Annotated in this window: 43 protein-coding genes (1 of these 43 running past the window's edge); 30 read left to right on the top strand and 13 right to left on the bottom strand. The window is 63.9% G+C overall.

What is annotated here, in order from left to right; genetic code table 11:
- Positions 1 to 516: formylglycine-generating enzyme family protein (locus tag ACQKPS_RS24050; protein WP_427605742.1), on the top strand; the 516-nt coding region annotated here is incomplete at its 5' end.
- Positions 517 to 1,162: 646 nt separating this feature from the next.
- Here the strand turns inward: ACQKPS_RS24050 and ACQKPS_RS24055 are convergent.
- Both ACQKPS_RS24055 and ACQKPS_RS24060 read right to left on the bottom strand, forming a co-directional pair.
- Positions 1,163 to 1,447 carry a pyrimidine/purine nucleoside phosphorylase gene (locus ACQKPS_RS24055; protein ID WP_003259920.1) on the bottom strand — a complete coding sequence of 95 codons (285 nt, stop codon included), beginning with the start codon at positions 1,445 to 1,447 and terminating at the stop codon, positions 1,163 to 1,165.
- Positions 1,448 to 1,522: 75 nt separating this feature from the next.
- Positions 1,523 to 2,074 carry an exonuclease domain-containing protein gene (locus ACQKPS_RS24060; RefSeq protein ID WP_054884095.1) on the bottom strand — a complete coding sequence of 184 codons (552 nt, stop codon included), beginning with the start codon at positions 2,072 to 2,074 and terminating at the stop codon, positions 1,523 to 1,525.
- A gap of 164 nt (positions 2,075 to 2,238) precedes the next feature.
- Here ACQKPS_RS24060 and ACQKPS_RS24065 point away from each other — a divergent pair, with 164 nt between their 5' ends.
- Complete coding sequence (locus ACQKPS_RS24065) at positions 2,239 to 3,039, top strand: transporter substrate-binding domain-containing protein (RefSeq protein ID WP_283725156.1); 801 nt, start codon at positions 2,239 to 2,241, stop codon at positions 3,037 to 3,039.
- Positions 3,040 to 3,104: 65 nt separating this feature from the next.
- Positions 3,105 to 4,118 (top strand): GNAT family N-acetyltransferase, encoded by a 1,014-nt coding sequence (locus ACQKPS_RS24070; protein ID WP_427605743.1) that lies wholly within the window; start codon positions 3,105 to 3,107, stop codon positions 4,116 to 4,118.
- A 65-nt stretch (positions 4,119 to 4,183) separates the two neighbouring features.
- On the opposite strand, the gene ACQKPS_RS24075 is transcribed toward ACQKPS_RS24070, so the two are convergent.
- Positions 4,184 to 4,714 carry an RNA polymerase factor sigma-70 gene (locus ACQKPS_RS24075; protein WP_079229034.1) on the bottom strand — a complete coding sequence of 177 codons (531 nt, stop codon included), beginning with the start codon at positions 4,712 to 4,714 and terminating at the stop codon, positions 4,184 to 4,186.
- A gap of 289 nt (positions 4,715 to 5,003) precedes the next feature.
- Here ACQKPS_RS24075 and ACQKPS_RS24080 point away from each other — a divergent pair, with 289 nt between their 5' ends.
- Complete coding sequence (locus tag ACQKPS_RS24080) at positions 5,004 to 17,945, top strand: non-ribosomal peptide synthetase (RefSeq protein WP_427605744.1); 12,942 nt, start codon at positions 5,004 to 5,006, stop codon at positions 17,943 to 17,945.
- A gap of 131 nt (positions 17,946 to 18,076) precedes the next feature.
- Here ACQKPS_RS24080 and dsbG read toward each other — a convergent pair whose 3' ends face one another.
- Genes dsbG through dsbD form a run of 3 tightly spaced genes read right to left on the bottom strand, consistent with a single transcriptional unit; the run spans position 18,077 to position 21,385 of the window.
- On the bottom strand, positions 18,077 to 18,835 hold the full coding sequence (gene dsbG / locus ACQKPS_RS24085) for a thiol:disulfide interchange protein DsbG (protein WP_254484514.1): 759 nt from the start codon (positions 18,833 to 18,835) through the stop codon (positions 18,077 to 18,079).
- A gap of 1 nt (position 18,836) precedes the next feature.
- Positions 18,837 to 19,673: a prolipoprotein diacylglyceryl transferase family protein gene (locus ACQKPS_RS24090; protein ID WP_427605745.1), complete on the bottom strand. Its 837-nt coding sequence runs from the start codon at positions 19,671 to 19,673 to the stop codon at positions 18,837 to 18,839.
- Positions 19,673 to 21,385 carry a protein-disulfide reductase DsbD gene (gene dsbD / locus ACQKPS_RS24095; RefSeq protein ID WP_427605746.1) on the bottom strand — a complete coding sequence of 571 codons (1,713 nt, stop codon included), beginning with the start codon at positions 21,383 to 21,385 and terminating at the stop codon, positions 19,673 to 19,675. The genes ACQKPS_RS24090 and dsbD overlap by 1 nt, the downstream gene beginning before the upstream one ends.
- A 280-nt stretch (positions 21,386 to 21,665) precedes the next feature.
- Between dsbD and ACQKPS_RS24100 the strand changes: the two genes are divergently transcribed.
- Genes ACQKPS_RS24100 through ACQKPS_RS24120 form a run of 5 tightly spaced genes read left to right on the top strand, consistent with a single transcriptional unit; the run spans position 21,666 to position 27,778 of the window.
- On the top strand, positions 21,666 to 24,497 hold the full coding sequence (locus tag ACQKPS_RS24100; RefSeq protein WP_427605747.1) for a xanthine dehydrogenase family protein molybdopterin-binding subunit: 2,832 nt from the start codon (positions 21,666 to 21,668) through the stop codon (positions 24,495 to 24,497).
- Entirely contained in the window at positions 24,490 to 25,026 is a 537-nt protein-coding gene (locus tag ACQKPS_RS24105; RefSeq protein WP_025339998.1) for a (2Fe-2S)-binding protein, read from the top strand. Before ACQKPS_RS24100 ends, ACQKPS_RS24105 begins: the two co-directional genes overlap by 8 nt.
- A 2-nt stretch (positions 25,027 to 25,028) precedes the next feature.
- Positions 25,029 to 26,240 carry a cytochrome c gene (locus ACQKPS_RS24110; RefSeq protein WP_427605748.1) on the top strand — a complete coding sequence of 404 codons (1,212 nt, stop codon included), beginning with the start codon at positions 25,029 to 25,031 and terminating at the stop codon, positions 26,238 to 26,240.
- Between the two features lie 3 nt (positions 26,241 to 26,243).
- Entirely contained in the window at positions 26,244 to 27,215 is a 972-nt protein-coding gene (locus ACQKPS_RS24115; RefSeq protein ID WP_427605749.1) for an XdhC family protein, read from the top strand.
- Positions 27,212 to 27,778, top strand: a complete 567-nt coding sequence (locus tag ACQKPS_RS24120) for a nucleotidyltransferase family protein (RefSeq protein WP_427605750.1) — start codon at positions 27,212 to 27,214, stop codon at positions 27,776 to 27,778. Before ACQKPS_RS24115 ends, ACQKPS_RS24120 begins: the two co-directional genes overlap by 4 nt.
- Positions 27,779 to 27,824: 46 nt before the next feature.
- Here the strand turns inward: ACQKPS_RS24120 and ACQKPS_RS24125 are convergent, their stop codons facing one another.
- Complete coding sequence (locus tag ACQKPS_RS24125; RefSeq protein ID WP_254484538.1) at positions 27,825 to 28,010, bottom strand: GAD-like domain-containing protein; 186 nt, start codon at positions 28,008 to 28,010, stop codon at positions 27,825 to 27,827.
- A gap of 17 nt (positions 28,011 to 28,027) precedes the next feature.
- Positions 28,028 to 28,324 (bottom strand): hypothetical protein, encoded by a 297-nt coding sequence (locus ACQKPS_RS24130; protein WP_254484540.1) that lies wholly within the window; start codon positions 28,322 to 28,324, stop codon positions 28,028 to 28,030.
- Between the two features lie 479 nt (positions 28,325 to 28,803).
- On the opposite strand from ACQKPS_RS24130, the gene ACQKPS_RS24135 reads away from it, so the two are divergent.
- From ACQKPS_RS24135 to ACQKPS_RS24145, 3 genes are all read left to right on the top strand, one after another.
- Positions 28,804 to 29,487 carry a response regulator gene (locus ACQKPS_RS24135; RefSeq protein ID WP_427605751.1) on the top strand — a complete coding sequence of 228 codons (684 nt, stop codon included), beginning with the start codon at positions 28,804 to 28,806 and terminating at the stop codon, positions 29,485 to 29,487.
- Complete coding sequence (locus ACQKPS_RS24140) at positions 29,484 to 30,806, top strand: ATP-binding protein (protein ID WP_427605752.1); 1,323 nt, start codon at positions 29,484 to 29,486, stop codon at positions 30,804 to 30,806. The genes ACQKPS_RS24135 and ACQKPS_RS24140 overlap by 4 nt, the downstream gene beginning before the upstream one ends.
- A gap of 132 nt (positions 30,807 to 30,938) precedes the next feature.
- Positions 30,939 to 32,330 carry an aspartate aminotransferase family protein gene (locus ACQKPS_RS24145; protein WP_427605753.1) on the top strand — a complete coding sequence of 464 codons (1,392 nt, stop codon included), beginning with the start codon at positions 30,939 to 30,941 and terminating at the stop codon, positions 32,328 to 32,330.
- A 56-nt stretch (positions 32,331 to 32,386) separates the two neighbouring features.
- On the opposite strand, the gene ACQKPS_RS24150 is transcribed toward ACQKPS_RS24145, so the two are convergent.
- Genes ACQKPS_RS24150 through ACQKPS_RS24160 form a run of 3 tightly spaced genes read right to left on the bottom strand, consistent with a single transcriptional unit; the run spans position 32,387 to position 36,928 of the window.
- Positions 32,387 to 33,802 carry an efflux transporter outer membrane subunit gene (locus tag ACQKPS_RS24150; protein ID WP_427605754.1) on the bottom strand — a complete coding sequence of 472 codons (1,416 nt, stop codon included), beginning with the start codon at positions 33,800 to 33,802 and terminating at the stop codon, positions 32,387 to 32,389.
- Between the two features lie 3 nt (positions 33,803 to 33,805).
- Positions 33,806 to 35,770: a MacB family efflux pump subunit gene (locus ACQKPS_RS24155; RefSeq protein WP_427605755.1), complete on the bottom strand. Its 1,965-nt coding sequence runs from the start codon at positions 35,768 to 35,770 to the stop codon at positions 33,806 to 33,808.
- A complete protein-coding gene (locus ACQKPS_RS24160; RefSeq protein WP_254484550.1) occupies positions 35,771 to 36,928 on the bottom strand; it encodes an efflux RND transporter periplasmic adaptor subunit in 1,158 nt (385 codons plus the stop codon).
- Positions 36,929 to 37,132: 204 nt separating this feature from the next.
- Here ACQKPS_RS24160 and ACQKPS_RS24165 point away from each other — a divergent pair, with 204 nt between their 5' ends.
- From ACQKPS_RS24165 to ACQKPS_RS24175, 3 genes are all read left to right on the top strand, one after another.
- Positions 37,133 to 37,609 (top strand): sigma-70 family RNA polymerase sigma factor, encoded by a 477-nt coding sequence (locus tag ACQKPS_RS24165; RefSeq protein ID WP_254484552.1) that lies wholly within the window; start codon positions 37,133 to 37,135, stop codon positions 37,607 to 37,609.
- A 171-nt stretch (positions 37,610 to 37,780) separates the two neighbouring features.
- Entirely contained in the window at positions 37,781 to 38,260 is a 480-nt protein-coding gene (locus ACQKPS_RS24170) for a histidine kinase (protein ID WP_254484554.1), read from the top strand.
- 70 nt (positions 38,261 to 38,330) lie between these two features.
- Positions 38,331 to 39,656: an MFS transporter gene (locus ACQKPS_RS24175; RefSeq protein WP_427605756.1), complete on the top strand. Its 1,326-nt coding sequence runs from the start codon at positions 38,331 to 38,333 to the stop codon at positions 39,654 to 39,656.
- 71 nt (positions 39,657 to 39,727) lie between these two features.
- On the opposite strand, the gene ACQKPS_RS24180 is transcribed toward ACQKPS_RS24175, so the two are convergent.
- Complete coding sequence (locus ACQKPS_RS24180) at positions 39,728 to 41,410, bottom strand: electron transfer flavoprotein-ubiquinone oxidoreductase (protein ID WP_283725171.1); 1,683 nt, start codon at positions 41,408 to 41,410, stop codon at positions 39,728 to 39,730.
- Positions 41,411 to 41,941: 531 nt separating this feature from the next.
- On the opposite strand from ACQKPS_RS24180, the gene ACQKPS_RS24185 reads away from it, so the two are divergent.
- The 9 genes from ACQKPS_RS24185 (at position 41,942) to ACQKPS_RS24225 (ending at position 48,867) form a co-directional block, all read left to right on the top strand.
- The gene (locus tag ACQKPS_RS24185; protein WP_254484560.1) at positions 41,942 to 42,691 is read left to right on the top strand and encodes an electron transfer flavoprotein subunit beta/FixA family protein; all 750 of its coding nucleotides are present in this window, start codon (positions 41,942 to 41,944) and stop codon (positions 42,689 to 42,691) included.
- Positions 42,692 to 43,621, top strand: a complete 930-nt coding sequence (locus ACQKPS_RS24190) for an electron transfer flavoprotein subunit alpha/FixB family protein (RefSeq protein WP_254484562.1) — start codon at positions 42,692 to 42,694, stop codon at positions 43,619 to 43,621.
- A 79-nt stretch (positions 43,622 to 43,700) separates the two neighbouring features.
- Complete coding sequence (locus ACQKPS_RS24195; protein WP_427605757.1) at positions 43,701 to 44,522, top strand: substrate-binding periplasmic protein; 822 nt, start codon at positions 43,701 to 43,703, stop codon at positions 44,520 to 44,522.
- Positions 44,523 to 44,531: 9 nt separating this feature from the next.
- Complete coding sequence (locus ACQKPS_RS24200) at positions 44,532 to 44,885, top strand: DUF4398 domain-containing protein (protein WP_254484566.1); 354 nt, start codon at positions 44,532 to 44,534, stop codon at positions 44,883 to 44,885.
- A complete protein-coding gene (locus ACQKPS_RS24205; protein WP_254484568.1) occupies positions 44,882 to 45,694 on the top strand; it encodes an OmpA family protein in 813 nt (270 codons plus the stop codon). The genes ACQKPS_RS24200 and ACQKPS_RS24205 overlap by 4 nt, the downstream gene beginning before the upstream one ends.
- Before the next feature lie 180 nt (positions 45,695 to 45,874).
- Entirely contained in the window at positions 45,875 to 47,317 is a 1,443-nt protein-coding gene (locus ACQKPS_RS24210) for a PLP-dependent aminotransferase family protein (RefSeq protein ID WP_054884063.1), read from the top strand.
- Positions 47,318 to 47,384: 67 nt separating this feature from the next.
- Positions 47,385 to 47,849 carry a hypothetical protein gene (locus tag ACQKPS_RS24215; RefSeq protein WP_254484570.1) on the top strand — a complete coding sequence of 155 codons (465 nt, stop codon included), beginning with the start codon at positions 47,385 to 47,387 and terminating at the stop codon, positions 47,847 to 47,849.
- Between the two features lie 124 nt (positions 47,850 to 47,973).
- Complete coding sequence (locus ACQKPS_RS24220) at positions 47,974 to 48,228, top strand: YkgJ family cysteine cluster protein (protein ID WP_254484572.1); 255 nt, start codon at positions 47,974 to 47,976, stop codon at positions 48,226 to 48,228.
- Between the two features lie 33 nt (positions 48,229 to 48,261).
- Positions 48,262 to 48,867 (top strand): START domain-containing protein, encoded by a 606-nt coding sequence (locus ACQKPS_RS24225; protein ID WP_254485545.1) that lies wholly within the window; start codon positions 48,262 to 48,264, stop codon positions 48,865 to 48,867.
- 69 nt (positions 48,868 to 48,936) lie between these two features.
- Here ACQKPS_RS24225 and gltA read toward each other — a convergent pair whose 3' ends face one another.
- The gene (gene gltA, locus ACQKPS_RS24230; RefSeq protein WP_054884059.1) at positions 48,937 to 50,226 is read right to left on the bottom strand and encodes a citrate synthase; all 1,290 of its coding nucleotides are present in this window, start codon (positions 50,224 to 50,226) and stop codon (positions 48,937 to 48,939) included.
- A gap of 351 nt (positions 50,227 to 50,577) precedes the next feature.
- Here gltA and sdhC point away from each other — a divergent pair, with 351 nt between their 5' ends.
- From sdhC to odhB, 6 genes are all read left to right on the top strand, one after another.
- A complete protein-coding gene (gene sdhC, locus ACQKPS_RS24235; protein WP_012315350.1) occupies positions 50,578 to 50,964 on the top strand; it encodes a succinate dehydrogenase, cytochrome b556 subunit in 387 nt (128 codons plus the stop codon).
- Positions 50,958 to 51,326 (top strand): succinate dehydrogenase, hydrophobic membrane anchor protein, encoded by a 369-nt coding sequence (sdhD, locus tag ACQKPS_RS24240; RefSeq protein ID WP_027921320.1) that lies wholly within the window; start codon positions 50,958 to 50,960, stop codon positions 51,324 to 51,326. The genes sdhC and sdhD overlap by 7 nt, the downstream gene beginning before the upstream one ends.
- A gap of 3 nt (positions 51,327 to 51,329) precedes the next feature.
- A complete protein-coding gene (gene sdhA, locus ACQKPS_RS24245) occupies positions 51,330 to 53,102 on the top strand; it encodes a succinate dehydrogenase flavoprotein subunit (protein ID WP_099814143.1) in 1,773 nt (590 codons plus the stop codon).
- A gap of 11 nt (positions 53,103 to 53,113) precedes the next feature.
- Positions 53,114 to 53,818 carry a succinate dehydrogenase iron-sulfur subunit gene (locus ACQKPS_RS24250; protein WP_012315348.1) on the top strand — a complete coding sequence of 235 codons (705 nt, stop codon included), beginning with the start codon at positions 53,114 to 53,116 and terminating at the stop codon, positions 53,816 to 53,818.
- Between the two features lie 246 nt (positions 53,819 to 54,064).
- On the top strand, positions 54,065 to 56,896 hold the full coding sequence (locus ACQKPS_RS24255) for a 2-oxoglutarate dehydrogenase E1 component (RefSeq protein WP_254484579.1): 2,832 nt from the start codon (positions 54,065 to 54,067) through the stop codon (positions 56,894 to 56,896).
- Between the two features lie 42 nt (positions 56,897 to 56,938).
- Positions 56,939 to 57,671, top strand: partial view of a 2-oxoglutarate dehydrogenase complex dihydrolipoyllysine-residue succinyltransferase gene (odhB, locus tag ACQKPS_RS24260; protein WP_427605758.1) — the 5' portion only. The gene runs 491 nt beyond the window's last position; the window shows 733 of its 1,224 coding nt (coding positions 1-733); its start codon is at positions 56,939 to 56,941; its stop codon lies off the right edge, out of view.

The following is a 57,671-nucleotide window of genomic DNA, read 5'->3' on the forward strand; positions in this document are numbered from 1 at the left end:
GACTGGTACGAGGCTGAAAAATACTGCAATTGGCTTGGCGTGGTCAGTGGTCTTCCATTCTCACTGCCCACTGAAGCCCAGTGGGAATACGCCGCCCGGAGCAGAGGGCAATTTATTGCCGTCGCCACGGATGATGGTATTTATAAGGTAACTGATGAGTTCTACAATCGCGATGGGAGTGGCGGTCCACGAGGTATTAATATTTCTACGATCCGAGATCGAAAGGAGTTTTCCAAGGCTATGGGATGGAAAGTTCAAAGTTTTACATCCCTCCCGGTTGATCGTTTTCCACCCAACCCATTAGGGCTGTATGCAATGTCTGATAATGGATTTGAATGGGTGAGTGACTGGTATGATCCTGATTATTACCACACCTCTCCTGTCCTGAATCCACAGGGTCCACCTGCGCCCGTTTATAAAGGAGAAGATACGGATAATAAGTATGCCAAGGTCCTGCGGGGTGTTGATTACGCCAACGCGCAATGGGGCGGAGGCTATAATGTTCGTCGCCGGTAGAGTCCACCTGATGCAATCACGAAAAATATGTTTATAGATAAAGATCGCCGTGTAATTACCGACAAAACTGCTCGCTGCGTTGTAAACAGCCCTGTTCCTGTCAGTCGAGATTAGGTCGTCATATTTGCAGATGTTTCAGGGCGAAAGCGCGTTATGCAAGTGATAAATGCGCCAAGGTGATGAGCGGTGTTGATTATGTCAATATACATTGGGGGAGGGTTTGATGCTCGACGTCGGTGTTGTACTCCACATGCACCGAGGCAAAGTTTTTAGCAGGAGAGAGATATTCGCGTAATTACCGATATAACTGCTCTTTGCGTCGTGAATACCCTGTACGTGTCAGTCCAAGATAAAACCCGAGTGGATGTGCAAACGTGCAGCTTGTCCAAGCGAACACGGTCGGTTTGTTGAATTGCGGTATTTTATCAACAGTTGGAATCGCAGGCCGAGGCGCTGAGTCTTGCTGGTGAGGCTTTTGCTAACGCTTGAATGCAAGGCATTCTGAAGGGTAATGCCAGTCAGTAAAGGCACATTGGGGCCGCTAGGCAGCCCCAAGTTGCTTAACTGATTTACCTGAAGATAGTTAACAGGGGTTGAAGCCGGCAGGGCCGATCGACCCTGAACACTCTCACCCTGCTTGGGCAGATTAGTCGCGGTACTCGCACAGGTAAGCGGTATCCACCTTCACCTGCAGTTGGAACTTGCTGTCGGCCGGTACATTGAACTTGTCGCCAGCTTTGAACGTTTCCCAGTTGTCGCTACCTGGCAGTTTCACGGTCAGGGCGCCGGACACCACGTGCATGATCTCGCGCTTGGCGGTGCCGAACTCGTATTCGCCCGGGGCCATCACGCCCACAGTGGCAGGGCCTTCTTCGCCTGCGAAGGCGATCGACTTGACGGTGCCGTTGAAGTACTCGTTGACCTGGAACATGGGCGACTCCTGAAACAATGGGGGTGAAAAAGGGCTGGCCAGTATGCCCAAGCCCATTCGCTCCGTCATCTGCTTTCAGGTGCCGTTCGCAGGCAGGCTCAAGGGCAGCAGGCGTGCGGTGTTGCGGGCATCCTCCAGGGCCCGGTGCTGCTGCCCGCAAAAGTGCATGCCCGCCAGTTGCAGCGCGCCATTGAGCCCGGCCGGGCGCTGCAGGTGGCGAGCCTTGGCGAAGCGCTGTTTGAGGTTGATGTGCGGCAGCTCGCGCAGCAGGCTGTCGACCTCATGCTGGCGCCATTCCTGCAACAGCTGTTGGCGGTCGTAGTCGCCCCAGCTGACCCAGGCCTGCAGCTGCTCGCGGTGGTGCCCCAGCCAGCGCTCGAAACGCTCCCACACCTCCGGGAATGCCGCGGCGCTGTCGACACTGGCCTGGCTGATGTGCGTAAGCTCGCGGCAGAATGGTGTCAGCTGCGGCCGGCGCCGGGGCCGCACGAAACGCTGGAAGTGATCCACTTCGCGGCCTTCTCGGGTCACCAGGCTGGCGCCGATTTCAATGATTTCCATCTCTGTGACCGGCCAGCCACCGTCATCGGTGGTGGCTTCCAGGTCGATCACCAACCAGTGGCCCATACCAGGCTCCCTCGCCATACATGCCAAAGCAGCGTAGCCAATGTCTGGCCACACGGCATCCCCTGGCAAAATGCCCTCACTTTGGCATAACCGGCAGTTGTGCCTCGTCGGGAAAACGCCTAGCTTAAGCGCAACCTAGGTATGAACCGTAATGAGCGTCCGTTTTGACTCCAGCGTCCGGCCTGAAGTTGCTCTCCACCTTGATGATGCTGGCTGCGGCCTGGCTGGCGGCGCCGGCGTGGGCCGACGGTGCCATTGATGTGAAGATCGGCGCTGCGCATTTCCCGCCTTATACCGTGCGCCCCGAGCAAGGCGCCGATACCGGCTTGCTGCCCCAACTGGTCGAGGCGTTGAACCGCTTGCAACCGGAGTATCACTTCGTCCTGGTGCCCACCTCCATCCAGCGGCGCTTTGGTGACTTCCAGCAAGGTCGCACAGACATGGCGATCTTCGAGAACCCCGAATGGGGCTGGCAGCAGATCCCTCACCAGACGGTGGACATGGGTCTTGAGGATGCCGAAGTGTTCGTCGCCAGGAAGACCAACGGCCGCGATCAGCATTATTTCGACAACTTGAGCGGTAAGCGTCTGGCGCTGTTCAACGGCTATCACTATGCATTTGCCAACTTCAATTCCGACCCCAACTACCTGCGCAAGACCTACAACGCAACGCTGACCTATTCCCACGACAGCAACCTGCTGATGGTCCAGGCCGGCCGCTCCGACATTGCCCTGGTGACGCGCTCCTACCTGAGCGACTTCCTGGCCCGCAACCCCGACAGCCTCGACCAACTGGTCGCCTCGCAGCGCATCGACCAGGTCTACCACCACTATGCGTTGCTGCGTCCTGGTGCCCCGATCACAGGTCAGAAGTTCGCCGAATTGCTGCGTCGTTTGCGCGAAAGCGGCGAACTGACGCGCATCTTCCAGCCCTACCGGATCACCGTCGCCTCGCCGAACGACTAAATTCCCCGGTCATGGCCACGTCCTCACCAATACCCCTTTCTTTCGTTATTTCGTGAGCCGAGACCATGCCGTTCGATGCCGCTTCGCAGCCCCTGTCCCGCCCACGCTGGCGCAGCCTCGATGCCGAGGAGGATGACTGCCGGTTGAGCCTGTCCCTTGAAGGGCGCCCATTGATCCAGCTGCGTCTGGAGCCGGGTGATCCGCTGCAAGTGCATGTGCAGAGCCTGTGTCCGGAGCGCCCGCTGCAGGCGTTATGGGCTGCCTGCTATTGGCTGCTGTCGCGCGATCCGGCTCGCCAGCGCCTGGCCGTGCATCTCGCTACCGGCGTGCCGGAGGCGCAAGCCAGCGGTTTGTTGCTGGGCAGCGAAGTGGCCGGCGTCTACCTGTGCGAGCGTACGCTGTTCTGGCAGTTGCCGCAGCCGTGGCTGGGTGCATCGAACCAGGGTGCCTACCCGCAGCAGATGCAGTTCAGCAACGGCAAACGCCACCCGCGCCGGGCACCCAAGCCGCACGGCGAGGTGTACCGCCGTTTCGATGCGCGGCTGGGGGCCTGGGTGTCGCTGCGTACCCTGGACGTCGACCAGGACCTTGAACGTTTCAATCGTTGGCAGAACAACCCCCGGGTCGAGCAATTCTGGCAGGAGGCGGGCTCACTGGAGCAGCACCGCGAATACCTGGCCAAGCTCGAAGCCGACCCGCATACCCTGACTCTGATCGGCTGCTTCGATGATCAGCCGTTCGCTTACTTCGAAGCGTACTGGGCCAAGGAAGACCGTATTGCGCCGTTCTATGCCGCGGACGACTACGACCGTGGCATCCACATGCTGGTGGGCGAAGAGACGCACCGGGGCCCGCACAAGGTCGCCAGCTGGCTGTCGGCGCTGGTGCACTACCTGTTCCTGGACGACCCGCGCACCCAGCGCGTGGTGGCTGAGCCCCGTGCCGACAACGCCAGGATGATCGGCTACATGCACGACCAGTGCTTCCATTGCGACAAGGAATTCGACTTCCCGCACAAGCGCGCGGCGCTGATGATTCTGGGGCGCGAGCGGTTCTTCGAGCGCTGCAAGCTGGTCTGAAATTGCCGGGGCGCCGGACCGGTCCGAAAGGGGTGCGAAGCGCCCCCAGCAATCTCAACTAAAACTCAGGCCTGCCGGTTGGCCGTCTTGCGGCAGTGCACCAGGGCATCGCGAATCATGAAGTTGACCAGCGTCGGTGAAACCCCCAGTTCCTTGGCAATGTCCTTCTGCGGCACGCCGTGCAGGCGGTACATCTCGAAGGCATAGCGGGTGCGCTGGGGCAGTTCGTTGAGTGCCTCGGCAATGTGCTCGAGCGCCGCCAGGTTGATGTGCGTGGCTTCGGGCGACGCATTCGGGATGACCACGTTCAGGCCTTCCTCTTCGCTGCCGGAATACTTCAGCTCCATTGCCTGCTTGCGGTAGTGGTCGATGGCCAGGTTGCGCACGATCTGAAACAGGTAGCTGAGCTGCGCCTTGAACGACGAGGTGATCTGCGGGGCGGCGCTGAGCCGGAAGAAGGCGTCCTGCACCACGTCCTCGGCGCGCGAGCGGCAGCCGGTGATGCGGGCCGCGATCTTGACCAGGATGCTGCGGTTGTCGACGAATGCCTGGAGTAATGGTGAATCGCACTTACTTGTGGATAGTTGTTCCGCCATGGAAATCACCTTGTCTCGAAGGGGAAAGGGAGCACCCCTGGAGGGGAAGCTTCCTACGACGTGCGACAAACTATTCAGAATGATAATGATTGTCAAATACGAAAGTTAATGAGTTTCTATTAGTTTCAGTTCTAAGGTGAGCGACGTGATGCAGTTCACTTTGCACCCCCGCTGACGCCGCTAATTTCCTGCCGCGCCCATCCGTTCCCCTGTGTACATCCGGCCGCTGCCCGCCAATTTTGTGCGCTGCAGGCAGCCCGACTTAACCAGACACTGGCAGGAACCCCCCATGACGGACGCCTTCGAACTCCCGCTCTCGCTGGTCCAGGCCCTGGCGCAACGCGCTGCGCAGACCCCGGACCGCATCGCCCTGCGCTTTCTGGCCGATGCCCCTGGCGAGCAGGCCGTGCTCAGCTATCGCGACCTGGATGCGCGTGCGCGCACCATCGCTGCGGCGCTGCAGGCCCGCGCCGGGTTTGGCGAGCGGGCCGTGCTGCTATTCCCCAGTGGCCCGGACTACGTGGCGGCGTTCTTCGGTTGCCTGTACGCCGGGGTCATTGCCGTGCCGGCCTATCCTCCGGAGTCGTCACGCCGCCATCACCAGGAGCGCCTGCTGTCGATCATCGACGACGCCGAACCGCGCCTGCTGCTGACCGTTGGTGCGCTGCACGGCAGCCTGCAGGATCTCGAAGCGCTGACCGGCGACCACGCCCCTGGACTGCTGGCAGTGGATGCGCTCGATCCGGCCTTGGCCGGGAACTGGCGCGAGCCGCAACTGAAGGCGGACGACATCGCCTTCCTGCAATACACCTCCGGTTCCACCGCCCTGCCCAAGGGTGTGCAGGTCAGCCACGGCAACCTGGTGGCTAACGAGCAATTGATCCGCGCAGGCTTCGGCATCGACCTCAATCCGGACGATGTGATCGTCAGTTGGCTGCCGCTGTACCACGACATGGGCCTGATCGGCGGGCTGCTGCAGCCGATCTTCAGTGGCGTGCCGTGCGTGCTGATGTCGCCGGGCTACTTCCTCGCCCGGCCGCTGCGCTGGCTGCAGGCGATCAGCGAGTATGGCGGTACCATCAGCGGCGGGCCGGATTTCGCCTACCGGCTGTGCAGCGAACGGGTCAGCGAGGCGGCCATGGCAGGCCTCGACCTGAGCCGCTGGCGCGTCGCCTATTCCGGCTCCGAGCCGATTCGCCAGGACAGCCTCGCCACCTTTGCCGACACGTTTGCCGCCTGCGGCTTCCAGCCGAGCAGTTTCTTTGCCAGCTATGGCCTGGCCGAAGCCACCTTGTTCGTCAGCGGCAGCCGCCGTGGCCATGGCATCGGTGCGCTGGAGCTGGACGCCGAAGCCCTCGCCGCCAACCGTGCCGAAGCCGGTCAGGGCACTGTGCTGATGAGCTGCGGCTACCCGCAGCCTGGCCATGCGGTGCGTATCGTCGAGCCTCAGCGCCTAGAGGTATTGGGCGACAATCAGGTTGGCGAAATCTGGGCCAGCGGCCCGAGCATCGCCCTGGGTTACTGGCGCAACCCTGAAGCCACTGCGCGCACCTTCGTCGAAATGGATGGCCAGACCTGGTTGCGCACCGGCGACCTGGGCTTCATGCACGATGGCGAAGTGTTCGTCACCGGGCGTCTGAAGGACATGCTGATCGTCCGCGGCCAGAACCTTTACCCGCAAGACCTGGAAAAAACCCTGGAACGTGAAGTCGAAGGGCTGCGCAAGGGGCGGGTCGCCGTGTTCGCGGTCAACGACCAAGGCGAGGAGGGCATCGGCGTGGCGGTGGAAATCAGCCGCAACGTGCAGAAGGCGGTAAAACCCGAGGCACTGATCAAGACCCTGCGCCAGGTGATCGCCGATGCCTGTCGCCAGGCTCCGGCCGTGGTCCTACTGCTCAATCCGGGTGCATTGCCGAAGACCTCCAGCGGCAAGCTGCAGCGTTCGGCCTGCCGCCTGCGCATGGATGATGGCAGCCTGGATTGCTATGCGCGTTTCCCGGTGGCTGCCACCCCGGTGGCAGGCGCAGCAAGCGACAACGACCTGCTGGCACGTATCGCCGGTATCTGGCGCGAAATCCTCAAGGTCGAGGCGATTGCCGCTGATGATCACTTCCTGCTGCTGGGCGGCAACTCCATCGCCGCCACCCAAGTCACTGCCCGGCTGGCCGATGAACTAGGCATCCCACTGAGCCTGCGCACCCTGTTCGAGGCGCCGACGCTGGCCGAGTACAGCGCTGGCGTGGCAGCCGTCCTTGCTGAAGGTGCCGGTGTCAGCACCGCGATTGCCACCTTGAACCGTGGCCAGGCCCTGCCGCAGTCGCTGGCACAGAACCGCCTGTGGCTGACCTGGCAGCTTGAGCCGCAATCGGCGGCCTATAACATTCCTGCCGGGCTGCACCTGCGCGGCGAGCTGGACGAAGCCGCACTTGAAGCCGCGTTCCAGGCGCTGGTCGCACGCCACGAATCGCTGCGCACAGTGTTCAGCGAAGCCGACGGGCAGGCGTTGCAGCGCGTCCTGCCGGAGCAGCCGTTCGCCCTTCAGCGCCTGGGCCTGGAAGGGCTGACGCCCGAGCAAGTGGTGTCGCGCCGCGAGCAAGAGGCGCAACAGCCATTCGACCTCACCCAAGGCCCACTGCTGCGCGTGACCCTGGTGCGCCTTGCTGACGAAGACCATCAGCTGTGGGTGACCTTGCACCACATCGTCGCCGATGGCTGGTCGCTGAATATCCTGCTCGACGAGTTCGCCAGGCTGTACGCCGCCCGTTGCCAGGGCCTGGACGCCCAGCTGCCGGCGCTGACATTGGGTTACGCCGACTACGGCAGCTGGCAGCGGCAGTGGCTGGCCGAGGGCGAAAGCGCACGCCAGCTGGCGTACTGGAAAACCGCACTGGGCGACGCCTTGCCGGTGCTCGACCTGTACCCGGACCAGCCGCGCGCCAGCCAGCAGCAAAACCGCGCCGCCCGCTTGAGCGTGAAAGTGCCGGCCAGGCTGGCCGACGCCCTCAAGGCCCTGGCCCGCGAACAGCAGGCCAGCCTGTTCATGGTCCTGCTGGCCGCCTGGCAAGGGCTGCTGCACCGCTATACCGGCCAGGGCGACATCCGTGTCGGGGTGCCCAATGCCAACCGCCCGCGCCAGGAAACCCAAGGCATGGTCGGCTTCTTCATCAACACCCAGGTGCTGCGTGTGCAGCTCGATGGCCGCCTGCCGTTCGCCCAGTTGCTGGCTCAGGTGCGCGGCACGACCCTCGATGCCCAGGCCAACCAGGACCTGCCGTTCGAGCAATTGCTCGAAGCCCTGCCCGACGCACGTGAGCAGGGCCTGTTCCAGGTCATGTTCAACCACCAGCAGCGTGACCTTTCAGCGTTGCGCCGCTTGCCGGGTTTGCTCGCCGAAGAACTGCCGTGGCACAGCCGCGAAGCCAAGTTCGACCTGCAACTGCACAGCGAAGAAGACCACCAGGGCCGCCTGAGCCTGGCCTTCGACTACGCCGCCGAGCTGTTCGACGCCAGCACCGTCAAGCGTATTGCCCAGCACCTGCTGGCACTGCTCGAGCAAGTCTGCGCGCAACCGCTGCTGCCGCTGGGCGATGTGCAACTGCTGGATGAGCAGGGGCGTCAGCAACTGCTGGCCTGGGGCGAGGCGCCTGTGCACGCCGCGCAGCGCCTGCTGGTCGAGCAGCTCAATGAGCAGGCGCGCCTGACCCCGCAGCGCATCGCCCTGGTGTGGGAGGGAGGCAGCCTCGGCTACGCCGAACTGCATCAGCAGGCCAACCGGCTAGCGCACTATCTGCGCGACAAGGGCGTTGGCTCCGACACTTGCGTGGCCATCGCACTGGAGCGTTCGCCGCAGCTGCTGGTCGGCCTGCTGGCGATCCTCAAGGCAGGCGGCGCCTATGTGCCGCTGGACGTCGACTACCCGGCCGAGCGCCTGGCCTACATGCTAGGCGATTGCCAGGCCAGCCTGCTGCTCAGCCACAGCAATCTGCTGGGCACGCTGCCGCAGGTCGATGGCGTCAGCGCCATCGCCCTTGATCAACTGCACCTCGACAGCTGGCCCAGCCAGGCACCGGGCCTGCACCTGCACGGCGACAACCTGGCCTATGTGATCTACACCTCCGGCTCTACCGGCCGGCCGAAGGGCGTGGGCAATACCCATGCGGCCCTGGCCGAACGCCTGCAGTGGATGCAGGCCCGCTATGCACTGGATGAAAGCGATGTGCTGATGCAAAAGGCACCGATCAGCTTCGACGTCTCGGTGTGGGAGTGCTTCTGGCCGCTGATCACCGGCTGCAAACTGGTACTGGCCGGCCCTGGCGAGCACCGCGACCCGCAGCGCATCGCCACGCTGGTGCAGCAGCATGGCGTGACCACGCTGCACTTCGTACCGCCGCTGCTGCAGGTGTTCATGCAAGAGCCTCTGGCCGCTGGCTGTAGCAGCCTGCGCCGGTTGTTCTCCGGTGGCGAGGCGCTGCCTGCGCAGCTGCGTGACCGCGTGCTGCAACTGCTGCCACAGGTGCAGTTGCACAACCGCTACGGCCCGACCGAAACCGCCATCAACGTCACGCACTGGCATTGCCAGGCAGCCGATGGCGAGCGCTCGCCGATCGGCCGCCCGCTGGGCAACGTACTGTGCCGGGTACTCGACGATGAACTGGAATTGACTGCGCCCGGCGTGCCGGGCGAGCTGTACCTGGGCGGTGCCGGCCTGGCCCGCGGTTACCTGGGCCGCCCGGGCCTGACGGCTGAACGTTTCGTGCCCCAGGCTGACGGCAACGGCGCGCGCCTGTACCGCAGTGGCGACCGCGCCCGTTGGCAGGTGCAAAGTGAAGCCTTGGAATACCTGGGTCGCCTCGATCAGCAGGTCAAGGTGCGTGGCTTCCGCGTCGAGCCTGAAGAAGTGCAGGCGTGCCTGTTGGCTCAGCCGGGTGTCGAACAGGCACTGGTGCTGATTCATCAGGACACGGTGGGTGCACAGCTGGTCGGCTACTACAGCGGCAGTGCACCGTCCGAAGCGTTGTTGGCCGCATTGGCCGAGCAACTGCCGGCGTACATGGTGCCGTCCCAGCTGATCGGCCTGGAGCATTTGCCGCTGGGCCCGAGTGGCAAGGTCGACCGCAAGGCACTGCCTGCGCCGGTCTGGCAGCAGCGCGCCCATGTCGAGCCGCAGACCGCATTGCAGCAGCAAGTAGCGGCCATCTGGCGCGAGGTGCTGAAGCTGCCGCAAGTCGGCCTGCACGACGATTTCTTCGCCCTCGGCGGCCACTCGCTGCTGGCCACCCAGATCGTCTCGCGCACCCGCCTGGCCTGTGATGTCGAGCTGCCGCTCAAGGCGCTGTTCGAAGCCAGCGAACTGGCCGCGTTCTGTGCGGAAATCGCCCGTATCCGCGCTGCCGGTGAGCGCAACCAGCAAGGTGAGATCGCCCTGGTCGACCGCCGCCAGGCCGTGCCGCTGTCGTACTCGCAGCAACGCATGTGGTTCATCTGGCAGATGGAGCCGGACAGCCCGGCCTACAACGTCGGCGGCATGGCGCGTTTACGTGGGGCGCTGCATGTGGATGCCTTCGAACGTGCCCTGCAGGCGCTGGTCGTGCGTCACGAGACCCTGCGTACCACGTTCCCGAGCATCGATGGCGTGCCGTACCAGTGCGTGGCCGATGACAGCCCGCTGCAACTGGACTGGCAGGACTTCTCTGCCCTGTCAGCCGATACCCGTCAGCAGCGCCTGCAACAACTGGCTGACGACCAGGCCCACCAGCCATTCGACCTGGAGCGCGGCCCGCTGCTGCGCGCCTGCCTGGCCAAGACCGAGGACCGTGAACACTACTTCGTGCTTACCCTGCACCACATCGTCACCGAAGGCTGGGCCATGGACATCTTCGCCCGCGAACTGGGCGAGCTCTATGAAGCTTTCGTCGATGAGCGCGAGTCGCCACTGGCGCCGCTGCCGGTGCAGTACCTGGACTACAGCGTGTGGCAGCGGCAATGGCTGGAGGGCGGCGAAGGCGCGCGCCAGCTTGCCTACTGGAAAGACCGCCTCGGCGATGAGCACCCGGTGCTGGCGCTGCCCGCCGACCGCCCGCGGCCTGCCGTGCAGAGCCACCGTGGCGAACTGTACCGCTTCGACCTCGACCCGGCACTGGTCGCCCGCGTGCACGCCTTCAACCACCAGCATGGCCTGACCCTGTTCATGACCATGACCGCCACCTTGGCCGCGTTGCTGCACCGCTACAGCGGCCAGCGTGACCTGCGCATTGGCGCGCCGGTGGCCAACCGTATCCGCCCGGAAAGCGAAGGCCTGATCGGCGCCTTCCTCAACACCCAGGTGCTACGTTGCGAGCTGGACGGGCAAATGACTGCCGCTGCCTTGCTCGAGCAGGTCCGCCAGGCCGCCATCGAAGGCCAGTCGCACCAGGACCTGCCGTTCGACCAGTTGGTCGAGGCCCTGCAGCCGCCGCGCAGCAGCGCCTACAACCCGCTGTTCCAGGTGATGTGCAACGTGCAGCGCTGGGCCTTCCAGCAGAGCCGCACATTGGCCGGCATGCAGGTGGATTACCTGGTCAACGACGCCAGCGCCACCAAATTCGACCTGTACCTTGAGGTCACCGACCTCGACGGCCGCCTGGGCTGTTGCCTGACCTACAGCCGCGACCTGTTCGACGAGCCGCGCATCGCGCGCATGGCCGAGCACTGGCAGCAGCTGCTGGTCGGCCTGCTCGACAACCCGCAGCAGCGCCTGTGCGAGCTGCCGATGCTGGCCGCTGCTGAGCAGCAAGTGCTGATCGGCCAGTTGCAGGGCGAGCAGGACTACGCCCCCGACCAGACCCTTCATGGCTTGTTCGCCGCCCAGGCTGCGCGTACGCCAGATGCGGGTGCATTGACCTTCGCCGGCCAGCACATGACCTATGCTGAGCTCGACCAACAGGCCAATCGCCTGGCCCGGGCCCTGCGCGATCGCGGGGTCGGTCCGCAAGTGCGGGTGGGCCTGGCGCTGGAGCGCTCGCTGGAGATGGTGGTCGGCCTGCTGGCCATTCTCAAGGCCGGTGGCGCCTACGTGCCGCTCGACCCGGAATACCCGCTCGACCGCCTGCGCTACATGATCGAAGACAGCCGCATCGGCCTGCTGCTGAGCCCGCGTGCGCTGCTCGAAAGCCTCGGTGAGTTGCCCGAGGGCGTGGCGCGCTGGAGCCTGGAAGACGATGCCGCGAGCCTGTCGGCCTACAGCGACGCGCCGTTGGACAACCTCAACCTGCCGCAGCATCAGGCCTATCTGATCTACACCTCCGGCTCCACCGGCAAGCCCAAGGGCGTGGTGGTCAGCCACGGCGAAATCGCCATGCACTGCCAGGCGGTGATCGACGCCTTCGGCATGCGCAGCGATGACTGCGAACTGCACTTCTACTCGATCAACTTCGACGCGGCCAGCGAGCGCTTGCTGGTGCCGCTGCTGTGCGGCGCCCGTGTGGTGCTGCGCGCCCAGGGCCAATGGGGCGCCGAGGACATCTGCCAGCTGGTGCGCGAGCAGCAGGTGAGCGTGCTCGGCTTCACCCCGAGCTATGGCAGCCAGCTGGCCCAGTACCTGGCCGGGCAGGGCGAGCAGTTGCCGGTGCGGCTGGTGATCACCGGCGGCGAAGCGCTGACCGGCGAGCATCTGCAGCGCATCCGCCAGGCCTTTGCCCCGCAGCAGTTCTTCAACGCCTACGGCCCGACCGAAACCGTGGTCATGCCGCTGGCCTGCCTGGCGCCGCAGGTGATGCCTGCCGATGCTGGCAGCGTGCCGATCGGCCGGGTGATCGGTGCCCGCGCCGCCTACATCCTCGACGAAGACCTGGCCCTGCTGCCTCAAGGCGGGATCGGTGAGCTCTACGTCGGCGGTGCCGGCCTGGCCCAGGGTTATCACGACCGCCCGGGCCTGAGCGCCGAGCGCTTTGTCGCTGATCCGTTCAGCCGTGACGGCGGGCGCCTGTACCGCACCGGCGACCTGGTGCGCCTGCGTGCCGATGGCCTGGTGGAATACGTCGGCCGTGCCGACCAGCAGGTGAAGATCCGTGGTTTCCGCATCGAACTGGGCGAAATCGAAAGCCGCCTGCAGGAACATGCCGATGTCGACGAGGCGGTGGTACTGGCCCTCGACCTGCCGGGTGGCAAGCAGTTGGTCGGTTACCTTGTTTGCCAGCAGGCCACCGCCGACAGCGAGGCTCAGGCCAGGCTGCGTGAAGCGGTCAAGGCCGATGCCCGTCTGCACCTGCCGGACTACATGGTACCTGCGCACCTGGTGTTGCTCGAGCGCCTGCCGCTGATGGGCAACGGCAAGCTGGACCGCCGCGCACTGCCAGCACCGGACCTGGAACAGGCGCGTCAGCATTATCAGGCGCCGGCCAATGAGCTGGAGGAGCAATTGGCGCAGGTCTGGGGCCAAGTGCTCAACAGGTCCCGTGTGGGTGTACAGGACAACTTCTTCGAACTTGGCGGCGACTCGATCCTGTCGATTCAGGTGGTCAGCCGTGCACGCCAGCTGGGCCTGCAGTTCACCCCGCGTGACCTGTTCCAGCACCAGACCATCCAGACCCTGGCGGCCGTGGTCAGCCGCAGCGCCGCGCCGAGCAGCATCGAGCAGGGCCCACGCGAAGGGCGTAGCGGCCTCACGCCGATTCAGCACTGGTTCTTCGACAGTGACCTCGCCCAGCCGCAGCACTGGAACCAGGCCGTGCTGCTGGAGGCGCGCCAGCCCTTGGACCGTGCAACTCTTGAGCAGGCTCTGGCCGGGTTGGTGGCGCACCACGACAGCCTGCGCCTGCGCTTCACTCAGGGGCAGGCGGCCTTCGCTGCGGTGTCTGCCGAACAGCTGTTGTGGACCGCCACGGTCGCCGACTTCGACGACTGCCAGGCGCTTTACACCGATGTGCAACGCAGCCTCGACCTGGAGCGCGGCCCGCTGCTGCGCGCCGTGCTGGTCAGTGACGGGCAGGGCGCCCAGCGCCTGCTGCTGGTGATCCACCACCTGGTGGTCGATGGCGTGTCCTGGCGCGTGCTGCTGGAAGACCTGCAGACGCTGTATCGCGGCCAGCCGCTGGCGGCCAAGACCCATGCCATGGCCGACTGGGCGGCGCGCCTGGCCAGCTATGCCGGTAGCGATTCGCTGCGTGACGAACTGGGCTGGTGGCAAGGCCAGCTCGGCAGCGCTCGCCATGAGCTGCCGTGCGACCACCCGCAAGGTGGCAACCTGCAGCGGCATGCCGAAACGCTGGCCATCGCCCTGGATACCGAGCAGACCCGGCAGTTGCTGCAACAGGCGCCGGCGGCCTACCACACCCAGGTCAACGACCTGCTGTTGACCGCGCTGGCCCGCACCCTGTGCCGCTGGCGCGGTGACCAGGAAGTGCTGGTGCAACTCGAAGGCCACGGCCGCGACGGCCTGTTCGAGGACATGGACCTGACGCGCAGCGTCGGCTGGTTCACCAATGCCTACCCGCTGCGCCTCGATCCGCAGGCTGGCGACGACGATGCTGCGCGTGGTACGTCGATCAAGCGCATCAAGGAACAACTGCGGCAGGTGCCGCACAAGGGGCTGGGCTACGGCGTGCTGCGCTACCTGGGCGATGCTGCCAGCCGCGAAAGCATGGCGGCGCTGCCCCAGGCGCGCATCACCTTCAACTACCTGGGCCAGTTCGATCAGCAGTTCGACGAGGCTGCCTTGTTCCAGCCGCTGGATGCACCGGCAGGCCTGGCTCACGACCTGGATGCCCCACTGCCGAACTGGCTCAGCATCGACGGCCAGGTCTACGGCGGTGCCCTGCAACTGCGCTGGACGTACAGCCGTGAACGCTACGACGCACGGACCATCGCGCAGCTGGCCGAGGCCTATCGCCAGGAGCTGCTGGCACTGGTCAGCCACTGCCTGGCCGATGGCAACGGCAGCTTTACGCCCTCGGACTTCCCGATGGCGCACCTGAGCCAGCAGCAGATCGACGCGCTGCCGGTGCCTGCCGCGCAGATCGAAGACGTCTACCCGCTGACGCCGATGCAGGAGGGCATGCTCCTGCATACCCTGCTGGAGCCGGGCACCGGCCTGTACTACATGCAGGACCGCTACCGCATCAACAGCGCCCTCGACCCGCAACGTTTCGCCCAGGCCTGGCAGGCTGTGGTGGCACGTCACGAGGCCCTGCGCGCGTCGTTCAGCTGGAATGCCGGCGAGACCATGCTGCAGATCATCCACAAGCCGGGCAATACGCCGGTGGACTACCAGGACTGGCGCGGCCTTGATGAAGCCGCCCAGGAGGCGCGCCTGCAGGCCCTGCACAAAGAAGAGCGGGAAGCCGGCTTTGCCCTGCTGCATGAGGCGCCGTTCCACCTGCGCCTGGTGCGGGTCGATGACGAGCGCTACTGGTTCATGATGAGCAACCACCACATCCTCATCGATGCCTGGTGCCGTTCGTTGCTGATGAACGATTTCTTCGAAATCTATCAGGCCCTCGGCGAAGGCCGACAGGCGCAGTTGCCGGTGCCGCCGCGCTACCGTGACTACATCGGTTGGCTGCAGCGCCAGGACATGGACGAAGCGCGCCGCTGGTGGCAAGCCAACCTGGCCGGCTTCGAACGTGCCACGGCACTCCCCAGTGACCGTCCGCTGCGCAACGACCACGCTGGCGACGGCATGGTCGTAGGCGATTGCTACACCCGGTTGGAGGTGAACGACGGCGTGCGCCTGCGCGAGCTGGCCCAGGCCCATCAGCTGACCATCAACACCTTCGCCCAGGCGGCCTGGGCACTGGTGTTGGCGCGCTACAGCGGTGACCGCGACGTGGCCTTTGGCGTGACCGTGGCCGGGCGCCCGGTGAGCCTGCCGCAGATGCAGCGCACGGTCGGCCTGTTCATCAACAGCATCGCCCTGCGCGTGCAACTGCCCGAACCGGGCCAGCGCCGCAGCGTGCGCCAATGGCTGCAAAGCGTGCTGGAACGCAACATGGAGTTGCGCGAGTACGAGTACCTGCCGCTGGTGGCGATCCAGGAGTGCAGCGAACTGCCCAAGGGCCAGCCGCTGTTCAACAGCCTGTTCGTGTTCGAGAATGCACCGGTGGAAACGGCGGTGCTCGACCACGCCCAGCACCTCAATGCCACTTCCGACTCGGGCCGTACCCACACCAACTTCCCGCTGACAGCGGTGTGCTACCCGGGTGACGACCTGGGCCTGCACCTGTCGTTCGACCAACGCTACTTCGACTACCCGACCGTCGAGCGCCTGCTGGCCGAGTTCAAGCGCCTGCTGCTGGCGCTGGTGCACGGCTTTGAAGGGGAGGTGAGCGATTTGCCGTTGCTCGGCGAGGATGAACAGCGCTTCCTGCTCGACGACTGCAACCGCACCGAGCACGCCTACCCGCTGGAGCAGAGCTACGTGGCACTGTTCGAAGCGCAGGTGGCTGCCCACCCGGAGCGAACCGTCGCCCGCTGCCTGGACGCAGCGTATGACTATGCCGGGCTGAACCTTGCAGCCAACCGCCTGGGCCATGCCCTGGTCGCCGCAGGCGTGGCCATCGACCAACCGGTTGCCTTGCTGGCCGAACGAGGCTTGCCGCTGTTGGGCATGATCGTCGGCAGCTTCAAGGCGGGCGCCGGCTACCTGCCGCTGGACCCGGGCCTGCCATCGGCGCGGCTGCAGCGCATCGTCGAGCTGAGCCGCACGCCGGTGCTGGTGTGCAGCGCAGCCTGTGCCGAACAGGCGCGCCAGTTGCTGGATGAACTGGCGGGCGTGGCGCGGCCGCAGTTGCTGGTGTGGGAAGAGGTGCAGGGCAGCAGCATCGCCAGCCACAACCCAGGGATTCACAGTGGGCCGGACAACCTGGCCTACGTGATCTACACCTCCGGCTCCACCGGGCTGCCCAAGGGTGTGATGGTCGAGCAACGCGGGATGCTCAACAACCAGCTGAGCAAGGTGCCTTACCTGGCCTTGAGCGAGCACGACGTGATCGCCCAGACCGCCTCGCAGAGCTTCGACATCTCGGTCTGGCAGTTCCTTGCCGCGCCGTTGTTCGGCGCCCGGGTGGAGATCGTGCCGAACGCCATCGCCCACGACCCGCAAGGTTTGCTGGCGCATGTGCAGGCCACCGGCATCACGGTGCTGGAAAGCGTGCCATCGCTGATCCAGGGCATGCTGGCCAACGATCATCAGGCGCTGGATGGCCTGCGCTGGATGCTGCCGACCGGCGAGGCGATGCCGCCGGAACTGGCTGCGCAATGGCTGCTGCGTTATCCGCAGATCGGCCTGGTCAATGCCTACGGGCCGGCGGAGTGCTCGGATGACGTGGCCTTCTTCCGCGTCGACATGGCCTCGACCCGCGGCAGCTACCTGCCGATTGGCACGCCGACCGACAACAACCGGCTGTACCTGTATGGCGAAGACCAGGCCCTGGTCCCGCTGGGGGCGGTGGGTGAGTTGTGCGTGGCAGGTACTGGCGTCGGCCGTGGCTATGTCGGCGACCCGGTGCGCACGGCACTGGCGTTCATCCCGCACCCGCACGGAGCGCCAGGCGAACGCCTGTACCGTACCGGTGACCTGGCGCGGCAGCGCCCGGACGGGGTGTTCGAGTATGTCGGGCGTATCGACCAACAGGTGAAGATCCGTGGCTACCGTATCGAACTGGGCGAGATCGAGGCGCGTCTCCACGAGCAGGCCGAGCTACGCGATGCGGCGGTGGGGGTGCAGGAGGGTGCCAATGGCAAGCATCTGGTTGGCTACCTGGTGGCACACCAGGGTGTACCCGCCGATGCCGCGTTGCTGGAGCAGGTCAAGCAGCGCTTGCGTGCGCAGCTTCCCGAGTACATGGTGCCGCTGCACTGGGGCTGGTTCGCCAGCCTGCCGCACAACGCCAACGGCAAGCTTGACCGCAAGGCATTGCCGGCCATCGAGATCGGCGGGCAGCACAGCCAGGCCTACCTGGCGCCGCGGGATGAACTGGAAACGGTGCTGGCTGGCATCTGGGCCGATGTGCTCAAGGCCGAGCGGGTCGGTGTGCATGACAACTTCTTCGAGCTGGGCGGGCATTCGCTGCTGGCCACGCAGATCGCCTCGCGGGTGCAGAAGCAGCTGCAGCTGAACGTGCCGCTGCGGGCGATGTTCGAGTGCAGCACGGTGGAGGCGTTGGCCGAGTACGTGCGTGGGTTGCAGGGGAGCGTGGTGGATGAGGCGAAGGCTGATCGGCTTAGCGACCTGATGGCTGAGCTCGAAGGGCTTTAAGTTGATTGGCTAGCCTGTTCTGGCCTCTTCGCGGGTAAACCCGCTCCCACAGGGTGAGGTGCACCTCAAGGGTAACGCAGTACCTGTGTGCGGGTTTACCCGCGAAGAGGCCGGCACAGAAAACCTGGAAGTCAGCGCTTACCGAGAATCTTGCCAAGCAGCTCCGGCCGCGGCGCGCCTTGCTGGCTCTGGAGGTTGCCCTGCTCATCCTGATAGAAAATCGCCGGGGTCGCCTGCAGCCCCATCTCTTCCATCAGCGCCATGTTCGCTGCCAGCTTCTGTTGCACGGCATCTGGCACCTTGTCCAGCGGCTTCAGGCTGCTTGCCTTGCCCGCTTTCTCATGCTCATGCAGGGCCTTGGCGGGGTCCTTGGCTGCCAGCAGGGCTGCCGATTTGCCCGGGCTGTCCTCGCGGATGATGCCGACCATGATATGGCGCAACTGCACCTTGCCCGAGTCGACCCACGGCCGTGCCTGCTCCCAGAACATGTTGCAGTACGGGCAGTTGGGGTCGCTGAACAGGTAAACCTTGCGCGGCGCACTATCCTTGCCGTCGGCGATCCAGGCGGTTTTCTCCATCTTTGCCCAAATCTCTTTGCTCATCGGCGCGTACACCAGCTTCTGCAGCGGCTCGGCGCTGAGGTCCTTGCCCTGTTCGTCGAACAGGCTGCCGACCAGTACGTGCTTGCCGTCGGGGGTCAGGTACAGCGCCAGGGCACTGTTCTGGTACTCGGCGGCGTAGCCGCGCAGGCCGTTGGGCGCATCGAAGCTGCCCTTGATCTCGGCGCCTTTGGCTTGCAGTTGCTGGATCGCCTTGGGCAGGTCTTCGGCCTGCACCAGCGGGGCGGCCAGCAGGGCCAGGGACAGGGGCAGCAGGGCAGTCAATCGCATGTCAGTTTCCTTGTGCGGCAGGGGCGGGCGCCTTGGCCCGCTCGAAAGGTTCCAGGGCATGTCGCAGGCTGGCCCGCGACAGCTCGCCGAGGTGGCTGCCGATCAGGCGGCCGTCGGCGTCGTAGAACAGGGTGGTGGGCAGGGCCATCGAACCGACCCGCTGGGCCAGCACGCCAGTGCCGTCGAACAGCACATGGGTCAGGCTCAGCCCGGTGGTGGCGAGGAAGGTCGTGACGATTTCCGGTGTCTCGCCCTGATTGACGAAGATGAAGGTCACGTGCGGATATTCGCCCTGGGCCTGTTGCAGCACCGGCATCTCCCGGCGGCAGGGCGGGCACCAGGTGGCCCAGATATTGATCACCAGCGGCTTGCCACGGTAGCTGTGCAGGGCCACCGACTGGCCAGTGGCATTGCGCAGGCTCAGCTCGGGCAGTGCGGTGCCCTTGCTGTACAGGTGGCTGCCCAGACTGGTCAGGCCCCAGAACAGCGCACCGCTGAACAGTGCCCAGCCCAGCGGGCGCCGCAGGCCGGGCTGGCGCCAGCCCTGCCAGAGGGTGGCGAGGACGATGCCGGCCAGGCCCGACCAGAGCAGGAAGCCGCCGTCACGGATGTCGATGACCTGCACCAGGTCGTCGCGGTACATCGGCCAGTAGGCCAGCACGAAACCCAGGCGGGCGCACAGCAAGCCGACCAGGAACAGGTTGAACAGCGCCGATTCCGGGCTTTCGCCGCCTCGCCGGGCGACCCACCAGCCGACCAGGCAGGCCACGCCGAGGGCAGCGAGCATCAGCAGGTGGTTGAGGGCCATGGTCAGCGGCCCGAGGGTTACCGTCAGCATCAGCCTTGGCTCCGGGTCTGGGTCCAGTGTTGCAGGAACGCGGCGGCATCCACCTCACCGGTAATGCGCCGGGCGCGGCGCTCTTCGCCTTCCGGGCCGAGCCAGATGATGCTGGGCGGGCCGGGCACCTGGTAGCGTTGCAGCAGGGCGCGGCTGGCTTCGGAGTCGGCGGTCACGTCCAGGCGCAGCAGGTGCACGCCCGCCAGGCTGGACTGCACGTCGGGGCGGGTGAATACCTGTTTCTCCATGACCTTGCACGACACGCACCAGTCGGCGTAGTAATCGACCATGACCCACTGGCCGCGAGCCCTGGCGGCATCCAGTTCACGCTGCAGAGCTTCAGGGCTGCTGACCGTGACAAAGTGCTGATCGGCTTTTTGCCCGGTGGCGGGGGCAGTACCGCCAGCGAATGGCCGCAACGGTTGCCACAGATCGTCGCCCCCTGCAGCCGCGCCGACCAGCAGCAAGCCACCCCACAAGGCGCCCAGCAGCGGTACCGCACGCAGCGCTGGCAAACGCTGTAGGGCCGGCCAGGCGGCCCAGCCCAAGGCAATCAGCCAGGCACCGCTCAGGGCCAGCACCACCGGTGCGGCGAGCAGGCCGCGCACGGTGTACAGGGCCATGGCCAGGAACACGAAGCCGAACACACCCTTGATCCGGTTCATCCATGCGCCCGGACGCGGCAGGTAGCGGTTGCCCAGGGTCACCAGCAACAGCAGCGGCACGCCCATGCCCAGGCCGAGGCTGAACAGTACCAGCGCACCTTGCAGCACATTGCCGCTTTGCGCGATGAACAGCAGCGCGCCGGCCAGTGGTGCGGTCATGCAGGGGCCGAGCAGCAGCCCCGAAAGGGCACCCAGCAGCGCCGCGCCGTACAGGTTGCCGCCGCGGGTGCCTTGGCCGGCGCGGTCGAGGCGGTCGCGCAGGGCGGCCGGCAGTTGCAGCTCGAAAGCGCCGAACATGGGCAGGGCGAGGAGGATGAACAGGCCGGCCAGGCTGCCCAGCAGCCAGGGTTGCTGCAACCATGCCTGCAGGCTGGCGCCCAGCAGCGCCGCAACCACACCCAGGGCCGCATACACCAGCGCCATGCTAAGCACATACACCCCGGCCAGCAGCCAGCCACGCCGGGCGCTGGCACCGTTGCCCATGACCAGGCCGGCGAGGATCGGCAACATTGGCAGCGAGCAGGGGGTGAACGCCAGCAGCAGGCCGAGGCCGAAGAACGCCAGCAGGCTCCAGGCCAGGCTGGCGCTTTGCAGGCCGCTGGCCAGGGCCTGGTCGCTGGCTTGTTCGGCGGCCGGCGTCACGCTGCCGCCCAGGTCGATGGCGGTGGTCTGCGGCGGGTAGCACAGGCCGGCATCGGCACAACCCTGCCAGCCCAGACGTAACTGGCCCTGTGCATTGGCCGGGATGAGCAGTTCGAGCTGGTCGCGGTACACCGCGCTGTCGCCGAAGAATTCGTCATGGTGATTCAGGGCGGGGGGGAGTGGCGGCTGCTGTTCGGCAGGCAGGCCGTCGAACTTCAGGCGCTTCTGGTACAGGTAGTAACCCTGCTTGATCTGGAAGTACAGGCGCATCTGGCCATCGGCCTGGCGGTCGTGAGTCAGCACGAACGCCTGGTTGACCGGCAGGAAGTCGGGTTTGGCGTCGAACGGGTTGGCCTGCAACGGGCCGGCCAGAAGGAATGTCAGGAAGAGCAAAAGGATGCGCATGTCTTCGCCTTGGCAGTTCGGAATGAGGGCCATGCTGGCTGGGGTCGATTAACCCAAGGTTAACCGTTGCTGCCGACACTGTTGTCGCGGCACGGTGCCGCTCCTCGACACACCGCGACATATTGTCGACTTGACTTTGCTTATGCCCATATTCTTGTTGTAAAGTTGACGTAGAAGTCAGTTTTTTCTGACTTGCGTGACAAGGTTCTTACCCTTCCGAGTCCCCCGCACAAGAATCAAAAAAGCATGGGCAGATAGTCTTCTGCCCAGAGGATCAAGCATGTCCAACCGTGATATTTCCCGGCGCGCCTTCCTGCAAGGCGGCCTGATCGCTGGTGTCGGCGTGACCATGGCGCCGCTCGGCAGCCAGGCGTTCGCCGCCCTGATGGAGGAGCGCGTCACCACTTCGCCGCAAAAATGGATGAACCATGACGGCAAGGCGCGTTTTCGTAACGACGCTCTGTCCAAGGTCTGCGGCAACAAGGTCTTCGCCCGCGACATCCGCGCCCAGGACATGCCAGGCTGGCCGACCCGGCAAGGCCATGCGCTGCTGCTCAAGGCGACCAAGGTCGATCGCATCTATGCCGGCCATGACCTCAGCCTGCTCGGCGCCGACCTGCAGCCGGACCGTATCGTCACCGCCGCCGACCTGGCCCAGGACGGTATCGCCTGGCCCGAGGCCCATTCGCCCGACCCTCTGTTGCCGCCCGGCCAGGTGCCGATGTTCATCGGCCACCCGGTGGCGATCCTGATCTGGCACGACTTCGAGCGCTTCCGCCAGGCCAAACGCAAGCTGCAGTTCAACGACAAGGCGATCAAGTACGGTGCTCAGGCTCCGCTGTACCAGCGCGACCCCTATGGCAGCTTCCGCTTCGTGCGGGTGGGCGGTGCCACGCCGTTCGACGACGACGAGTTCTCCAGCCTCAAGAACTCCATGCTGTTCCCGACCATCCTCAACCGCAAACCGGTGTGGTCGAAGCAGCCCAACCAGCACGGCGACCTGACCGAACAGGGCCTGTTCTACGCCAAGCGCATGGGTGAGCAACTGGACAACCCGCCCGAGGACTGGCTGGTGTTCGACGAGCGCTACAAGACGCCCTCCATCGAGCCTGCCGCACTGGAGCCGGACAACGGCAATGGCTGGTACGACCCGGCGACCGGCACGCTGCACTTCGTGGTCGCCACTCAGTGCCCGTTCGAAGTGGCGCAGGAATGCGTGCACATGATCAAGCCCTCGCGCTTCGCCCTGAACACGCTGAACATGCACCCGGGCTACACCGTGGGCTATGGCTCCAAAGACAACAATATCTTCGTCTTCTACGCGGCCGTGGCTGCCCTGTATGGCGCGGGTGTGCCGATCCGCCTGGCCAACGACCGCTACGAGCAGTTCCAGAGCGGTATCAAGCGCCATGCCTTCGACATCCGCTACCAGCTGGCGGTGGACAAGAAGGACAACCGCTTCAAGATCTTCCGCGCCGACATGAGTTGCGACGGCGGCGGGCGTATCAACTACAGCCCGTCGGTGGCTGCAGTGGGTGCCACTGCGGCGCAGTCGATCTACTACATGCCGCAGAACGACCTGTCGGTGACCGCCTACTTCTCCCGAGGTGTCGAGGCCGGCTCCATGCGCGGTTACGGCACCCTGCAGTCCATGGCGGCCACCGAGATGATGGTGGATGAAGTCGCCGGTCGCCTGGGTGTCGATGCCATCGACCTGCGCCGTGCCAACGCGTTGAAGTCGGGCATGAAGAACACCCAGGGCGCGGTCCCCGCCGGCGCGCTGCGCCTGTACGAGATCCTCGACAAGGCTGCCGTGCACGACCTGTGGCGCAACCGCGAGGCACGCAAGCAGCAGATGGACGCCAACGACCCGGACCACTGGTACGGCGTCGGTTTCGCCATCTGCCAGAAAGACTTCGGCACCGGTTCCGAAGCGCCGATGGCGAGCATCGAATTCAGCGCTGACGGGCGCATCAGCCTGCGCCACATCGGCACCGAACTGGGCACTGGCATGTCCACTTCCCAGGCCTTGGTGGTCAGCGACTTTCTCGGCCGCTCGGCCGACGAAGTGAAGACGGCGGTCACCGAATGGCCGGAGCTGCAGCTGACCACCAGCGGCAACCCGTACCTGATCAGCCAGCCTGAGCAGGACATCGCGCTGCGCAACCCGCGCTGGGTCGGCAAGCTCGCCTCGCCGTCGTCGGCGACCAACTCGGCGTTCTACTTCAGCCATGCCACCCGCGAAGCGGCACGCGTGCTGTTCAACCACGGCCTGTGGCCGGCCGCCATGGCCCTCTGGAGCCAGGGTCCGCACGGCGGTCAGGCCAACCCGCTGGTGGTACGCCGCGAGAACGCGGTGTGGGTCAACGGCGAGCTGACCGGCAACGGCCTGGCGCCGATCCCGTTCGCCCAGCTGGCGCAGAAGGCACACGAGATGGGCCTGGTCACGGGCGTCAGCGTGCACGGCTTCAACCGTTGGAGCTGGGCTGAGGCCGACTTCGTCATCGACGGCGTGCGCGAGCGCTTGCCGCTCGATGCCATGGCGGTGAAGTACGGCGATGGCGCGGTAAATGCCAAGAAAGCGCAGATGAGCAGCCATGGCTACCACCTGCTCGACCGGCAGAACGCCGCCTACCCGGATACACAGCTGAACAACGCCATGGTCACCTACTACAGCCCGGTGGCGACCATCGTCGAGGTCAAGGTCAACAAGGGGACCCACCAGGTTCAGGTGCTCAACCATCACAGTTGGGTCGAGTGCGGCCGCGTGCTGGTGCCGGAACTGGTCAAGGGCCAGCTCGAAGGCGGTATCGCCATGGGTATCGGCCATGCACTGACCGAAGAAATGCCGTTGTACGAGGGTGGGCCCGGGGAGGGTGACTGGAACTTCAACCGCTACCGCCTGCCGCTCGCACGCGATGTGGCGGTGTGGAAGCAGACCAGCGAAATCCTCCCGCCTCTGTCACCGACCGACCCGTCCAAAGGCATCGCCGAAGTGGTGATGATCCCGGTCGTCGGTGCCATCGGCAACGCCGTGGCGCATGCCATTGGCAAGCGCGTGCGCGATCTCCCCATCACCCCAGCCCGTATCCAGGAGGCCCTCAATGGCTAACCGTCCACTGCAACTGACCCTCAACGGTCAACCGGTCGGCCCGGTCGAGGTCCCTGATGACCTGGCGATGATCGACTACCTGCACGAGCACCAGAACCTCACCGGCTCCCGCCTGGGCTGCGGCCAGGGCATCTGCCATGCCTGCGTGGTGATCGTCGACAACCCCGACGGCACCAGCGAAGAAGTGCGCACCTGCATCACCGGCGCGCATTACTTCGAAGGCAAGAAGGTCCGCACCATCGAAGGTCATGCCAGGCAGGACGAGGCCGGCAACCTGACGCTGAACCCGATCCAGCAGAAGTTCGTCGACCTGTTCGCCTTCCAGTGCAGCTATTGCGCGCCGGGCTTCGTCAACGCCGCCACGGTGCTGGTGGAAACCGCCCAGCGCCAGCCGCTCAAGAAGAGCGAAGTGGAAGACCGCATCGAGGCCAGCCTCGGTCACCACATCTGTCGCTGCACCGGGTACGTGCGTTACTACGACGCCACCCGCACGGTGCTCAATGACCTCGGCCTGGTCAAGGAGGGTTGAGCATGGGCTTTGTTCGCAGCACTTTTGCGCTGGCCCTCGGCCTTGCCATCTTTTCGCAGGCCCAGGCGGCCGACCAGGCGCAGGTCAAGCGGGGTGAATACCTGGCCCGTGCAGCCGACTGCATGGCCTGCCACACGGCCGAAGGTGGCGCGCCGTTCGCCGGTGGCCTGCCGATCCATTCACCGTTCGGCACTATCTATGGCAGCAACATCACCCCGGACAAGCAGTACGGCATCGGCAACTACACGGCCGACGAATTCTTCGCCGCGGTCACCGAGGGCAAGCGAAAGGATGGCGCCAACCTCTACCCGGCGATGCCGTACACCTCGTACCACCTGATCAAGCGCGAGGACTCCGATGCGATCCTCGCCTACCTGATGACCGTGCCACCGATCAACCGCCCGGCACCGCAGACGGCGTTGAGCTTCCCGTTCAACGTGCGCCTCGGGCTGAGCGGCTGGAACATGCTGTATGGCAAGAGCGTGCAACTGCAGCCGACCGAAGGCAAGAGCCCGGCCTGGCAGCGCGGGCAGTACATGGTCGAGGTGATGGGCCATTGCGGCGAATGCCACACCCCGCGCAATGCCATCGGTGCCCTGCAACAGAACCAGCGCTTGACCGGCGGCCTGCTTGCTGGCTACCTGGCGCCGAGCCTGCTGGCCCAGGACCTGGCCGAGCGTGGCTGGACCCAGCCGGACCTGACCACCTTCCTCAAGCACGGCATCAGTGCCCAGGGCAGCATGTTCAACGAGATGTTCCCGGTGGTGCACCACAGCACCCAGCACCTGGAAGATGCCGACCTGGCGGCCATGGCCACCTACCTGCTCGGCGACCAGCCGCCGCCCGCCAAGGCGATCAAGCCGGTTGCCCTGGAGCAGATGAGCGAAAGTGCCAAGCGCGGCCAGCAGCAATACCTCAACGTCTGCGCCGGTTGCCACGGCGTCGACGGTGAGGGTAAGCCGCACATCGCGGTGGCCATGCGCGGCAACACGGTGCTGCGCCAGGGCGACTCGCGCAACCTGGTCAAGGCCATCCGCGACGGCATCCGTGAGCAGCAGTTCACCGGCTTCGAGCGCATGCAGCCGATGCCGGGCTTTGCCGACAAGCTCGACGACCAGCAAGTGACGGACATGGTCAACTACCTGCGCCAGGCCTGGGGTGGATTGCCCGGCGACCTGACCCTACAGCAGCTCGCCGAGCTGAAGGCGGAGTAAACCGTGCAACATCTCGACCTCCAGGTGATCAGCCAGGCGCTGCAGTGGTCGTGCAGCGGCCAGCGGGTGTGGTTGTGCACGGTGCTCGCCACCTACGGCTCGGCGCCGCGTGCGCCGGGCTCGCTGCTGGCGGTCAACGCCAGCGGCCAGTGGCTGGGTTCGCTGTCCGGTGGTTGCGTCGAGGATGATTTCCTCGAACGTGTGGGGCAGGGCGAGTTTGCCGAACCGGTTGCCATCGTGCGCTATGGCTATGGCAGTGACCCGCGTTCGACCATTCGCCTGCCCTGTGGGGGCGTGCTTGAGGTGCTGGTGGAAAACCTGCCGGCCTCCTGTGAGGTGCAGGCCCACCTGCGTGCGCTAGAGGGCGCGCTGCGCGGCCAGCGCCGACTGCTGCGTGAAGTGAGCCTGCCGCAAGGGGAGCGTCAGCTGTGCGACGACCACAGCCAGGGGCCGCGCGTTGAGCGTGAAAGCGGACGCGTGCGCGTGCGTGTCGGTGGCGCCCAGCGCCTGCTGCTGGCCGGGTATTCCAGCGTCGCGCACTTCTGCGCCGAGTTCGCTAAAAGCATGGGCTTTGAAGTCATCCTCTGCGACCCGCGTGACGAAGTGCTTGAAGGCGTGGTGCTGGACGGCATCGAGGTGCGTCGTGAGCTGCCTTCGGAGTTCATCGCCAAGGGTGGTTGCCATGCTGACACGGCAGTGGTTGCATTGACCCATGATCCGAAAATCGATGACCTGGCCATGCTCGAAGCGGTGCGTACCGAAGCGTTCTACATTGGCGTGATGGGCTCGAAGGCCACCTCCGACAAGCGTCGCGAACGCTTGCAGCGCATCGGCGGCCTGGGCTACGACGAGCTGGCGCGGATCCACGCGCCGATCGGCCTCAACCTGGGCAGCAAGACCCCGGCCGAGATCGCCCTGGCGGTACTCGCCGATATCCTGCGCCTGCGCAATGGTATCGGGCGGGCAGCGCTGTGAGTGTGGTGGCGCTGGTATTGGCGGCTGGCAGCAGCGTGCGCTTCGGTGGCGACAAACGCCGGGCGCTGATGGCGGATGGTCGCAGCTTGCTGGTGCACAGCGTCGAGCGTGCTTGTGCCATGTTCGATGACGTGCGGGTGGTGCTGCGTGACGGCGAGCGGGGCGAGGAGCTGGGGTTGCCAGCGGCGTGCCGGGTCATCGGCAGTGCGGATTTCGCGCAGGGAATGGGTCATAGCCTGGCGGCTGGCGCTGCATCGCTGTCCGATAGCGAGGCGCAGGCGGTGGCGATTATGCTGGGTGACATGCCCTGGGTGGAACTCGGGACCCTGGGTTTGCTTGCACGCGAGGCCAGCGGGTCGACGATAGTGTTGCCTTGTCATGCCGGGCAGCAGGGCCATCCGGTGATGTTCGGGCGTGATTTCTGGCCAGCGCTTGCGCGGCTGACGGGCGATGAAGGAGCGCGTTCGGTGGTGAAGGCCCATCCGGACAGTTGCATCAGGCTGGCCGTCGAGGATGCCGGTGTGCTGCGGGATGTCGATACACCCGGTGCGCTGCGCCGATGAGCGTCGGTTTCACTCATCTTCTTCATCGAACACATAAGGTTCCAGTTCACTTAGCTGGGAAAGCAAAATCATATGCACGTCGGCCTTGAGCCGCTGGAGATTGGTCTTTCCAGTAGGTCAGGAGCTGGTTTGGGAGTTTGCCTTGGTAGTGGCCCATAGCGGCAGGCGGGACGGGCTGGTGGCCGATGGGATCGTTGAAGGTTTCGAGGAAGATGGAGAAGAGTGCGTTCATTTTTTAGAATTTTTAGGTTATCGACCGGTGATCTCAAGGCGGCCGTCACAGCTGATTAAAGCTTGCAATTTTTCTCCATCCATATCGAAAGGGATCATCCACCAGTTTGTAGTGGCATCGTAGTGAGCACCTTCAACCAAACTGTAACGAACAGCCTTTGCTTGCTGATCGCTCCGCTTGTAATAACCATCAATAGATGATTTGAAGAAAGCCTCCGAGCCATTTGCGGAGCATTCGCCAGCGTCTTTTTTACCGCACCCAGCAATCAGCCAAAAGCTAATAACATAGAACAGCCATGGGGCTTTCTTCATCATGGTTTATCGCATTCCTTCAAAACTGACCGGCTGGTCGCCTTGGAAATTGATGGTGTGAGTTCCAAATTAACGAGCAATAAATCTTTTGCAATTGCCGGCATTAGTGTCTTGAATATCTGTAAAGCGTTAAGTTGTTGTGCTAGGGTTTTTACGAAGAATTTTCGGATATGGTTCGAGTGACGATGCTTGCGAAGTGCTGATATGGCATGTTGCGTCTCGCTGTCAGTTTTGTGCAGGGCGAATCACACCATAGAGTTGCTTCGGAAGTTCCTGTGTAAGTTGTAGGAAAAGTCCATTTCAATGCTGGTGGAGGTATAGGAGATTCGGGATTGAGGTGTTACTGCGGGTCGAGGGAGTTGTCGATAGTGAGATCGAGCGCCGCCCGCGCGGCGACCCAATCCCCCCACAAAAGGGTTCATAATCCCCCCTTAATCCCCTCATAGTGCAATGCCAGCCACACCATTCCGGGAGCCACCACCATGCACGTTCTGCTCTGCGAGGACGACGACCTGATCGCCAGCGGCATCTGCGCCGGCCTCACCGCCCAGGGCCTGACTGTCGACCGCGTGGCCAATGCCGCCAGCGCCCGGGCCCTGCTGCAGGCGGCGCAGTTCGACGTGATGATCCTCGACCTCGGCCTGCCCGACGAAGACGGCCTCAAACTGCTGCGCCGCCTGCGCCATCAAGGCGTGGACCTGCCCGTGCTGGTGCTCACCGCACGCGATGCCGTCACCGACCGGGTCGACGGCCTGCAGGCCGGTGCCGACGACTATCTGCTCAAACCCTTCGACCTGCGCGAACTGGCTGCGCGTCTGCATACCCTGCTGCGCCGGGTGGCGGGGCGGGCGGTCAATGTGATCGAGCACGGCCCGCTGCGCTACGACCCGAGCAGCTGCGAAGCGTCCCTGGCCGGCCAGCCGGTAGACCTGTCGCGGCGCGAGCAGGCGCTGCTCCAGGCGCTGCTGCAGAACCCCGGCCGGGTGCTGTCCAGCGAACAACTCAAGGACTGTGTGTACGGCTTCAGCGACGAGGTCGAGAGCAACGCGCTGAACGTCCATATCCACCACCTGCGCCGCAAGCTTGGCAACAGCATTGTCGAAACCGTGCGCGGTCTGGGTTATCGCCTGGGGCCGGCACAGGCGCCAGAGGAAGCCGCTTCATGAGCCTGCGGGTACGCCTCAGCCTGATTCTCGGCACCGCCTTCATCATCATCTGGGCGCTGGCAGCCGCGTGGATGTTGCGCGACCTGCGCCAACAGATGATGTTTTCCCTCGATCAGCGCCTGGTGGCGTCGGCGCGCATGGTCGCCGGGTTGATCGACCAGCTGCCGCAACCGCTGGCAGCCAAGGGCGAGGACGCCCATTTTTCCGCCGACCAGTTGAGTGTGCCCGACGGCATGGCCTGCCAGGTGACTTCCCTGCGCGGCGAGATCCTTGCCAGCAACCACAAGCACGAAGGCGCCATGGATGACCAGCGCAGCGGCTTCCGCGATCAGACCATCGATGGCGCGTTGTGGCGCACCTTCACCTACAACCACGGTGACGTACGCATCACCACCGCCGATCGGCACATGGAGCGCGAGGCGTTGAACCAGTCGATTCTACTGGCCGCCTCGGCGCCGGTGCTGATGGCCTTGCTCGGCAGCCTCGGGCTGCTGTGGATCGGCTTGGGCAAAGGCCTGGAACCGCTCAATAGGATGCGCGACGCCTTGCGCCGGCGGCGTGCCGACAGTGTCGAGCCGTTGCAGGTGGCCGGCTTGCCCAGCGAGCTGCAACCCTTGCTCGATACGCAGAACCAGCTGTTCCTGCGTATCGCCCAGACCATCGAGCGTGAACGGCGCCTGACTGATGATGCCGCGCACGAACTGCGCAGCCCGCTGACGGCGATCAAGACCCACCTGCAGGTGGCGCGCATGACCGACGGCGCGGTGCGCGAGCAGGCGCTGGAGCATGCCGAACAAGGCGCCGACCGCATGCATCGGACCCTGGAGCAGTTGTTGATGCTGGCCCGGGTCGAGGGCAGCCTGTCGTTCGACGACGGCGTGCAGTGCAGCGCCGAGCAGGTTGCCCGTCAGGCGGTGCAGGACGCCGGTGGCGGCGACAATCGGCGTATTGCTTTGCACCTGCCGCAGGAGGCTGCACAGATCTACCTGGGCATGCCTGCGCCGCTGGCGGTCGCGGCCTTGCGCAACCTGCTGGACAACGCCCTGCGCCATGGCGGCGATACCGAGGTGGAGCTGGAAGTGCAGATGGCCGATGGGCAGGTGGGGTTCATGGTGCGCGACCATGGCCCGGGGATTGCCGAAGCCGATCTGCAACACCTGACCGAGCGTTTCTGGCGCAACGGGCAGAGCGGGGGCTGTGGGTTGGGTCTGGCGATCGTGCAGGCGATCGTGCAGCGCTGTGCTGGTAGCCTCAGGTTCGATAGCCGTAATGATGGCTTGCGGGTTTTGCTGCAGGTGCCGGCGCGCTCGGCCAGCTGATCTTTATTCCCTGTGCCCGCGAAAGGGCCGGCACAGGCTAACGAATTTCCCGCAACAACCGCTAAATCCTCCCCGCACTCAAGCGTTTTCCAAGCGATAACTGCCCATTCGCTTGCTTGCGAGGATTCACCCATGTCCACCGCTACCAGCCTTGCCCAGGTCCCGCCGGCCAGCGCGCCGCAACCATTGTACGAGTTCACTGACTCGCCCTTGCTGCAGCGCCAGCAGCAACAGGAATCCAACGCCCGCAGCTACCCCCGGCGCATCCCGCTGGCGCTCAAGCGTGCCCGCGGCATCTACGTCGAGGACGTCGAGGGCCGCCAGTTCATCGACTGCCTGGCCGGTGCTGGAACGCTGGCCCTGGGTCACAACCACCCGGTGGTGATCGAGGCGATCCAGCGCGTGCTGGCTGAGGAACTGCCGCTGCACACGCTGGACCTGACCACGCCGGTGAAGGACCGCTTCGTCCAGGACCTGTTTGGCATCCTGCCTGACGCCTTGCGCCGCGAGGCCAAGGTGCAGTTCTGCGGCCCGACCGGCACCGACGCGGTGGAGGCGGCGCTCAAGCTGGTACGCGGCGCCACCGGGCGCAGCACCGTGCTGGCGTTCCAGGGTGCCTACCACGGCATGAGCCAAGGCGCGCTGAGCCTGATGGGCAGCCACGGCCCCAAGCAGCCACTGGGTGCACTGCTGAGCAACGGTGTGCAGTTCATGCCATACCCCTATGACTACCGTTGCCCGTTCGGCCTGGGGGGAGAAGCCGGGGTCAAGGCCAACCTGCATTATCTGGAAAATCTCCTGCTGGACCCGGAGAGCGGCGTAGCGCTGCCGGCGGCGGTGATCCTGGAAGTGGTGCAGGGCGAAGGCGGGGTGATCCCGGCCGATATCGAATGGCTCAAGGGCGTGCGGCGGATCACCGAACAAGCCGGTGTGGCGCTGATCGTCGACGAGATCCAGAGCGGCTTTGCCCGTACCGGGCGGATGTTCGCCTTCGAACATGCCGGCATCGTGCCGGATGTGGTGACGCTGTCCAAGGCCATCGGTGGCAGCCTGCCGCTGGCGGTGGTGGTTTACCGCGACTGGCTGGATACATGGAAGCCAGGTGCCCACGCTGGCACCTTCCGCGGCAATCAGATGGCCATGGCGGCCGGTTCGGCGGTGATCGACTACCTGGTCGAGCACCGTCTGGCCGAACACGCCGAGGCCATGGGCCTGCGCTTGCGCGGGCATCTGCAGCGGCTGCAGCGAGATTATCCGCAACTGGGTGATATCCGTGGCCGTGGCCTGATGCTTGGGGTGGAGCTGGTCGATCCACAGGGGCAGACCGACGCATTGGGCCATCCGCCTGCCAACCGGGTGCTGGCACCGAAGGTCCAGCGCGAATGCCTCAAGCGTGGCCTGATCCTTGAACTGGGCGGGCGCCATGGCGCCGTGGTGCGCTTTCTGCCGCCGCTGATCATCAGCGCCCAGCAGGTCGACGAGGTGGCGCAGCGCTTTGCCGAGGCAGTGGCCGCTGCTGTGTGAGCCCTCCAGGGCCGCGTGGCGGCCCTCCTGTCGGGCCTGTTCATGCCCAGGATGAGTCAGCCCTTGCCCCCATGCGTCAACTGCCAACCACCCCCTAGTGCCTTGTATAACGCCACGCTGCCCTGCAGGCGAGCCAGGCGCAGCCGCGCTTGCTGGTCCTGGGCGAGATAAAGCGTGCGCTGGGTTTCGAGCACGCTCAACAGGGTCTCGGCGCCGGCCGCGTAGCGCCGCTGAGCCAGGTCGAAGGCTAGCTGCGCTTGCTCGACCTCCTGATCCTGCCACTGGCGCTGCTGCTCAACGCCATGGATGGCATTGAGGGCCTTCTCGACATCGGCGAAGCCGGCCAGGATGCTGCTGCGGTAGCTTTCCAGCAGCTCGTCCTGCTCGGCTTCGGCCAATTGCTGAGCCGCTCGTAGCCGGCCGTTGTTGAAGATCGGCGCGACCAGGCCGGCAGTCAGCGTGTAATAGGTGCTGTCGAAGACTTCAGGCAGGGTGCGTGCGCCGGTGCCGAGGTTGGCGCCCAAGGTCACTTTCGGTAGCAGGGCTGCCCTGGCGACTTGCACATTGGCGCTGGCAGCGGCCAGGCGAGCTTCGGCGGCGGCAATGTCCGGGCGCCGGGCAAGCAGCTCGCTGGGCACGCCGCTGCCAATGTGCGGCCAGTGCACGGTGGCCAGCGTTTCGCGGGGGGTGGGCAAGGCCTGGACCGGGTCGCCCAGCAATGTAGCCAGGGTAACGCGGTTGTCCTGCCACTGTTGTTCGAGCAGCGGCACTTGCCGTTCCTGGGCGGCTACCAGGCTGCGCTGCTGGGCCAGTTCCAGGCGTGTCGCGGAGCCGGCGCGCTGACGTGTTTCGACCAGCGCCAGGACATCACGGGCGTTGCGCAGGTTGAGGCGGGCAATGCGCAGTTGTTCTTCCAGGGCCAGGCCCTGCAGGTAACTGTTGGCCACGCTGCTGACCAGCGTCAACTCGACCGTCTGGCGATCGAAGCGGCTGGCGTCGAGGCTGTGCAGGGCGCTTGCGCGGGCCGCACGCAGGCCACCCCAGAAGTCGATCTCGTAGCTGGCGACCAACTGCATGCCGAACGACGTGCTGGTCCGTTCGTATTGGCTGACATCGAGCTGGTCATAGCCCTCGCCGTGCAGCAGGCGCTGGCGGCTGCCGTCGAGCTCGAACCTGAGTTCCGGCAGCAGCGGCGCTCCGGCGATCACCGCCCGTGCCTGAGCCTGCCGCACGCGCGCCGTGGCGGCGCCAAGGTCGTGGGCATTGGACCGGGCGCGTTCGACCAGGCGGCCCAGTTCGGCGCTGTCAAAGCCCTGCCACCACTGCGCCGAAGGCAGGCTGGCAGCAGGTTGGAGAGTTGTGCTTTGCCAGGCCGAGGGGGCAGCGATACCGCTGGGCGGTACGGGCGGCAGGCTGCAGGCGGCGAGGCCCAGGCACAGGGACAACAGGCTGATGCGGCTTGGCAGGGTCATGGGTTATTCGCTGGTGAGGGCTTTGACCGGGTCGAGTCGGGCGGCTTTACGGGCCGGCATGAAACCGAACACGATGCCGGTGAGAACGGCGCAGGAGAACGCACCGAGCATGGCGGGCAGGGTGAAGGCCACGGCAACCTGGCCCAGCATCAATGCGCCGCCGATCAGCAGGGCCAGGCCGATGCCGGCCATGCCGCCGACCATCGACAGCATCACCGCTTCGCTGAGGAACTGGCGCAGGATGTCGTGCTGGCGTGCGCCGGTGGCCATGCGGATGCCGATTTCACGGGTGCGCTCGCGCACGGTCATGAGCATGATGTTCATGACTCCGATGCCACCGACCAGCAGCGAGATTGCGGCAATCGCCCCAAGCATCAGCGACAGGCTGTTCTGGGTGCGTGCCTCGGCCTGGATCAGCGCGGCCGAATTGGTCAGTTCGAAATCGTGACGGCCCTGGTGACGCTGGCGCAGCAGGCGGTCGACGGCAGCTTCGGTTTCATCGACCCGCGCCGCGTCGACGGCGGCAACAGTGATGTAGTCGGGGTCGCGCTGGCCGAACAGGCGGATCGCCGCGGCCGAGTAGGGCACCACGATGCGTCCGTCGGCATCCTGATCGCCTGAACTCGCGCCTTTGCCGGCGAGTATGCCGATGACCTGGAAGGGGACGTTGCCTATCAGCAGGTACTGGCCAAGCGGGTCGCGGTCTGGCTCGAGCATTTTCTCTCGGACTTTCTGGCCGATCACCGCCACCGCTGCGCCACTGGCTTCGTCGGCATCAGTGAAGAACGCCCCTTCCACCGCCGGCCAGTTGAAGATCAGCGGGAACTGGTTGTTGTTGCCGCCCACGTAGAACTGCTGGCTGTTGTTGCCATGGCGCACCATCACCTTTTCGCCCAGTACCGGCATGATCTGCCGGACCTGCGGTAGCTGGCCAATGGCGGCGACGTCGTCGAGGGTAATCGTGCCGGCAGGTTCGCCCAGCGTGGCGGGCTTGCTGTTTAGGTAAAGGATGTTCGAGCCGAAGGCGGCCATCTGCGCCATCACCTGGCGCTTGCTGCCTTCGCCGACGGCCAGCATGACCACCACCGACGCGACCCCGATGACGATGCCGAGCAGGGTAAGGGCGGTGCGAAAGCGGTTGACCCACATCACCCTCCAGGCAGCCTGCAGGGCTTCAAGCAGTTCGCCTTTCCAGGCCCCGCGCAGGGTCGCGCCACTGTCCAGGCGCTGACGCAGGTCGTCGGCTTGCAATGCCTGGCGGGCAGGGCAGGGCGCCTGGTCGGTCGCACTGTCGCTGATCATCCGGCCGTCGCGGATCTCGATCACCCGCTGTGCCCGCGCCGCCACCTTGTGGTCGTGGGTGATCAGGATGATCACATGGCCCTGGCTGGCCAGTTCGTCGAGCAGCGCCATGACTTCGGTGCCGCTGTGGCTGTCGAGCGCCCCCGTGGGTTCGTCGGCGAGGATGATATGGCCACCGTTCATCAGTGCCCGGGCGATCGACACCCGTTGCTGCTGGCCGCCCGAGAGCTGGTGCGGGCGATTGGCGCTGCGGCTGGCCAGGCCCAGGCGGGCGAGCAGGGCGGCGGCACGGGCGTGCCGCTCGCTGGCGGGCGTGCCGGCATAGATGGCCGGCACCTCGACGTTTTCCTGGGCCGAGCCGGAGGGGATCAGGTGGTAACCCTGGAACACGAAACCGAACGCCTCGCGGCGCAGCCAGGCCAGTTCGTCGCTACCCAGCTCGGCCACGTTCTTGCCAGCGAAGCGGTAGATGCCTGACGTCGGGCGATCCAGGCAGCCGAGAATGTTCATCAAGGTCGACTTGCCGGACCCGGACGCACCCACGATGGCGACGAATTCGCCGGGCTGGATGCTCAGGCTGATGCCGCGCAGCACATCGACCTTGGGGCTGTCCTGGCCGCCATAGGATTTGCGGATATCGACCAGCTCGATCAGCGGCGCAGTCATTCAGCCTCCGCTGGCGCTGGGGGCGCCCATCAGCAGTTGCTCACCTTCGCTGAGCCCGTCCAGCACTTGAACGCGCAGGCGGTCGCTGAGGCCGGTGCGCACCTGGCGCTGCACCACCTTGCCGTGCGCGTCGAGTACGCGCGCCATGGGCAGGCCGCCGTTGTCATCCAGCGCGGCAAGGGGCACGGTCAGGACCTGGCTGGCCTGGCCGGCGACGAAGAATACCTGGGTGGTCATGTCTGCCATCAGCGCGCCATCGGGGTTGTCGACGTCGAGCAACACGGTGTATTGCACCACGTGATTGGCAGCGTTGACCGGGCTGCCGCCGCCCAGACTGGTCTGTTCCAGTGGTTTTGGCGGGATCGGCAGGATTTGCCGCACCTTGCTGTGCCAGCGGCGTTTGCCTCCGGACAGCGTGGTGAAGTAGGCGGTCATGCCGGGTCTGACCTTGCCGATATCCGCTTCCGAGACTTGCGCCCACACGGTCATGGGCGACAACCTGGCGATGCGCAGGATCAAGGGGGTCTGTTGCTGGGCGTTGAGGGTCTGGCCTTCGCGGGCGTCGACGGCGACTACTGTGCCATCCATGGGCGCATAGATACGCGTGTAGCCGAGTTCCGCCTCGGCGCTGCGCAGGCTGGCCTGAGCCTGGCGGATCTGCGCCTGGAACATGTCGATTCGCGCCTGGGTGACCTTGAGCTGGGCGGCAGCGGCCTGGACGTCCTCATCGCGGGTGGCGCCGGCGGCGGCAAGATCGCGCTGGCGCTTGAGCTGTCGGCTGGCCAGCTCGAACTGAGCGCGCTGTTCGGCGAGCTGGGCCTTGAGGTTGTCGATCGAGAAACGCCCGGCGTCCAGCCGCGCCTGCTGGGTGGAAGGGTCGATCTCGACCAGCAATTGGCCCTTGCGCACCGGGTCGCCGGCTTCCACGTGCAAGGTGCGGATCTGCCCCGAGGCCTGGGCGCCCACATCTACATAACGCCGTGGCTGCAAGGTGCCCAGGGCCGTGACGCTGCTTTCTATGTCTGCCCGGGTGACCGTGGCGGTAGCGAGCGCTTGCGCGCCCAAGGGCAGGGCTTGCCAGGCCAGCAGGCAGCCCAGGCTAAGCAGGCCCAGGCCAGCGAGCATGAACTGGCGGCGGGGGGAGGTTAAACGGCTCATGCGGACTTCCAGCCTGGGTAGTGGTCACGCGCTGCCAATCGTGGCACGCACCGAAGTCCCAGATAAACGAAGGCTGGCCGGGTGGATTTAGCCTTAACGTGAGGGTGGAGGGCGTGTTGCTGAGAATAGTTATAATTTGTACTATCACAGCCCGGTATCACTCAGTCCCGCACGTGAGTTGCAAGGACGATTTCAGGTGCTGTTGTGGAACATTATTATCGCGAACTGGTGAGCTTCCTGAGTGCGCGCCTGGGCAATCGCCAGGCAGCGGAGGACGTTGCCCACGATGCCTATCTGCGCGTGCTGGAGCGGACCGACAGCGGGCAGATCGAGCACCCGCGAGCGTTCCTTTACCGAACCGCGCTCAACCTGGTGATCGACCGGCACCGGCGCCACCAGGTGCGCCAGGCAGAATCCCTGGATACGCTGGATGCCGATGGGCGCTTCCTCAGCGCAGAGCTGCAGCAGGACCTGCAGCTCGACCAGCGCCTGGCCATGATGCAAAAGGCCCTGGATGAGCTGGGCAGTGTGTGCCGGGAGTGCTTTCTGTTGCGCAAGCTCGATGGCCTGTCACACCAGCAGATTGCAGAGCGCCTGGGTATTTCCCGCAGCCTGGTGGAAAAGCATATCGTCAATGCCATGAAGCATTGCCGAGTGCGCATGCGGCTGTGGGAGTCCTGAATCCGCGGTGAAGGGCAGGTGAAAATTCTGTGTGATGGCCACTTGATTTCTCCCCGTTTCCCGACAACTATCTAGATTGACCCCTCCAGGTGCAGCCCTGGTGGTTGCCTGTTGCTGGCGCTGTTCGGTCAGGGAGCTGTCCCTCATCAACCTGACGGCCCAGGTCCGACAATGACAAACAAGACCCTGCGCATCCTGATAGCCGACGAGCACCCGCACCAGCGCCTGCAGCTGGAAAAACTGCTCAATGGCCTTGGCTACTACCGGATTGCCCCGGTCGAGTCCTTCGAAGAGTTGCAGCGGCTGGTGCAGTGCGCCTTGCAACCGTTCAACCTGCTGCTGGGCAATATCGAACTGGCCAGCCATGCCGGCGTCGACCTGGCACGGTTCTGCCGGGTCAATGCGCAGATTCAGCATGCCTTGCTTTACCACTCGCAACGCCTGAAAGTGCCTGTCGTGCCGCAGACCGAACGCCAGGCCGTGAGTGTGAGCCTGCCCCAGGTACCGGATAACGAGGCGCTGCAATCCTTCATGGCAATCATCGACAGCCCCGTGCTGGTCGGCAAGCTTGCCCTGCCTTCCGGGCTGAAGGGGGGCTCGGTACCGTCGCACAAGCCGAAGAACTTCGGCCATACCGTGTTCAGCCGTTAGCGCCATCGCTGGGGCAAGGCGGCGGGCATTTGCTATTCTCTTGCCCTTTGCCGATCTGCGGACCCCTGCCATGACTGCCATCGATACCGCTCGCCCGCCCCGGTTCAGCCGTAGCGACCACCGGACCTTGGGCCTGGCGGCGCTGGGCGGCGCACTGGAAATCTACGATTTCATCATCTTCGTGTTCTTTGCCCTGACCCTCAGCCAGCTGTTCTTCCCGCCTCAAATGCCTGAGTGGCTGCGCTTGCTGCAGAGCTTCGGCATCTTCGTCACCGGTTACCTGGCACGGCCGCTGGGCGGCATCCTGATGGCCCACTTCGCCGACCACCTCGGGCGCAAGCGGGTGTTCAGCCTGAGCATCCTGATGATGGCCTTGCCATGCCTGCTGATCGGGGTGATGCCGACTTATGCCGAGATTGGCTATGCGGCGCCGCTGATCCTGCTGGCGCTGCGCATCCTGCAGGGCGCCGCAGTAGGGGGTGAGGTGCCGAGCGCGTGGACCTTCGTCGCCGAGCATGCACCAAACGGGCGTCGGGGTTATGCGTTGGGCTTCCTGCAGGCGGGGCTGACCTTTGGCTACCTGCTGGGGGCGTTGACGGCGACCCTGCTGGCGCAAGTGTTCACGCCGCAGGAGATGCTCGATTACGCCTGGCGTTACCCATTCCTGCTCGGTGGGGTGTTTGGCGTGATCGGTGTGTGGCTGCGCCGCTGGCTCAGCGAGACCCCGGTGTTCCTGGCCCTGCGCACGCGTCAGGAGCAACCGGTCAAATTCCCGCTGCGGCGAGTACTGGGCGAGCACCGCTCGGCGTTGATCCCGGCGGCACTGCTGACCTGCGTACTGACCTCCGCGGTAGTGGTACTGGTAGTGATTACCCCGACGGTGATGCAGCAACGCTTCGGCATGACGGCGGGGCATACCTTCGCCATGAGCAGCGTGGGCATCGTCTTCCTCAACATCGGCTGTGTGCTGGCCGGGCTGCTGGTCGACCGTCTGGGTGCCTGGCGTGCACTGATGATCTACAGCCTGCTGCTACCGCTGGGCATTGGTGCGCTGTATGCCAGCCTGGTGGGGCAGTGGGGGGTGACCTGGCTGGCTTATGCGCTGGCCGGGCTGGGCTGTGGCGTAGTGGGTGTAGTGCCCTCGGTGATGGTCGGGCTGTTCCCGGCCGAGATCCGCGTATCTGGCATCTCATTCACCTACAACGTGGCTTACGCACTGTGGGCCAGTACCACGCCGCTGGCGTTGATCGCTCTGATGCCGTGGAGCCCGTGGGTGTGCGTCGGCTTTTGTCTGATCATGGGCACGGTGGGGTTGCTGACCGCCGTGTATTTCGGGCGCCGTGAACCCTTGGCGTTTGCAGCGGAGCCGCTGCCCATCATGTGTACTGACAAATAGCACTGGCTGATGCAAAAAAGCCCCCGACTCTCACGAATCGGGGGCTTTTTGTTGCTGCAAGGGCGGTAGCCTTACATGTTCGGGTAGTTCGGCCCGCCAGCGCCTTCAGGGGTGACCCAGGTGATGTTCTGGGCCGGGTCCTTGATGTCGCAGGTCTTGCAGTGTACGCAGTTCTGCGCGTTGATCTGGAAGCGCTTGCTGCCGTCTTCCTGGCTGACCACTTCGTACACGCCTGCCGGGCAGTAACGCTGGGCGGGTTCGTCGTACAGCGGCAGGTTGCTGGCGATCGGTACGTTCGGGTCGGTCAGCTTCAGGTGGCAGGGTTGTTCCTCTTCGTGGTTGGTGCTGGAGAGGAATACCGAGCTGAGCTTGTCGAAGCTGAGCTTGCCGTCCGGTTTCGGGTAGTCGATCTTTTTCGACTCGGACGCCAGCTTGAGGCAGGCGTAGTCCGGCTTGGTGTCGTGCAAGGTGAACGGCAGCTTGCCGCCGAACCAGTTCTGGTCGACATAGTTGAAGGCACCGCCCAGCAGTGGCCCGAACTTGTGCAGCGCAGGGCCGAAGTTGCGGCTGGCGAACAGTTCTTCATACAGCCAGCTGGCCTTGAAGGCGCTGACGTAACCGTCGAGCTGGTCACCGCCCTCGCTGCCGGCGATCAGTGCATCGGCCACCGCGTCGGCGGCGAGCATGCCGGACTTCATCGCGGTATGGCTGCCCTTGATCTTGGAGAAGTTCAGGGTGCCGAGGTCGCAGCCGATCAGTGCGCCGCCATTGAATACCATTTTCGGCAGCGAGTTCAGGCCGCCCTTGCAGATGGCACGGGCGCCGTAGCTGATGCGCTTGCCGCCTTCGAGGTACTGGCTCATCACCGGGTGGTGCTTGAGGCGCTGGAATTCATCGAATGGCGACAGGTACGGGTTGGCGTAGGAGAGGTCGACGATCAGGCCGACGACCACCTGGTTGTTTTCCAGGTGATAGAGGAAAGACCCGCCGGTGTTGTCCTTGCTGGTCACGTCCAGCGGCCAGCCGGCGGTGTGCACGACCAGGCCTTGCTCGTGCCTGGCCGGGTCGATTTCCCAGATTTCCTTCAGGCCAATGCCGTAGTGCTGGGCGTCGGCTTCGCTGTCGAGGTTGAAGCGCTTGATCAGTTGCTTGCCGATATGGCCACGGCAACCCTCGGCGAACAGGGTGTACTTGGCGCGCAGTTCCATGCCCGGGGTATACAGGCCGTCCTTCGGGTTGCCTTCGCGATCGACACCCAGGTCGCCGGTGATGATGCCGCGGACTACACCGTTTTCGTCGAACAACGCTTCCTGGGCGGCGAAGCCCGGGTAGATTTCCACGCCCAGGTTTTCCGCCTGCTGGGCCAGCCAGCGGCACAGGTTGCCCAGGGAGATGATGTAGTTGCCCTGGTTATGCATGGTCTTGGGCACGAACAGGTCAGGGACCTTGGTCGAGCTGCCCGCGTCCTTGAGCACATAGATATCGTCGCGCTTCACTTCGGTGTTGAGCGGTGCGCCGAGTGCTTTCCAGTCGGGGAACAACTCGTTCAGGGCGCGGGGCTCGAACACCGCGCCGGAGAGAATATGAGCACCTACTTCGGAGCCTTTTTCCACCACGCAGACGCTGATCTCGCTACCGGCTTCGGCGGCCTTCTGCTTCAGTCGGCAGGCGGCGGACAGGCCGGCAGGGCCTGCGCCGACGATGACCACGTCGAATTCCATGTATTCGCGTTCCACAGGTTCTCTCCTACTCATCAAGGCTCGTGCTGTTGCTATGTCTTATGGGTGCTTGCGTGCGGCGGCGCTTCACTGCCGCAAAACTGTAGCTACGCAATGGACGGACTACACCGTTTTGTCTTGGCGCGCATTATATCTACACCACTTGGCGGGTCCAATACAAACGTTTGTTTGAATTTGCCGGAGCCCAGTAAAATCACAGGAGCGCGGCTGGAAGGTGACCGATTTGCCGTATTGACCGGATTGGGTGTTACGGTCAAGATACGAGCGGTTTTACGTTCGCCGTAGGCTTGCAGCCGGGCGCAGGTACACCTCTAAAGACCAGGTGTGGAGCAGGGTTGTCGGCGTGAATGCCGATTTGTAGTGGAGTTTACACGCCACGACAGAAAATGACCCGTGGGTATTTGCCGCAACAGTCGCGACAAGACCGTTCGGTCATTCTGAAGTATGCCCCTCCCGGTACGTTTTTAGAGGTGCCCTTGTACCCACGCGCATCGCAGGGCTCTGCCCCAGGCGACTATCTATTCACCGGAGAGTAACGAGGAATCCATGAAGGTTCTTGTAGCTGTCAAACGAGTGGTCGACTACAACGTCAAGGTTCGCGTCAAGGCGGACAACTCCGGCGTCGACCTTGCTAACGTCAAGATGTCCATGAACCCCTTCTGCGAAATCGCCGTGGAAGAAGCCGTACGCCTGAAGGAAAAGGGCGTTGCCACCGAGATCGTTGTTGTCTCCGTCGGCCCGGCCACTGCTCAGGAGCAGCTGCGTACTGCCCTGGCCCTGGGTGCCGACCGCGCCATCCTGGTCGAAGCCGCTGACGAGCTGAATTCCCTGGCCGTAGCCAAGGCGCTGAAAGCCGTTGTCGACAAGGAGCAGCCTCAGCTGGTCATCCTCGGCAAGCAGGCCATCGACAGTGACAACAACCAGACCGGCCAGATGCTGGCCGCGCTGACCGGCTTCGCCCAGGGCACCTTCGCCTCCAAGGTCGAAGTCGCTGACAACAAGCTGAACGTCACTCGAGAAATCGACGGCGGCCTGCAGACCGTTTCGCTGAACCTGCCGGCCATCGTCACCACCGACCTGCGCCTGAACGAGCCACGCTACGCGTCGCTGCCGAACATCATGAAGGCCAAGAAGAAGCCGCTGGAAACCCTCACTCCAGACGCGCTGGGCGTTTCCCTCGCCTCCACCAACAAGACCCTGAAAGTCGAAGCGCCGGCTGCCCGCAGCGCTGGCATCAAGGTCAAATCGGTGGCCGAACTGGTCGAGAAGCTGAAGAACGAAGCGAAGGTAATCTAAATGACTATCCTGGTTGTCGCTGAATACGAGAACGGTGCCGTAGCCCCGGCCACCCTGAACACCGTCGCCGCTGCCGCCAAGATCGGTGGTGATATCCATGTACTGGTCGCAGGCGCAAACGTCGGTGGCGTCGCCGAAGCCGCTGCCAAGATCGCTGGCGTGGCCAAGGTGCTGGTTGCCGATAACGCCGCCTACGCCCATGTGCTGCCGGAAAACGTCGCGCCGCTGATCGTCGAGCTGGCCAAGGGCTACAGCCACGTACTGGCTCCGGCCACCACCAATGGCAAGAACATCCTGCCACGCGTCGCTGCGCTGCTGGACGTGGACCAGATCTCCGAGATCATCTCGGTCGAGTCCGCCGATACCTTCAAGCGCCCGATCTACGCCGGTAACGCCATTGCCACCGTGCAATCGAGCGCCGCCATCAAGGTCATCACTGTGCGTACCACTGGTTTCGACGCCGTGGCCGCCGAAGGTGGTTCGGCTGCCGTGGAAGCTGTCGCCGCTGCGCACAACGCGGGTATCTCCGCCTTCGTTGGCGAAGAGCTGGCCAAGTCCGACCGCCCAGAGCTGACCGCTGCCAAGATCGTCGTGTCCGGCGGCCGTGGCATGGGCAACGGTGACAACTTCAAGCACCTGTACAGCCTGGCCGACAAGCTCGGCGCTGCCGTCGGTGCCTCGCGCGCCGCCGTCGACGCAGGCTTCGTGCCGAACGATATGCAAGTCGGCCAGACCGGCAAGATCGTCGCGCCTCAGCTGTACATCGCCGTCGGTATCTCCGGCGCGATCCAGCACCTGGCGGGCATGAAGGATTCCAAGGTGATCGTCGCGATCAACAAGGATGAAGAAGCGCCGATCTTCCAGGTCGCCGACTACGGCCTGGTTGCCGACCTCTTCGAGGCCGTTCCAGAGCTGGAAAAGCTGGTCTGATCCGCCTGCTTCACTTATAAAGAAGCCCGGCCCTCGCTCTGAGGGCCGGGCTTTTTTGTTGCCGGGCAAGGAGTGAAGGATGGTATTGCGCGAAGCGGGCAAGGTGCTGGCATGCATGGTGGCGCTGCTGTCGCCGACGGTGATGGCGGCAGGCAAGTGCGAGCGCCTGGTGGCCACCGGCAGCCCGGACGCACCGCCCTATTCCTGGCAGGACCCGCTCGACCCGAAACACCTGGTCGGTGCCAATGTCGACCTGTTGCGCCAGGTCCTCGGCGAATTGGGCGTGAAAGTCGAGGTGCTCAGTGCCGGTCGGCGCGATCAGGCGCTGGAGGAGGTGCGCAGCGGGCGCATGGACTTGCTGCTCGACACCCCCATGCAAGTGGAGCAGTTGACTGCGTTGGACTACATCCACCCGCCGTTGCAGCTCAATGAATACCTGGTCTGGACCCGCCACGATGCCACGCTGGCATTCGACGGCCCGGCAGACCTGGCCAGGTACCAGGGCAGCCTCTCCGAGCGTGCGCGCCTGACGCCGGCGTTCACCGCTTTCGCCAAGGCCCAGCTGAAGCTGGATCCGGCGCAGAACCTCACCCAGGCCTTCCAGAAACTGGTGCTGGGCCAGGTCGATTATGTGCTGGCAGGGCGCTACTCGGGCATGGCAATGACCCAGAGCCTGGGCATGAGCAACAACCTCATCGCCCGCGGCTTGCCGGTTGACCGCCCAGGCCTGTACCTCGCCGTGTCGCATAATTCGGCTTGCAATGACGCGTGGTTGCGTGGGCAATTGGCTAAAAAGCTGACAGAATTGCCAGTCTCCGGTGCGTCCGAAGCCGTGCTGCAGCGTAATGTCGAGCGCTGGAAGGCGCAGATGCAAGTGCAGGCGGACGCCCCAAAACATTAGGAAGAGTGCGTGAGAACCCAATCCCTTATCCTGGCCGTGGCCATGCTCGGCCTGGCAGGCTGCGCCAACGACCCGGCGCCCAATGAGCAGATGCGCATTACCGAGCAGGCGCTGGAACAGGCCAAGGCCGTTGGTGCCACCGACCAGGTCGAGGCGCTGAAGCTGGCCGAAGACAAGTTGGCCCGGGCCAAGACCAACATGCTGACCGAAGACTACCGTGACGCACGCATGCGTGCCGAGCAGGCCGAACTGGACGCCCGCCTGGCCGAGGCGCAGGTGCTGAACCAGAAGAGCGAAGAGCAGCTTCAGTTGCTGCAATCGCGGGTCAAGCGCTTGCGCAAGCAGTTGGAGGTGCAGCCATGATCCGCCTCGATGCGAAAACCGTACTGGCACTGCTGGTGCTGTCGGCTGGCTTGCAGGGCTGTGCCAGCCAGCGCAGTTCGGCGGCGCTGGATGATGCGACGGTGGCCTTCCAGAAGGTCAAGGACGATGCCGACGTACTGCGCAGCGCCCCGCGTGACGTGCTTCGTGCCGGTGAGTCGCTGTCCCGCGCCGAGCGCCTCTCCGGCTACATCGGTACGGGCAGCGACGTGCGCCACTATGCCTACCTGAGCCAGCGCTACAGTGAGATCGCCAGCGAGCATGCCAGGCTGGCGCTGAGCGAGGAGCGACGGGCCAAGCTCGACCTTGAGCGCCAGCGTCTCCAGCTGGCTTTGCGAGAGGCGAAATTGGCCAGTGTGCAGCAGCAGGGCAAGTGGCTGGAAACCCAGATTGCCGCGTTGGCCTCGGAGCAGGCCGACCGAGGTCTGGTGATGACCCTGAGCGATGTGCTGTTCGATACCGGCAGTGCCGACCTGAAGAACTCGGCCAGCCGCACCGTGCTCAAGCTGGTGCAGTTCCTCCAGCTCAATCCGCGCCGCGTGGTGCGGATCGAAGGTTATACCGACAGCACTGGCGCGCCTGAGGACAACCTCAAGCTGTCGCGCGATCGTGCCCAATCGGTGGCTGACATGCTGGTCGACCTGGGCATCGATGAGAAGCGCATGCAGGTCGAAGGCTACGGCGACCAGTACCCGATCGAGGCCAATGCGTCCGAGCGGGGCAGGGCGCAGAACCGTCGGGTCGAGATCGTCTTCTCCGACGACAAGGGCAGGCTCGCGCCGGCGCGCTGAATGGCCTGAAAAGGGGCCGCTTTGCGGTCCCGGTGGGTTAATCGTTTAGACAGGCGTCACACAACTGAAGTGTTGACTTGTCTGCCATCTGTCCCAGTACACTTTGCAACTGTTACGGTATGCTCTACCGTCAGTAAGTCGTACAAGAACAACAGGCCGCCTGCGCATCGAGATACCGCCATGACCAACCTGCTGCTGTACCAGCGTATCGCCCAGCAACTGGCCGATGACATCCGTCGCGGTGTCTATCAGCCAGGCGAGCGCGTACCGTCTGTGCGCAAGATGAGTGCCCAGCTCAACGTCAGCCATGCCACGGTGTTGCAGGCCTACGCCAATCTCGAGGATCAGGGCTTGATCCGGGCCCGGCCGCAGTCAGGCTACTACGTGCACCAGACGCCCGCCCTGACCGCACAGACCCCGGATATCGCCCGCGTCGAGCGCCCCGGGCTGGTTACACGGGCCAGCATCATTCAGCAGGTGCTGACCGAGGCGCGTCGCGATGGCGTGTTCCCGTTCGGCGCCGCCGTGCCGCACGTCGACTACTTGCCGGTGCGTGCGCTGCATCAGCAGATCGCCAAGGTCACCCGCTTTCACAGCCCACGTGCCTTCAGCTATATGTTCAGCCCCGGCTTCGAGCCGCTGCGCAGGCAGATCGCAATCCGAATGCGCGATGCCGGTGTGCTGGTCGACCCGCGGGAGGTGATCGTCACACATGGCTGTGTCGATGCCTTGCAGATGTCGTTGCGGGTGCTGACCCGCCCGGGGGACCTGATCGCGGCCGAGTCGCCGACCTATTACGGGCTCTTGCAGTTGGCGGACCTGCTGGGGCTGAAGGTCATCGAAATCCCCAGTGACCCGTCCACTGGCATCAGCCTTGAAGCTTTGCAACTGGCCGCCAACCAGTGGTCGATCAAGGCCCTGGTGCTCACCACGCGCCTGAGCAATCCGCTGGGTGGTACGGTGCCTGAGGAGCGGCAGAAACAATTGCTGCGCCTGGCGTCGGACTTCGATATCCAGATCGTCGAAGACGATATCTACGGCGAGCTTATGTTCGAGCAGGGCAAGACCAAGGCGCTCAAGGCCTTCGACCGGCTGGACCGGGTCATCTACTGCTCGAGCTTTTCCAAGACCCTTTCGCCCGGGGTTCGGGTTGGCTGGATGGTGGCAGGGCGTTACCAGGATGAAATCCAGCGCCTGCAGACCTTCACCACCCATTCGGCGTGCAGCGTGACGCAGATGGGTGTGGCGGCTTATCTGGAGAACGGTGGCTACGACCGGCACCTGCGCTATATCCGCCAGGAGTACCGCAAGAACCTCAGCGCCTACCAGTTGGCGGTGCAGCAGCACTTCCCGGAAGGTACCCAGATGACCCGGCCAACCGGCGGTTTCATCCTCTGGGTCAGCCTGCCGGGGCGGGTCAATACTCAGGAGTTGCATGTGCGTGCGCTGGAGCAGGGCATCAGTATCGCGCCCGGGCTGATCTTCAGTAACACCGAGCAGTTCAACCACTGCATTCGGCTCAACTGTGGCATTCCATGGAACAAGGAGGCTGAAAGGGCGGTCATCACGCTCGGGCTTTTGGCCCAGCAATTATGCAGAGAATCGCAGTCCTCACTTTTGTAGGCTTGCCAGCGACGGGCGGAACGGGGAGCATACGCACTTTTCCAGCCCCGTCTGCCTGTCGATGTCAATGAAACTGTTGCGAAGTGCTGCCCTGATAATCTGTATCGCCCCGTTCTACCTGCCTTACGGTGTGGTTCAGGCTGCGCAGCCTGCTGCCCAGGTTCAGGCGGGGCATGACAAGGCAGCGGGCAAGTCGCCAGCAAAGGCCAAGCCTGCGGCCAGCAAGGCTAAAGCCAAACCCAAGCCCAAGCCCAAGCCTGTCAGCAAGGCGGTCACGCAGCCATTGCCCAAGGCCAGGTTGGACCTGAGCCTGCCGACCGATATGGTCAAGAATCTCGAGCCTGAAGTGGGTGATCCTGCGACCCGCCGCAAACCTTTGCTGCCGGCCATGTTCACGGAAAAACCGGAAACCAGCGACAGCCCGTTCCAGCTCAACGGCCGCTTGATCAGCAACGAGATGCAGCTGCAGCTGCGCAATGAAAGTCGCCATGATGTGGAAGGCGCGGCCATCGAATTCCAGTTCCGCAATTGAGCAGGCTCAACTGACTGCCGGGTCACGGCCGATTTCATCGGCTCAGCAATTTAAAACGCATGTTTGAGCGGTTACTATCCAGGGACGTTCGTCCCGTTTTGTTCCAGGGAGTCCTGATTCAGCCATGAAGTGTCGTGAGGGTTGTGGTGCCTGCTGCATCGCCCCATCCATCAGCTCGGCGATGCCGCGCATGCCCCAGGGCAAGCCGGCGGGCGAGCGCTGCCTGCACCTGACAGCGGAGAACCTCTGCGACCTGTTCGGCAAGCCCGAGCGGCCGGCGGTGTGTGGCGGGTTCAAGGCCGATATCGAGGTGTGCGGCAATGACCGCGACGAGGCAATCAGGATTCTTGGCTGGTGGGAGCAGATGACGGCGGCGTGAGAGGCTGGATCTTCGACAACAAGGATAAACATGATGAGATCGTTCAAGCGTATTGCACTGCTGTGTGGCATGGGTGTGCTGCTGGCGCCGGCGGCCTGGGCCGAGAACTGGCAGGTGGCCAAGGACGAGGAGGGGATCAAGGTCTCGCTCAGTGAGGTGCCGGGCTCCAAGTACAAGGCCTACCAGGGCGTGACCGTCATCAAGGCGCCATTGGCCAAGGTGCAGGCGCTGCAGGAGGATGTGGCAGGGGCTTGCTCATGGATTCACGAATGCAAGTCACAAAAGCTGCTCAAGCACGAAGGCGACCAGAGCTGGACCTACACCCAGTTCAATACGCCGTGGCCGGTGACGCCGCGCGACTCGGTGTTGCACGTGACCACGGTCAAGGGGGCGGACGGCAGCTTGACGCGAAACCTCAAAGAAGAGCCGACGTATATCCCGGAAGAAAAGGGCTTCGTGCGGGTGGCGAAGGTGGAAGGTTTCTGGAGGCTGGTGCCCAAGGGTGACAGTACCGAAGTGACTTACCAGGTGCACACCGAGCCGGGCGGTAGCGTGCCCTCGATGATCGCCAACAAGTTCGTGGTCGATTCGCCGTTCAATACCCTCAAGGCGTTGCGCGAGCGCGCCGAGAAGAACTGAGATCGACTCGCCGCCAAGGCAATAAAAAAGGCTGCCCGAGGGCAGCCTTTTGCGTTCGGCCGGTAAGGCTTACTTGCGGTCCTTCAGCTCGACGATGTCGCGCTGCAGTTCGCCGGTGTAGAGCTGGCGAGGGCGGCCGATCTTGTACGGGCTGGAGAGCATTTCTTTCCAGTGCGAGATCCAGCCGACAGTGCGTGCCAGGGCGAAGATCACGGTGAACATGCTGGTCGGAATGCCGATCGCCTTCAGGATGATGCCCGAGTAGAAGTCGACGTTCGGGTACAGCGAGCGCTCGATGAAGTACGGATCGGTCAGGGCGATCTCTTCCAGGCGCATGGCCAGTTCCAGCTGCGGATCGTTCTTGATGCCCAGCTCGCCCAGGACTTCGTCGCAGGTCTTCTTCATCACGGTGGCGCGCGGGTCACGGTTCTTGTAAACGCGGTGACCGAAGCCCATCAGCTTGAACGGGTCGTTCTTGTCCTTGGCCTTGGCGATGTACTTGTCGATGTTCGAGACATCGCCAATTTCATCGAGCATGGTCAGCACCGCTTCGTTCGCGCCGCCGTGGGCCGGGCCCCACAGTGCGGCGATACCGGCAGCGATACAGGCGAACGGGTTGGCACCCGAGGAGCCTGCCAGGCGCACGGTCGAGGTGGAGGCGTTCTGCTCGTGGTCGGCGTGGAGGATGAAGATCCGGTCCATTGCCTTGGCCAGTACCGGGCTGATCGGTTTGATCTCGCACGGGGTGTTGAACATCATGTGCAGGAAGTTTTCCGCGTACGACAGGTCGTTGCGCGGATACATCATCGGCTGGCCCATGGAGTACTTGTAAACCATCGCGGCCAGGGTCGGCATCTTGGCGACCAGGCGCACCGCGGAGATTTCGCGGTGTTGCGGGTTATTGATGTCCAGGGAGTCGTGATAGAACGCCGAGAGGGCGCCGACCACGCCGCACATCACCGCCATCGGGTGAGCATCGCGGCGGAAGCCGTTGAAGAAGGATTTCAGCTGCTCGTGAACCATCGTGTGGTTCTTGACGGTGCTGACGAACTGGGCCTTCTGCTCGGCATTCGGCAACTCGCCGTTGAGCAGCAGGTAGCAGGTTTCCAGGTAATCCGATTGCTCGGCGAGCTGTTCGATGGGGTAGCCGCGGTGCAGCAGCACGCCCTTGTCGCCGTCGATGTAGGTGATCTTCGACTCGCACGAGGCAGTCGCCATGAAACCAGGGTCGAAGGTGAAGTGACCAGTGGCCCCCAACCCGCGGACGTCGATTACATCAGGACCAACGGTGCCGGTTAAAATGGGCAGCTCGACGGGGGCAGCGCCCTCGATGACCAACTGCGCTTTTTTGTCAGCCATGTGGCCTCCTATTAATGCTTGAAATCATCAGACAGCCCCCCACGCAGGGCCCGCACCACTATAGAGAAGTAAATTCGAATGTCAATTTGCCTAAAGGCTGGTTGAAAGGGCCTTCGAGGCCTGATTTTTCACGAAATTCTCGCCCATTTACGCCTTTTGCTCGCTAAAGGCAATCCGCTATTTGGGCTACCCCGTCACGTTGTCATAAGCAGCCTAACTGTCTATACTCGGCACCCGACTCCCAGGGGCTTGCAAGCCCGAACTGCTGGGGGTCGCCGTTCCCTGGGTGGTGGGTACCTGACCAGTACACTTACCAACAACTTTGCCCTGATTCGCTAGGGGCTCTTCAGTGTGAAAAAAGCCGTGAAAAGCCAACGACCTGTAAACCTAGACCTAAGGACCATCAAGCTTCCTGTCACTGCGTACACGTCCATTCTGCACCGTATCTCCGGCGTCATCCTGTTCCTCGGCCTTGCCATCATGCTTTATGCACTGGGCAAGTCGCTGGGTTCCGAGGAAGGCTTCGGCGAGGTGAAGGCGTGTCTGACCAGCCCGCTGGCCAAGTTCGTGACCTGGGGCCTGCTGTCCGCCCTGCTTTATCACCTCGTGGCAGGTGTACGCCACCTGATCATGGACATGGGCATCGGTGAGACGCTGGAAGGCGGCAAGCTGGGCTCGAAAATCGTGATCGTCATCTCCGTGGTGCTGATCGTTCTGGTGGGAGTTTGGGTATGGTAACCAATGTCACGAACCTGTCGCGTTCGGGCCTCTATGACTGGATGGCGCAGCGCGTATCGGCGGTCGTTCTCGCGGCTTACTTCATTTTCCTGATCGGCTACGTGGTTTGCCACCCAGGCATCGACTACACCCAGTGGCATGGTCTGTTCTCCAACAACGCGATGCGGATCTTCAGTCTGCTGGCCCTCGTTGCCCTGGGCGCTCACGCCTGGGTCGGCATGTGGACCATCGCCACCGACTACCTGACGCCGATGTCGTTCGGCAAGTCGGCGACTGCGATTCGTTTCCTGTTCCAGGCGGTATGCGGCGTTGCGATGTTCGCTTACTTCGTCTGGGGTGTGCAGATTCTCTGGGGTATCTGATCCATGGCTAGCATTCCAACCATTTCCTTCGACGCCATCATCATCGGTGGCGGCGGCGCCGGCATGCGCGCAGCGCTGCAGCTGGCCCAGGGCGGTCACAAGACTGCCGTGGTCACCAAGGTCTTCCCGACCCGTTCGCACACCGTATCCGCCCAGGGTGGCATCACCTGCGCCATCGCTTCGGCCGACCCGAACGACGACTGGCGCTGGCACATGTACGATACCGTCAAGGGTTCCGACTACATCGGTGACCAGGACGCTATCGAATACATGTGTCAGGAAGGCCCTGCTGCGGTCTTCGAGCTGGACCACATGGGCCTGCCGTTCTCGCGTACCGAAACCGGCCGTATCTACCAGCGCCCGTTCGGTGGTCAGTCCAAGGACTTCGGTAAAGGTGGCCAGGCCGCCCGTACCTGTGCTGCATCCGACCGTACCGGTCACGCGCTGCTGCACACCCTGTACCAGGGCAACCTGAAGGCCGGCACCACCTTCCTCAACGAGTACTACGCGGTTGACCTGGTGAAGAACCAGGACGGCGCATTCGTGGGTGTGATCGCGATCTGCATCGAAACCGGCGAAACCCTGTACATCAAGTCCAAGGCCACCGTACTGGCCACTGGCGGTGCCGGCCGTATCTACGCCTCCACCACCAACGCCCTGATCAACACTGGTGACGGCATCGGCATGGCCCTGCGTGCAGGCGTACCGGTGCAGGATATCGAAATGTGGCAGTTCCACCCGACCGGCATCGCCGGCGCCGGTGTACTGGTCACCGAAGGTTGCCGCGGTGAAGGTGGCTACCTGATCAACGCCCACGGCGAGCGCTTCATGGAGCGTTACGCGCCGAATGCGAAGGACCTGGCCGGCCGCGACGTGGTCGCCCGTTCCATGGTCAAGGAAATCATCGCCGGCAACGGCGTGGGTCCGAACAAGGACCACGTACTGCTGAAGCTGGACCACCTGGGCGAGGAAGTGCTGCACAGCCGCCTGCCAGGTATCTGCGAACTGTCCAAGACCTTCGCCCACGTCGACCCGGTCGTCGCGCCGGTCCCGGTCGTTCCGACCTGCCACTACATGATGGGCGGCGTTGCCACCAACATTCATGGCCAGGCCATCACCATGGACGCCGAAGGCAAGGACCAGATCATTCCAGGCCTGTTCGCCGTAGGTGAAGTGGCGTGCGTATCGGTACACGGTGCCAACCGCCTGGGCGGCAACTCGCTGCTCGACCTGGTGGTGTTCGGCCGTGCCGCCGGCCTGCACCTGGAGAAGTCGCTGAGCGAAGGCGTGGAATACCGCGATGCCAGCGATACCGATATCGATGTGGCCCTGAACCGCCTGAACAAGCTCAACGAGCGTACTTCCGGTGAAGACGTTGCCAGCCTGAAGCGCGAGCTGCAGAGCTGCATGCAGAACTACTTCGGTGTATTCCGTACTGGCGAATACATGCAGAAGGGTATCGAGCAGCTGGCTGGCCTGCGTGAGCGCATCGCCAACGTCAAGATCAACGACAAGTCCCAGGCCTTCAACACCGCGCGTATCGAAGCGCTGGAGCTGCAGAACCTGCTGGAAGTCGCCGAAGCTACCGCCATTGCGGCCGAAGCCCGTAAAGAGTCCCGCGGCGCTCACGCCCGTGAAGACTTCGAAGACCGTGACGACGAAAACTGGCTGTGCCACACCCTGTACTACCCGGGTGAGAAGCGCGTTGCCAAGCGTGGTGTCAACTTTGCGCCGAAGACTGTTCCAGCCTTCGAACCAAAAGTCCGGACTTACTAAGGGTGGCTGCTATGTTGAAAGTCGAAGTTTATCGTTACAACCCGGACACCGACTCGGCGCCCAAGATGGAGTCGTTCGACGTCGATACCGGTGGCAAGGACCTGATGGTGCTGGACGTACTGGCGCTGATCAAGGAAAAGGACGAGGGCTTCTCGTACCGTCGCTCCTGCCGTGAAGGCGTTTGCGGTTCCGATGGCATGAACATGAACGGCAAGAATGGCCTGGCCTGCATCACTCCGCTGTCGGGCGTGGTCAAGGGCAACAAGCTGGTTCTGCGTCCACTGCCAGGCCTGCCGGTCATTCGTGACCTGGTGGTCGACATGAGCATCTTCTACAAGCAATACGAGAAGGTGAAGCCGTTCCTGCAGAACGACACGCCGGCTCCGGCCATCGAGCGCCTGCAGTCGCCGGAAGACCGCGACAAGCTGGACGGTCTGTACGAGTGCATCCTGTGCGCTTGCTGCTCGACTTCCTGCCCGTCGTTCTGGTGGAACCCGGACAAGTTCCTGGGCCCGGCCGCCCTGCTGCAGGCCTACCGTTTCCTGGCCGACAGCCGTGACACCAAGACCCAGGAGCGCCTGGCGTCCCTGGATGACCCGTTCAGCGTATTCCGCTGCCGCGGGATCATGAACTGCGTCAACGTTTGCCCGAAGGGTCTGAACCCGACCAAGGCAATCGGTCACGTACGTAACATGCTGCTGCAAAGCGGCACCTGATACAAAGCGTTGTAACTGCAGTATGCCGAGGTGCGGGCGCTGAGCCCGCACTGAGGTAAAACCTGAGCAAGGACCCAAAAAGCCCGCGCTCGATACCTATGAAGATATGAGACCAGCAGGGGCTTTCCGGGCTGGTACCCGGAAAATCAGCAGGATCCAAGTGGCGTGGTTCAGTCGCTTTATTTGGACTTTTCCAGGTTTGCTGTGGCTCTCGCCGATCAGTCCCCTAACCGAGGGTGACCAAGCATGCAAGAAAGCGTGATGCAGCGCATGTGGGATAGCGCCCACCTTTCAGGTGGTAACGCTGCATATGTGGAAGAGCTCTACGAGCTCTACCTGCACGACCCTAACGCTGTGCCAGAAGAGTGGCGCACTTACTTCCAGAAGTTGCCAGCCGACGGCAGCACCGCTACCGATGTATCGCACTCGACGATCCGCGACCATTTCGTACTGCTGGCAAAGAACCAGCGCCGCGCCCAACCGGTTTCCGCCGGGAGCGTGAGCACAGAACACGAGAAGAAGCAGGTTGAAGTTCTGCGACTGATCCAGGCCTATCGTATGCGCGGCCATCAGGCTGCCAAGCTCGACCCGTTGGGGTTGTGGCAGCGACCTGCGCCTGTAGACCTGTCGATCAATCACTACGGCTTGACCAATGCCGATCTTGATACGACCTTCCGTGCCGGCGACCTGTTCATCGGCAAAGAGGAGGCGAGCCTACGCGAGATCTTCGAGGCGCTCCAGAAGACATATTGTCGCACCATTGGCGCCGAGTTCACCCACATCGTCGATTCCGAGCAGCGCAGCTGGTTCCAGCAGCGTCTGGAAAGCGTGCGCGGCCGTCCGGAATTCTCGGTCGACGTGCAGACGCACCTGCTCGAGCGCGTGACCGCCGGTGAAGGTCTCGAGAAGTACCTGGGCACCAAGTATCCAGGCACCAAGCGTTTCGGCCTCGAGGGCGGCGAAAGCCTGATCCCGATGCTGGACGAGATGATCCAGCGCTCCGGCTCCTACGGCACCAAGGAAGTCGTGATCGGCATGGCCCACCGCGGCCGTCTGAACGTGCTGGTCAACACCTTCGGCAAGAACCCGCGCGAGCTGTTCGACGAGTTCGAAGGCAAGAAGATGAACGAGCTGGGCTCCGGTGACGTGAAGTATCACCAGGGCTTCTCCTCCAACGTGATGACCCCGGGTGGCGAAGTGCACCTGGCCATGGCGTTCAACCCGTCCCACCTGGAAATCGTCTCGCCAGTGGTGGAAGGTTCGGTGCGCGCGCGTCAGGACCGTCGCAACGACACCGTGGGTGACAAGGTTCTGCCGATCTCGATCCACGGCGACGCTGCGTTCGCTGGCCAGGGCGTGGTCATGGAAACCTTCCAGATGTCGCAGACCCGCGGTTTCAAGACCGGCGGTACCGTGCACATCGTGATCAACAACCAGGTCGGTTTCACCATCAGCAACCCGCTGGACGCACGCTCCACCGAGTATGCAACCGACGTCGCCAAGATGATTCAGGCGCCGATCCTGCACGTTAACGGTGACGATCCGGAAGCCGTGCTGTTCGTGACCCAGCTGGCTATCGATTACCGCATGCAGTTCAAGCGTGACGTGGTCATCGACCTGGTCTGCTACCGTCGTCGCGGCCACAACGAAGCCGACGAGCCGAACGGCACCCAGCCGCTGATGTACCAGCAGATCTCCAAGCAGCGCACCACCCGTGAGCTGTATGCCGATTCGCTGATCCAGGCCGGTCGCATCGACGCCGAGCGCGCCCAGGCCAAGATCGACGAGTACCGCAACGCGCTGGACAACGGCCTGCACGTGGTCAAGAGCCTGGTCAAGGAGCCGAACCGCGAGCTGTTCGTCGACTGGCGTCCCTACCTGGGCCACGCCTGGACCGCGCGTCACGACACCCGCTTCGACCTCAAGACCCTGCAGGACCTGTCGGCCAAGCTGCTGGAACTGCCGGAAGGCTTCGTCGTCCAGCGTCAGGTTGCGAAGATCTACGAAGATCGCCAGAAGATGCAGGCCGGTGGCTTGCCGATCAACTGGGGTTATGCAGAGACCATGGCTTACGCCACCCTGCAGTTCGAAGGTCACCCGATCCGCATGACCGGCCAGGACATCGGCCGTGGCACCTTCTCGCACCGTCATGCGGTGCTGCACAACCAGAAGGACGCCAGCACCTACGTACCGCTGAAGAACCTGTTCCCGGGCCAGCCGCGTTTCGAACTTTACGATTCTTTCCTGTCGGAAGAGGCGGTATTGGCGTTCGAATACGGCTACTCGACCACCACGCCGAACGCGCTGGTGATCTGGGAAGCCCAGTTCGGCGACTTCGCCAACGGTGCCCAAGTGGTGATCGACCAGTTCATCACCAGCGGCGAGCACAAGTGGGGCCGCCTGTGCGGTCTGACCATGCTGCTGCCACACGGTTATGAAGGGCAGGGGCCGGAGCACTCCTCCGCGCGTCTGGAGCGTTACCTGCAGCTGTGCGCCGAGCACAACATCCAGGTCTGCGTACCGACCACCCCGGCACAGATCTACCACCTGCTGCGTCGTCAGGTCATTCGCCCGCTGCGCAAGCCGCTGATCGTCCTCACGCCGAAGTCGCTGCTGCGTCACAAGCTGGCCGTCTCGACCCTGGAAGACCTGGCCGAAGGCTCGTTCCAGACCGTGATCCCGGAAATCGACAGCCTCGATCCGGCCAAGGTCGAACGCCTGATCCTGTGCGGCGGCAAGGTCTACTACGACCTGCTGGAAAAACGCCGTGCCGAAGGCCGCGAAGACATCGCCATCGTGCGTATCGAGCAGCTGTACCCGTTCCCGGAGGACGACCTGGTCGAAATCCTGGCGCCTTACACCAACCTCAAGCATGCGGTCTGGTGTCAGGAAGAGCCGATGAACCAGGGCGCCTGGTACAGCAGCCAGCACCATATGCGCCGTATCCTGGGCCGCCACAACAAGGCACTGGTCCTGGAATACGCCGGCCGCGACGCTTCTGCCGCGCCAGCCTGTGGTTACGCATCGAAGCACGCCGAGCAGCAGGAAAAACTGCTGCAAGACGCCTTCACTGTTTAATGCCTTCGCGCACCTGAAACCGAATTTAAGGAAACACAGATAATGGCTATCGAGATCAAAGCCCCAACCTTCCCGGAATCGGTTGCCGATGGCACCGTTGCCACCTGGCACAAGCAGCCGGGCGAGGCCGTCAAGCGTGACGAGCTGATCGTCGACATCGAGACCGACAAGGTCGTCCTGGAAGTACTGGCTACCGCCGACGGCGTGCTGGGCGCCATCGTCAAGGGCGAGGGCGACACCGTTCTGTCCGACGAAGTGCTGGGTTCGATCGTTGAAGGTGGTGCTGCTGCCGCTGCTCCCGCTGCCGCCCCGGCTGCTGCTGCTGCTCCGGCTGCCGCTGCTGCCGACGCTGGCGAGGAAGACCCGGTTGCTGCCCCGGCCGCGCGCAAGCTGGCTGAAGAAAACGGCATCGACCTGGCCAGCGTCGCTGGCACTGGCAAAGGTGGTCGCATCACCAAGGAAGACGTCGTCGCTGCCGTCGCCAACAAGAAGTCGGCCCCGGCTCCGGCTGCCAAGCCTGCTGCCGCTGCCGCTGCTGCCCCGGTTGTGGTTGCCGCTGGCGACCGCACCGAGAAGCGCGTGCCGATGACCCGCCTGCGTGCCAAGATCGCCGAGCGTCTGGTCGAAGCCCAGTCGAACATGGCCATGCTGACCACCTTCAACGAGGTCGACATGACCGAAGTCATGGCCCTGCGTTCGAAGTACAAGGACCTGTTCGAGAAGACCCACAACGGCGTACGCCTGGGCTTCATGTCGTTCTTCGTCAAGGCCGCTA

The sequence above is a fragment of the Pseudomonas sp. NPDC086566 genome, from assembly GCF_050280885.1.
GTDB classification, from domain to species: Bacteria; Pseudomonadota; Gammaproteobacteria; order Pseudomonadales; family Pseudomonadaceae; genus Aquipseudomonas; species Aquipseudomonas vlassakiae.

Excerpts from the sequence above, each read along its gene's own strand:
- ACQKPS_RS24055 (WP_003259920.1), bottom strand. The coding sequence starts at position 1,447 with ATGTTCCAGGTCAACGAGTACTTCAACGGCACCGTCAAGTCGATCGCC.
- ACQKPS_RS24060 (WP_054884095.1), bottom strand. The coding sequence starts at position 2,074 with ATGGGCCACTGGTTGGTGATCGACCTGGAAGCCACCACCGATGACGGT.
- ACQKPS_RS24070 (WP_427605743.1), top strand. The coding sequence starts at position 3,105 with ATGCCGTTCGATGCCGCTTCGCAGCCCCTGTCCCGCCCACGCTGGCGC.
- ACQKPS_RS24075 (WP_079229034.1), bottom strand. The coding sequence starts at position 4,714 with ATGGCGGAACAACTATCCACAAGTAAGTGCGATTCACCATTACTCCAG.
- ACQKPS_RS24080 (WP_427605744.1), top strand. The coding sequence starts at position 5,004 with ATGACGGACGCCTTCGAACTCCCGCTCTCGCTGGTCCAGGCCCTGGCG.
- dsbG (WP_254484514.1), bottom strand. The coding sequence starts at position 18,835 with ATGCGATTGACTGCCCTGCTGCCCCTGTCCCTGGCCCTGCTGGCCGCC.
- ACQKPS_RS24090 (WP_427605745.1), bottom strand. The coding sequence starts at position 19,673 with ATGCTGACGGTAACCCTCGGGCCGCTGACCATGGCCCTCAACCACCTG.
- dsbD (WP_427605746.1), bottom strand. The coding sequence starts at position 21,385 with ATGCGCATCCTTTTGCTCTTCCTGACATTCCTTCTGGCCGGCCCGTTG.
- ACQKPS_RS24100 (WP_427605747.1), top strand. The coding sequence starts at position 21,666 with ATGTCCAACCGTGATATTTCCCGGCGCGCCTTCCTGCAAGGCGGCCTG.
- ACQKPS_RS24105 (WP_025339998.1), top strand. The coding sequence starts at position 24,490 with ATGGCTAACCGTCCACTGCAACTGACCCTCAACGGTCAACCGGTCGGC.
- ACQKPS_RS24110 (WP_427605748.1), top strand. The coding sequence starts at position 25,029 with ATGGGCTTTGTTCGCAGCACTTTTGCGCTGGCCCTCGGCCTTGCCATC.
- ACQKPS_RS24125 (WP_254484538.1), bottom strand. The coding sequence starts at position 28,010 with ATGAACGCACTCTTCTCCATCTTCCTCGAAACCTTCAACGATCCCATC.
- ACQKPS_RS24130 (WP_254484540.1), bottom strand. The coding sequence starts at position 28,324 with ATGATGAAGAAAGCCCCATGGCTGTTCTATGTTATTAGCTTTTGGCTG.
- ACQKPS_RS24135 (WP_427605751.1), top strand. The coding sequence starts at position 28,804 with ATGCACGTTCTGCTCTGCGAGGACGACGACCTGATCGCCAGCGGCATC.
- ACQKPS_RS24140 (WP_427605752.1), top strand. The coding sequence starts at position 29,484 with ATGAGCCTGCGGGTACGCCTCAGCCTGATTCTCGGCACCGCCTTCATC.
- ACQKPS_RS24145 (WP_427605753.1), top strand. The coding sequence starts at position 30,939 with ATGTCCACCGCTACCAGCCTTGCCCAGGTCCCGCCGGCCAGCGCGCCG.
- ACQKPS_RS24150 (WP_427605754.1), bottom strand. The coding sequence starts at position 33,802 with ATGACCCTGCCAAGCCGCATCAGCCTGTTGTCCCTGTGCCTGGGCCTC.
- ACQKPS_RS24155 (WP_427605755.1), bottom strand. The coding sequence starts at position 35,770 with ATGACTGCGCCGCTGATCGAGCTGGTCGATATCCGCAAATCCTATGGC.
- ACQKPS_RS24160 (WP_254484550.1), bottom strand. The coding sequence starts at position 36,928 with ATGAGCCGTTTAACCTCCCCCCGCCGCCAGTTCATGCTCGCTGGCCTG.
- ACQKPS_RS24170 (WP_254484554.1), top strand. The coding sequence starts at position 37,781 with ATGACAAACAAGACCCTGCGCATCCTGATAGCCGACGAGCACCCGCAC.
- ACQKPS_RS24175 (WP_427605756.1), top strand. The coding sequence starts at position 38,331 with ATGACTGCCATCGATACCGCTCGCCCGCCCCGGTTCAGCCGTAGCGAC.
- ACQKPS_RS24180 (WP_283725171.1), bottom strand. The coding sequence starts at position 41,410 with ATGAGTAGGAGAGAACCTGTGGAACGCGAATACATGGAATTCGACGTG.
- ACQKPS_RS24185 (WP_254484560.1), top strand. The coding sequence starts at position 41,942 with ATGAAGGTTCTTGTAGCTGTCAAACGAGTGGTCGACTACAACGTCAAG.
- ACQKPS_RS24190 (WP_254484562.1), top strand. The coding sequence starts at position 42,692 with ATGACTATCCTGGTTGTCGCTGAATACGAGAACGGTGCCGTAGCCCCG.
- ACQKPS_RS24195 (WP_427605757.1), top strand. The coding sequence starts at position 43,701 with ATGGTATTGCGCGAAGCGGGCAAGGTGCTGGCATGCATGGTGGCGCTG.
- ACQKPS_RS24205 (WP_254484568.1), top strand. The coding sequence starts at position 44,882 with ATGATCCGCCTCGATGCGAAAACCGTACTGGCACTGCTGGTGCTGTCG.
- ACQKPS_RS24210 (WP_054884063.1), top strand. The coding sequence starts at position 45,875 with ATGACCAACCTGCTGCTGTACCAGCGTATCGCCCAGCAACTGGCCGAT.
- ACQKPS_RS24215 (WP_254484570.1), top strand. The coding sequence starts at position 47,385 with ATGAAACTGTTGCGAAGTGCTGCCCTGATAATCTGTATCGCCCCGTTC.
- ACQKPS_RS24220 (WP_254484572.1), top strand. The coding sequence starts at position 47,974 with ATGAAGTGTCGTGAGGGTTGTGGTGCCTGCTGCATCGCCCCATCCATC.
- ACQKPS_RS24225 (WP_254485545.1), top strand. The coding sequence starts at position 48,262 with ATGAGATCGTTCAAGCGTATTGCACTGCTGTGTGGCATGGGTGTGCTG.
- gltA (WP_054884059.1), bottom strand. The coding sequence starts at position 50,226 with ATGGCTGACAAAAAAGCGCAGTTGGTCATCGAGGGCGCTGCCCCCGTC.
- sdhD (WP_027921320.1), top strand. The coding sequence starts at position 50,958 with ATGGTAACCAATGTCACGAACCTGTCGCGTTCGGGCCTCTATGACTGG.
- sdhA (WP_099814143.1), top strand. The coding sequence starts at position 51,330 with ATGGCTAGCATTCCAACCATTTCCTTCGACGCCATCATCATCGGTGGC.
- ACQKPS_RS24250 (WP_012315348.1), top strand. The coding sequence starts at position 53,114 with ATGTTGAAAGTCGAAGTTTATCGTTACAACCCGGACACCGACTCGGCG.
- ACQKPS_RS24255 (WP_254484579.1), top strand. The coding sequence starts at position 54,065 with ATGCAAGAAAGCGTGATGCAGCGCATGTGGGATAGCGCCCACCTTTCA.